We start from the raw sequence: 57,671 nt of genomic DNA on the forward strand, positions 1-57,671 counted from the left end.
CCCAGATCTGGGCAGACTCCGCCTACGCCGGCAAGCTCGTCGACTGGGCCGAGGGCTTCCTCCAGACTCCGTCCGGGGGCACCTCCCAGCGGTAGCTGGGGGAGATTGAGGACGCGGCCGCAGGCGTGCATCGGCTTCCCCCGGCGCCCCGGGGGATACTGGACGGATGGCGAAGAGCAAGAGGCAAGGGCGCACCCGCGCCGTGGCGCAGGCCGAGGAGGACGTGGCAGGCGGGCACGCCGAGATCGTGCCCGACCGCGACCGCCCCCGTGGTTTCACCCTGCTGATCGACTCCGCGCCGCAGTCCCACGTCGACCTCGACGACCCCACTTATCTGGACTTCGCCTACCAGCGTCGGCTCGGGCACATCGCCGACCTCGTCGCGCCGCCCGGCAGGCCGATCCAGGCGCTCCACCTCGGCGGCGGTGCCTTCACCCTCGCCCGCTACGTGGCCGCGACCCGCCCCCGCTCCACCCAGCAGATCGTGGAGATCGACGCGCCGCTCGTCCAGTTCGTCCGCCGGGAACTGCCCCTGGACGGCTCCTGGCGGATACGCGTCCGGGGCGGCGACGCCCGCGAGGGGCTGGCCAAGGTGCCCGACGGCTGGGCGGACCTGATCATCGCCGACGTCTTCAGCGGCGCCCGCACCCCCGCCCACCTCACCAGCACCGAGTTCACCGGCGAGGTGCGGCGCGCCCTGCGGCCCGGCGGCTTCTACGCCGCGAACCTCGCCGACGGGCCGCCCCTCTCCTACGTCAAGGCGCAGATCGCGACCGTACGGACGGTCTTCCCCGAGCTGTGCCTGACCGCCGACCCGGCCGTGCTGCGCGGGCGCCGCTTCGGCAACGCCGTCCTGCTGGCCTCCGACCGCGAGCTGCCCGTCGCCGAGCTGACCCGGCGGGCCGCCACCGACCCCCATCAGGGCCGGGTCGAACACGGCCGGGCGCTCGCCGACTTCACCGGGGGAGCGGCCCCCGTCACCGACGCGAGCGCCAGGCCGTCGCCCGCGCCGCCGCCCTCGGTCTTCGAATAGCTCCCGTCAGCTCCCTTTCAGCTCCCTCTCAGCTCCCGTCAGTACGGCGGAAGTTGGCCCGTCCGCACCACCTGTGCGTACCAGCGGGCGCTGGACTTGGGTGTGCGCGCCTGGGTCGCGTAGTCGACGTACACCGCGCCGAAGCGCTTGCTGTAGCCGTACGCCCACTCGAAGTTGTCGAGCAGCGACCAGAGGAAGTAGCCGCGCACGTCCGCGCCGTCGGCGAGGGCCCGCCGGACGGCGTCGAGGTGGGCGTGCAGATAGGCGATGCGCTCCGGGTCGTGCACCGACCCGCTCCCGTCCGGCTTGTCGTCGTACGCGGCCCCGTTCTCGGTGACCACGAGCGGCAGTCCGGGGAACTCGCGGCTGAAGCGCATCAGCAGCTCGTGGAGGCCCGTGGGATCGACGGACCAGTCCATCGCCGTCCGCTTCCCGGGCGGCTGGTGGAAGGCCACGACACCGGCGTCCGGCCAGGGCAGCCGGTCGGTGCGGGGAGGGGCGTTGTCAGTGGTGGCTGATACCACTGTGGGTGTGTAGTAGTTGATGCCCAGCGAGTCGAGGGGGTGCCCGATGACGCCCAGGTCGCCGTCGTGCACGAAGGACCAGTCGGTGATGCCCGCGGTGTCGGCGAAGAGATCCTCGGGGTATGCACCCCGGAGCATGGGCTCGGTGAAGATACGGGTGCCGAGGGCGTCGACGCGCCGCCGCGCGTCCAGGTCCCCCGGGGTGTCCGAACGGGCTCTGACCACCTGCGGGTTGAGGGTGACGGAGACCTTCGCCGAGTCGGGCAGGGCCGCGCGCAGCGCCTGGGCGCCGAGGCCGTGGGCCAGGTTGAGGTGGTGGGCGGCGCGCAGGGTGGCCAGGTCGTCCGTGCGGCCCGGGGCGTGCACCCCCAGGCCGTAGCCCAGGAAGGCGCTGCACCAGGGCTCGTTGAGGGTCGTCCAGAGCTCCACGCGGTCCCCGAGCGCCTCGGCGACGAGATGGGCGTAGTCGGCGAAGCGGTGCGCGGTGCCGCGCTCGGGCCAGCCGCCCGCCGTCTCCAGCTCCTGGGGCAGGTCCCAGTGGTAGAGCGTCAGCACCGGCCGGATGCCGTGGTCGAGGAGGTCGTCGACGAGGGCGCGGTAGAAGTCGAGCCCCCGCTGGGAGGCGTGGCCCCGGCCGGTGGGCTGCACGCGCGGCCAGGAGACGGAGAACCGGTAGGCGCCCAGCCCGAGTTCGGCCATCAGGCGGACGTCCTCGGCGCGCCGGTGGTAGTGGTCGGTGGCCACGTCACCGGTGTCGCCGCCCAGGGTCCTGCCGGGGGTGTGGGAGAAGACGTCCCAGATGGAGGGGGTGCGGCCGTCCTCCTGGGCCGCGCCCTCGATCTGGTACGCGGCGGTCGCGGCACCCCAGAGGAAGCCGGGCGGGAAGTTCACGGTCATGGAAGCGCTCCCGGGAGATAGAGGGGGGAGAGGGACGGTGATTCGGTCAGCCCTTGACGGCGCCCTGCATGATGCCGCCGACGATCTGTCTGCCGAACAGGGTGAAGGCGAGCAGCAGCGGCAGGGTGCCCAGCAGCGCCCCGGCCATCACCACCGCCTGGTCGGGTACGTAGCCGCGGCCGAGCCCGGTGAGCGCCACCTGCACGGTGGGGTTCTCCTGGGTCAGCGCGATGATCGGCCAGAAGAAGTCGTTCCACGCCTGGACGAAGGAGAGCATCCCGAGCACGGCCATCGCGGGCCGCGCCACGGGCAGCACGATGTGCCACACCACGCGCAGGCTGTTCGCGCCGTCCACCCGGGCCGCCTCGATCAGCTCGGTGGGCAGCGCCTCCACGAGGTACTGCCGCATGAAGAACACCCCGAACGCGCTGACCAGGGTGGGCAGTACCACCGACTGGAGCTGGTCGGTCCAGCCCAGCCCGGCGACGACCATGAACAGGGGGACGACGCTCAGCTGCGGGGGCACCATCATCGTGCCGACCGTCAGCAACAGCAGCGCGCTCCTGAACCGGAACCGCAGCTTGGCGAAGGCGAAGCCCGCCACGGTGCTGAAGAGCACCGTGCCCAGCGCGACCGTCCCGGCCACCAGCACCGTGTTGCACAGCGCCAGGCCCATGTGGGCGTCGGTCCACGCCGTCCCCAGGTTCCGCGCGAGCCGGCCGCCGAACCAGAACGGCGGCGGCGTCCTGGCCAGCCGGGTGTTGTCGCGCGACGCGGCGACCGCCGTCCACACCAGGGGGAACAGCGAGCCCGCGGTGAACAGCGCCAGCACCGCGTACGTCACCGGCCCGCCGTGCAGCTGACGGCCCGCGCGCCGGGTGGAAGTGGTCGTCACATCAGCCCCTCACCGGCTCTTCCCCAACTGCCGGGCGAGCAGCGCGTTGACCGCGCCGATCAGCAGCAGGATCAGGAACATCGTCCAGGCGACCGCGGAGGCGCGCCCGAGGTGGAAGTCGAACCAGCCCTGCTCGTAGAGGTACAGCCCCAGCGTCTGGAACTGGTGCGCGGCACCGCCCTTCTGCCCGCCCGCCCCGCCGAACAGCAGCGGCTCGCCGAAGAGCTGCGTCGCCCCGATCGTCGACACGACGACGGTGAAGAGGATCGTCGGCCGCAGCGCGGGCACCGTCACATGGCGGAACTGCTGCCGCCGCGACGCCCCGTCCAGCGCCGCCGACTCGTACCGCTCGTCCGGCACGGCCTGCATCGCGGCCAGGTAGATCAGCGCGTTGTAGCCCGTCCACCGCCAGATCACGATCGAGGACACCGCCAGCTGCGAGGTCCACCGGCCGCTCTGCCAGTCGACCGGCCCCACCCCGGCCGCGCCCAGCGCCCAGTTGACCATCCCGTAGTCCCGCCCGTAGAGCAGCACGAAGACGAGCGTCGCCGCGGCGACCGACGTGGCGTACGGGGTCAGCAGCGCGACCCGCCAGAACGAGGCGGCCCGCAGCCGGAAGTGCAGCAGGTGCGCCAGCCCCAGGGCCATCAGCAACTGCGGCACGGTGGACAGCACCCCGATGGTGAAGGTGTTGCGCAGCGCGTTCCAGAAGAACTCGTCGCGCAGCAGCCGGGCGTAGTTGTGCAGCCCCGCCCACTCCATGTGGTCCGGCGACGCCAGGTCCACCCGGTGCAGCGAGGCCCAGCCCGTGTAGAGCAGCGGGAAGACGCCGAACGCGGCGAAGAAGAGGAAGAACGGCGCCACGAAGGCGTACGGGCTGAAGCGGACGTCCCAGCGGCAGAGGCGGCTGCGCCAGGGCCGCGGCCCCCGCAGCCGCCCCGAGCCCTCGGGCGGCGGGGCCGCGGTGTCCCGGGGCGCCTCGGCGGTGGCCGTCATTCGTCCACCGCGTTGTCGATCTCCCGCTGCGCCGCCCGCCAGGCCGCCCGCGGTGCTCTGCCCTGCTGTTCGACCTGGGGGATCGCCACATCGGTGAAGGCCGTCCCGATCTGCTGCTCCTTGGGTCCGATCACCAGGGTCGGGATGTTCCTGGCCGCCTCCGCGAAGATCCGCCCGGTGGGCGCGCCCCCGAAGTAGGGGTTCCGCGCGTCCCGGACCAGCGGCATGGCGTACGAGGCCGGGGTCGAGGGGATGCTCGCCTGCCGGTCGAAGAGCTTGGCCTGCTGCTCGGGCGCGGTCAGCCAGACGGCCAGCGCGATCGCCGCCGCCTTGTGCCGGGCCGCCTTCGGCACGGTGAGGAAGGAGCCGCCCCAGTTGGCGGGCCGCGGCGCGGCCGCCACGTCCCACTTGTCCCGGCCCGCGGCGCCCGCCTTCTCCTTGATGTAGCCGAGCATCCACGGGGGACAGGCGACCGTGGCGAAGCGGCCGTTGGCGAACGCCTGGTCCCAGGGCTTCTCGAACTGTTTGAGCCGGGCCGTCAGTCCCTCCCGCGCCGCCCGCACGGCCAGTTGCCACGAGGCCCTGACCGCCGGGCTCTTCCGGTAGACGGCCCGGCCGCGCCGGTCGTAGTAGCGCTCCGCGTACCCGTGGATGGACGCGTTGTAGATCCCGGCCGCGGAGTCGGTGAACACCGTGCCGGGCGGCGCGTTCCGCCGGTACGCCCCGCCGACGTCGAGGTACTTCCGCCAGTCGCCGGCCCACAGCGCGCCGACGCGGTCCCGGTCCGTGGGCAGCCCGGCCTTCTGGAAGAGGTCCTTCCGGTAGCAGACGGCGATCGGCCCGATGTCCGTGCCGAGGCCGACCGTCCTGCCGCCGGCGGCCGTGGCCTGGGCCCACTTCCAGTCCAGCCAGTCGGTCCTGCGGACGCCCCCGGCCCGGGAGAGGTCCTCGAAGCGGTCGGCCTGGGTGGTGGCCACGTCGTGGATGTTGCCCACCTCCACGGCCTGGATGTCGGCGAGGCCGCTGCCCGCCGCGAGGTGCGTCAGCAGTTGCGGGTAGTAGGTGTCGTTCCGCTCGATCACGCTTTCCTTGATCGTGACCTCCGGGTGCAGCTTCTCGTACTCCTCGTAGAGCCCGGCCTGCCGGTAGCCGAAGACCCCGAAGGTGCCGACGCTGACGGTGGTCCGGTGTCCTCGCCCGCCGGTGTCCTCGCCGTCGTCGTCCCTTGCGCAGCTGCCGAGGAGGGCCACGGCGAGCGCGGCGGCGGTGGCGAGCGCGACCGCCGCCCACCCGGGCCGGCGCGGGCCGGCCGCCGGGGCGCTCACGGTTTCCCGGGGCCGGATCCTTCACGGGCGCGCTGGCGTTCCACCGGGTCCCGGGCCATCGGTCACGACCTTCCGTCAGATGCCACGGCGCGGCACGGTCCGCCGCGACACCTGAGCCTTCCCCCTCACGGGCGCCGAACTCTCCCTGCCCGCCCCCCGGCTCACTCCTAGGGGCTACAGACGCGGGCCAGGGCGAGCAGCCGGAAACGCCGAGGGCCCCGATCCGCTTTCGCGGATCGGGGCCCTCGATCAGGGTGAGTAACGGGACTTGAACCCGCGACATCCTGGACCACAACCAGGTGCTCTGCCAGCTGAGCTATACCCACCATGTCCGGTGTTTTTCTTGCGATTCCCACCGGCTGAGAAAAAGTGTACAGGGTCTTCGGGGGTGCTCGCTCCCAGGTGGCACCCGTCCCGGGAGCGAGCTGCGTCACTCTGCCCTAAGCGGGCAGCACGTGGCGGGCCGCGATGGTCTTCGCGGTGTCCGAGTCCGGGCCGGGCTGGGGCACGAAGATCGCCTCGCGGTAGTAGCGGAGCTCGGCGATCGACTCGCGGATGTCCGCGAGTGCCCGGTGATTGCCGCTCTTCTTGGGGCTGCTGAAGTAGGCCCGCGGATACCAGCGGCGGGCCAGCTCCTTCACCGACGACACATCGACGATCCGGTAGTGCAGGTGGCTCTCCAGCGTCGGCATGTCCCGCGAGAGGAAACCGCGGTCGGTGCCGACCGAGTTCCCGCACAGCGGGGCCTTGCCCGGCTCCGGGACGTGCGCGCGGACGTACTCCAGCACCTGGCGCTCCGCGTCCTCGAGCGTCGTGCCGTTGTCCAGCTCCGCGAGCAGCCCGGAGGCCGTGTGCATCTGGCGCACCACCTCGGGCATGGTGGTCAGGGCCTCGGCGGGCGGGCGGACGACGATGTCCACGCCGTCGCCGAGGATGTTCAGCTCAGAGTCGGTGACCAGGGCGGCCACCTCGATGAGCGCGTCGTTCGACAGCGAGAGCCCGGTCATCTCGCAGTCGATCCACACCATGCGATCGTTCATGCGTCTCACCCTACGGGGCGTTCCCGCTGGCCGGGCAGGCGTGGGGTGTAGAGGTCGGACTCCGGCTTGCCCGGATCCGGACCACCGCCCCCCAGCGGCCCGCCATGTGAAGAGGGATGGCCGATATGTCCACCATGTGACGGTTGGGTGGGCAAGATCGAACCGGCTACGGCATGGGCGCCCGCGAGCGCCGTCCGCCGCATCGCCATCACCGACGACGGCTCCCCGCTCCGCTGCTCGCCGAGCTCCGGCCGGTCGAACCGGTCGGAGCGCTCCGGCCGGTCGGGCCGCTCGCCCCGCTCGGCGCGGTCGACCGGGCCGTTCTGCGGCCGGCGCGCGCGGTACGCGGCCCGGTAGGCCGCCGGGGAGGACCCCAGCTGCCTGCGGAAGTGGCCTCTCAGTGCCACCGGCGAGCGGAAGCCGCAGCGCCCGGCGACCTCGTCCACGGAGTAGTCCGAGGTCTCCAGGAGCCGCTGCGCCTGGAGCACCCGCTGGGTGATCAGCCACTGCAGCGGGGCGCTCCCGGTGAGCGAGCGGAACCGCCGGTCGAAGGTCCGACGGCTCATATAGGCGCGGGCCGCCAGGGTCTCCACGTCGAACTGCTCGTGGAGGTGCTCCAGCGCCCAGGCGACGACCTCGGCGAGCGGGTCGGCGCCGATCTCCTCCGGTAAAGACCGGTCGAGATAGCGCTCCTGTCCGCCACTGCGGCGGGGCGGTACGACGAGACGGCGGGCCAGTGCCCCCGCCGCGTCGGCGCCGTGATCGGTACGGACGATGTGCAGGCACAGGTCGATGCCTGCCGCGGTGCCCGCGGAAGTCAGTACGTCGCCGTCGTCCACGAAGAGCTCCCGGGGGTCCACATGGACCGACGGATAGCGTTTCGCGAGCGTGGGCGCGTACATCCAATGGGTGGTGGCGGGCCTGCCGTCGAGCAGGCCCGCGGCGGCCAGTACGAAGGCCCCGGTGCACAGCCCCACGATGCGGGCACCCTCTTCATGGGCACGGCGCAGTGCGTCGAGTGCGGCGGCGGGCGGCGGTTGGGTGATCGACCGCCAGGCCGGTACGACGACGGTGCCGGCCCGGGAGAGCGCCTCCAGGCCGTACGGTGCGGTCAATTCCAGGCCGCCGGTTGTTCGCAATGGCACATCTTCGCCCGCGCATACCAGCAAGCGGTAGCGGGGCACCCCAGCGTCCTGTCGGTCGATCCCGAACACTGAGAGCGGAATGGAGCTTTCGAAGATAGGGCCGCCGCTGAAAAGCAGTACGGCGACGATCTCCCGGCGGCGGCGTCCGGAGAGCTTGCGCGTGGTCTCCGGTGCGGTCGTGGAGTCCTGGCTCATGGCGCTAAGCCCCCCTCGGCGGTCGAGTCCTCTCGGTCCTGCACGTTTCCCCTCGGTCCTGAACGGTTCCCCCGCCGGTCATGGCCAAGATCGAATCTACTGCGTCGCATGTAGTCGCGGTGACCAGTTCGTCACCCGGCTCTATGTCGACATGACAACTTGGCGCGAAGCGTTCGATCACGAAGCGTTGCACTTGCAGGGCTCGGTGAAAAGTACGCCTCTCGCCCATGCCCAATACCCGTAGGGTGCAACCGCCCTCGGCGGTCCTTTCCTTGCTGGTCGACCGGCTGTTGGGGGCTGCTCAGGCCAAGGTGGGGGGTCCGGCCTGAAGTTGGCCGAAAACCAACGGGTGCATTTGTCCGAAGGCGTCATTCACCGGGCGTACTACCCGGCGTATCACCCCGGGCGGCGCCCGGTCCGGCGCCCGGCGCGGCCGGGCCCTGGTGACGGCCGCCGCGGTGGCTGCCGACCCCCGTCCGGCCATGCCTGCCGCGATGCGGAAGAGAGGACTCCGCCAGTGGCGCGCCCGGCCGGACGCCCGTGGCCACCCGGGCGGCGCTGCGCTCGGACCGGCGCAACAGGGCCTTGCAGGCACAGGTGAGGGCCACCAGACCGGCCGCGGTGCCCGCGGCCCCGCCGAAGGACTGACCGCACATCAGCAGGACCACGGGGACCAGCGCGCAGCTGAACGCCGCCCAGCGGACCACATCGCTCACCGGATCGGGGGAGTCGGTCCCGGGGTCGTCGGCGCGGGTGTGATCACGGGTTCCGGGCACGGAGCGGCTCCCTGCTGGCGGCGGCTGACGGTGGTACAACGCCGGGCCGGGCGCCTGGGTCACTGCGCCGCGCGCATCAGGAGTACCGCCGCGTTACGGCGGGGGCATTGCGCTACGGGCCGCCCTCGTGCATGCTCCGGGGAACGCCCGCCGTGCCCCGGTTCCCCGGGTCCGGGGGCGGCGTCCCCGCCCCGCCAGGAGCGGGTCGCCCCGCCGGGCGGCCTCTGGGCAGGCGACGGGTGTCGCCGTACCCTGGAAGGTAAGTGCTTGAAAAGATGAATCCCGGACGGATTTCTCGTCCACCCGTCCCTCGGGACGCTCCGGGCGGCACCTTTCCCGGCACTCGCCGCGTTCCTCCCCCGACAACTGCAACCAGTCCACCGCTGATCCCTCCGCACGAGGACATCCTTCGCCGAGACTCCGATGGCCGGTCACGAATTCTCCGAACCCGCGGACCGCAAGCGGGTCGCCGATCACGCGGCGCACCCCGAAGCGGCGGAAGAAACACGCCATTCCTGCGATCCGGCGTTCCAGCACGGTGTCGTGGTGGGCTTCGACGGTTCCACGTCCAGCGAGCGCGCGCTTGCGTATGCAATCGGGATGGCCCGGCGCTCCGGCTCGGGCCTGATCATCGTCCATGTGGCCAACCGGCTGCCGACGACCGTCTGGGCGGGCTGTGAGCCGCCGGTCTTCGTGGACGTGCCGGATCACCGCACGGAGGTCCTCGGGCTCGAACTGGCCTGTGCGGACCACCTGTCCGAGGTGCCGTGGATCCTCGTCGAGCGCGGCGGCGACATCTGCCACGAGCTGGAGGAGGTCGGCCGGGAGTACGCGGCGGACGCGATCGTCGTCGGGTCCACGCACGGCCTGGTCGGCCGGATCTTCGGCTCGGTGGCGGGGCGGCTGGCGCGGCGCGCGCAGCGGCCGGTCGTCGTCATCCCCTAGGACGTCGTCCCGTGGCCGCTCCCGAGAGCATGTCAACTTCCGTCCCCGTACGGGCGATCCCGTCGTCCCTCGCGTTGACGGCCGGTGAATCTACCCGCGCGTAGCGGGTGGAGGGCGCCCCGGGGCGGGTAGGAACCGACGCGTGGCGTGCTGCCGGACGGGAGGTGACGGTTCCCGGAGCCGGTGGCGGCACCGTCGGCGGGAGGGCAACGCCGGCAAAAGGAACAGCCCTCCCCGCGCGCCGGGTGGCACGTGCGGGGAGGGCTGTTCCGGACCCGTCGCGGGACAGGCGGCGACGGGCCGGACCCGCCGCAGGACAGGTGCGGCAGGACCGAGTCCAAGGGGCCCGGGGGACTACTCGACGGTGACGGACTTCGCCAGGTTGCGCGGCTTGTCGATGTCGCGGCCCATGGCCTTCGCCGTGTAGTAGGCGAGCAGCTGGAGCGGGATGCCCATCAGGATCGGGTCGAGCTCGTCCTCGTTCTTCGGCACCACGATCGTGTGGTCGGCCTTCTCCTGGACCTGGTGCGCGACGGCGAGGATACGGCCGCTGCGGGCCTTGATCTCCTCCAGGGCGGCGCGGTTCTTCTCCAGCAGCTCGTCGTCCGGCACGATCGCGACGGTCGGCATCGCGGGCTCGATCAGCGCCAGCGGACCGTGCTTGAGCTCGGAGGCGGGGTAGGCCTCGGCGTGGATGTACGAGACCTCCTTGAGCTTCAGCGAGGCCTCACGGGCGACGGGGTAGCCGCGCACCCGGCCGATGAACATCATCGACTTGGCGTCCGCGTACTCGGCGGCCAGCTTCTCGATCTCCGCCTCGTTGCCGAGGATCTCCGCGATCTGGGCGGGCAGCTTGCGCAGGCCCTCGATGATCCGCTTGCCGTCGGCGACGGACAGGTCGCGGATGCGGCCCAGGTGCAGGGCGAGCAGGCCGAAGGAGACCACCATGTTGGTGAAGCACTTGGTGGAGACGACGCAGACCTCGGGGCCGGCGTGGACGTAGATGCCGCCGTCGGTCTCGCGGGCGATCGCGGAGCCGACCACGTTCACCAGGCCCAGCACGCGGGCGCCCTTGCGCTTGAGCTCCTGGACGGCCGCGAGGACGTCGTAGGTCTCACCGGACTGGGACACCGCGATGTAGAGGGTGTCGGGGTCCACGACCGGGTTGCGGTAGCGGAACTCGGAGGCGGGCTCGGCGTCGGAGGGGATGCGCGCCAGCTCCTCGATCATCTGGGCGCCGATCTGGCCCGCGTGGTACGAGGTGCCGCAGCCCAGGATCTTCACCCGGCGCACGGCGCGCGCGTCCCGGGCGTCGAGGTTGAGGCCGCCCAGGTGCACGGTGGAGAAGCGGTCGTCGATGCGGCCGCGCAGCGCGCGGTCCACGGCGTCGGCCTGCTCGTGGATCTCCTTGTGCATGTACGTGTCGTGGCCGCCCATGTCGTACGACTCGGCCTCCCACTCCACGGTGGTCGGCTGGGCGGAGGTGGCGGAGCCCTCGGTGGTGTACGTGCGGTACTCGTCGGCCTTGAGGGTGGCCATCTCGCCGTCGTCGAGGGTGACGACCTGGCGGGTGTGGCTGACCAGGGCGGCGACGTCGGAGGAGACGAACATCTCCTTCTCGCCTATGCCCAGCACGACGGGGGAGCCGTTGCGGGCGACGACGATCCGGTCCGGGAAGTCGGCGTGCAGCACGGCGATGCCGTACGTGCCCTCGATGTGCCGCAGCGCCTCGCGGACCTTCTCCTCCAGGGTCCCGGCCTGGGAGCGGGCGATGAGGTGCGCGAGGACCTCGGTGTCGGTGTCGGAGAGGAAGACGATGCCCTCGGCGGTCAGCCGGGTGCGCAGGTCGGCGGCGTTGTCGATGATGCCGTTGTGGACGACGGCGACCTTCTCGTCGGCGTCCACGTGCGGGTGGGCGTTGACGTCGTTGGGCGCGCCGTGGGTGGCCCAGCGGGTGTGGGCGATGCCGGTGCTGCCGTTGAAGCGCTTGGGCAGGCGGGCCTCCAGCTCACGGACGCGGCCCTTGGCCTTGGCGGTCTTCAGGCCACCGGTCTTGCCGCTCGCGTGCAGGGCGATACCGGCGGAGTCGTAGCCGCGGTACTCCAGGCGCTGGAGGCCCTCCAGCAGCAGCGGGGCGACATCGCGCTTACCGATATATCCGACGATTCCGCACATGTTTGGCCCTCCCAGGCAAAAGATCAGTGATGCTCGACGGCGGCAGGAGCCGCCGTGATCAGCCGTAGACGATGCGGCGCAGCTGCCGCAGCGAGAGTTCGGGCGGGGTCACCGCGCGATGCGGCAGCTCCGCCGAGATCCGCTCGAAGATCTCCGCGTTGTGCAGCCCGCCGGACTGCAGCTCGCGGTGGCGGCGGCGGACGAACGCCTCGGTCGTCTCGTCGAAGTACGCCAGGACGTCCAGGACCACCCGGGCGGCCTCGCCGCGCTGTAGCGGCGTGCTGCGCACCAGGTGGTCGACCAGGTCGTCATGGGAAGTACGGCGTTCGAGCACCAGACGATAGTGCGGGGTGGGCCGCACTATCGCAAGAATCCTGCCCGATATCGGGCAGGCCGGAAGGGAAAGGGTAGGTAAAGTGCCTACCGGACGCCTCCGGGGCCCGGTGCGCGACCGCGGGCCGTGTGTGGCTGGCCGCACAGTCCCCCGCGCCCCTTATGAGGCGCTCAGAAGCGCTTGATCACGGCCTGTTTCGCCGCCGCGAACTCGTCCTCCGTCAGGACGCCCGCCTGGAACAGCTCACCCAGCTCGCGCAGGCGACGCAGCAGCGCGTCGTGGTCGGGCATCGGCTCGCCCGCCACCTCGCCCTTGGTCAGGGCGGGCGCCGCAGGCGCGTCCCGTGGAGCGGAGGGGTGCGGCAGCCGGGCCGTGACCGCCGCCGCGACCAGGGCCAGCAGCGGGTCCTTCTTGAAGCCGTAGAACTCGATCGCGTGCGGGTCGTGCTTCGGGGGCGTCCGCGCCGTCTGGCCGGGGTGGAGGAAGCGGAGGTAGCCGTTCTCCAGGCCGATGGAGGGCTGCCACTCCACGGAGCCGATCTCCGACAGCGGCAGCGACTGGCGGCCCGCGGACTTCTTGTCGTCCTCGGTCTTCCAGTTCCACTCCAGGCTGATCCGCTCGCCGTCGAAGGTCACCGTGCCGTCCCCGGCGGTCACCGACAGCGGCACGGCCGGGCCGGGCAGCAGATAGCGGTCGGCGGGCCCGGACGGCACCTGCTCCAGGAGCAGCGCCGTACGGACCTCGTCCACGAAGTACTCCGCGACGCCCGCCTGGGCGGGCTCCACGGCCAGCTGGTACGGGTCCGCGCCGTCCGGCAGCTGCCCGCGCGCGACCTGGAGCAGCGGGTCCGCCCCGTCGCGCAGCCGCAGCCGGAGCCGCCCGCCCTTGCGGCCCGGCTCGAAGGAGACCGCGGCCGTCGCCGCCAGCGGGACGGCCAGCTCACCCAGGGTCTGCCGGGCCGGGTGCACTCCACGCTCCCGGCCCGGCACGATCCGTATCGTGGCGCCGTCGAACGTCCACGTACCGTCCTTCTGGAAGATCTCAGCCATGCATCCGATTCTCGCAGGGCCGACGACCCGTCAAAGGGCGGATCAGAAGCCCAGTTCGCGGGCGATCAGCATCCGCTGGACCTCGCTGGTGCCCTCGCCGATCTCCAGGATCTTGGAGTCCCGCCACATGCGGGCCACCGGGTACTCGTTCATGAAGCCGTAGCCGCCGTGGATCTGGGTGGCCTCGCGGGCGTTGGTCACCGCGATCTCCGAGGAGTACAGCTTCGCGAGCGCCGCCTCCTTCTTGAACGGCTCGCCGTGCACCAGCCGCGACGCGGCGTCCCGCCAGGCGAGCCGGGCCGTGTGCGCCCGCATCTCCATGTCGGCCAGCTTGAACTGGATCGCCTGGTTCGAGCCGATCGGCCGGCCGAACGCCTCGCGTTCCTTGGCGTACTTCACGGACTCGTCCACACAGCCCTGCGCCAGGCCCGTCGCCAGCGCCGAGATCGCGACCCGGCCCTCGTCCAGTATCCGCAGGAACTGGGCGTAGCCGCGCCCCTCCTCGCCCAGCAGGTTCGCCTTCGGCACCCGGACGTCGGAGAACGACAGCTCGCGGGTGTCCGAGGCGTTCCAGCCCACCTTGGAGTACGGGGCCGCGACCGTGAAGCCGGGCGTCCCGGACGGCACGATGATCGACGAGATCAGCGGCTTGCCGTCGGCCGTGCGGCCGGTCACGGCGGTGACGGTGACCAGGCCCGTGATGTCCGTGCCCGAGTTGGTGATGAAGCACTTGGTGCCGTTGATCACCCACTCGCCCGTGGCCTCGTCCAGCCGCGCCGTGGTGCGGGTGCCGCCCGCGTCCGAGCCCGCGCCCGGCTCCGTCAGCCCGAACGCGCCCAGCATCTCGCCGGAGCACAGCTTGGGCAGCCACTCCCGCTTCTGCTCCTCCGTGCCGAACCGGAAGACGGGCATCGCGCCCAGCGAGACCCCGGCCTCCAGGGTGATCGCCACCGAGGAGTCCACCCGGGCCAGCTCCTCCAGGGCCAGCCCGAGCGCCAGGTAGTCACCGCCCATCCCGCCGTACTCCTCCGGGAACGGCAGTCCGAACAGGCCCATGCGGCCCATCTCCCGCACGATCTCGTACGGGAACTCGTGGCGCTCGTAGAAGTCGCCGATCTTCGGGGCGACCACGTCGTGTGCGAACTCCTCGACGGTACGGCGGAGTTCCTCGTGCTCGGGGGTGAGGCGGTGGTCCAGCGGCATGACTCAGGGCTCCTGACGGGAAAGGGCGCGGACTGTACGGGACGGGCTGGGCCGCCCCAGCCGGTCGGCCATCCACACGCTCGTGGCGGTGAGCAGGCCGATGTCGACCCCGGTGTCGATCCCGAGGCCGTTGAGCATCCAGAGGAGGTCTTCGGTGGCGAGGTTGCCCGTCGCGCTCCTGGCGTACGGGCAGCCGCCGAGGCCGCCGGCGGAGGCGTCGACGGTGGTCACGCCGAGCCGGAGCGCGGCGAGGGTGTTGGACAGTGCCTGGCCGTAGGTGTCGTGGAAGTGCACGGCGAGCCGGTCCACCGGCACGCCCGCGCCGTGGAGGCCGGTCAGCAGCGCGGTGACGTGGCCCGGTGTGGCCACGCCGATCGTGTCGCCCAGGCTCAGCTCGTCACAGCCGAGGTCCAGCAGGCGGCCGGCGACCCGCACCACCTGCTCGACGGGCACGGCCCCTTCCCAGGGATCGCCGAAGCACATGGACAGATAGCCGCGCACCCGGACGCCCGCCTCGCGCGCCGTGGCCACCACCGGCGCGAACATCTCCAGCGACTCGTCCACCGTACGGTTGAGGTTGGCCTTCGCGAACGACTCGGTGGCGCTGCCGAAGACGGCGATCTCCCGTACGCCCAGGGCCAGGGCGCGGTCCAGGCCGCGCGCGTTCGGCACCAGGACGGGCAGCCGGGCCGGGACGCCGTCGAGCATCGGCATCAGCCGCTCGGCGTCGGCCAGTTGGGGCACCCACTTGGGGTGCACGAAGCTCGTCGCCTCGACGGTGCCGAGCCCGGCGGCGGCGAGACGGCGGATGAACTCCGCCTTCACCTCCGTCGGCACGACCGTCTTCTCGTTCTGCAGGCCGTCGCGCGGGCCCACTTCGTGAATCCGCACCCGCGCCGGGAGGCCCGGCTCCGGCACGGTCATGGGCAGTCCGTCGATCATGACTCCTCCCCGGCGGCCGGGGTGACCACGGCCAGCACCTGGTCCATGGCGACGGTGGCCCCGGCCGTCACGTCCAGCTCGGTGACCGTGCCGTCGTGCGGGGCGGAGATGACGTGCTCCATCTTCATCGCCTCCACGACGAGCAGGCTCTGCCCGGCGCGGACCTCGTCCCCGACGGCCGCCTTCACGACGGTGACGGTGCCGGGCATGGGGGCGGTCAGGGTGTCCACGCCGGCCGCGCTCGCGCTGCCGCGTGCCTGTACGGGATCGTGATCCCGTATGAACCAGGTGTCGCCGTCGCGGCCGAGCCACGTCCCCTCCGGGGAGGGAGCGTGGGTGAAGCGGTGGGTGAGACCGGCGAGTTCGACGGTGAGGGTGTGGGCGTCCAGGCGGACGACGCGTGCGGGTGCGCTTCCGGGCGCGGACGGTGCCGGGGCCTCCGGGCCCGCAGGCAGTCGCGCGCCGTCCAGGGCGATGTCCGTCGCCGTCCCCGTGGTGCGCACCCGGACCGTGACCGGGTCCTGGCCCGGTGCGCGGAAGTGGTGCGGCGTCCACGCCGGTTCGCCGCCGAGGCGCCAGCCCGTCGGGACGGAGAACGGGTCCACCCACGCGGGGGGCCGGGGGGCCTGCCTCCCGGGCGCGGCGGGGGGAAGGCGCGGGGCCGGGGCAGAGCCCCCGGCGACGGGGCTCCCCGGCTCCAGGGCCGCCTGCCGCAGCAGCGCGCCCGCCGCGTACACCTCGTCCGGGACGGACGACGTCACGAGCCCCGCCGAGGCCCGGTCCACCAGCCCCGTGTCCAGCGCCCCCGACACCACATCGGGGTGCGCCAGCAGCCTCCGGAGGAACCCCGCGTTGGTGTCGACGCCCAGCACCACCGTCTCCGCGAGAGCGGCCCGCAGCCGCCGCAGTGCCGTCGCGCGGTCCGGACCGTACGCGATGACCTTGGCCAGCATCGGGTCGTACGAGGTGCCGACCTCCGTGCCCTCGGAGAGGCCGGAGTCCACGCGGACGCCCTCGCCCGCCGGCTCGCGCAGCAGCCGCACCGTGCCCGCCGAGGGCAGGAAGTCGACCCGGTCGCCGTTCGGGCGCGCGGTCTCGGCGCAGATGCGGGCCTCCACGGCGTGGCCCGTGAGCGTCACGTCCTCCTGGGCGAGCGCCAGGGCCTCGCCGGAGGCGACCCGCACCTGCCACTCCACCAGGTCGAGACCGGTGATCAGCTCGGTGACGGGGTGCTCGACCTGGAGACGCGTGTTCATCTCCATGAAGTAGTACGAGGCGGGGTCGTCGCCCGGCACGATGAACTCCACCGTGCCCGCGCCCGCGTAGCCGCACGAGCGGGCGGCCTGCACCGCCGCCTCGCCCATCGCCGCGCGCGTGGCCCCGTCCAGCAGCGGGGACGGCGCCTCCTCGACGATCTTCTGGTGGCGGCGCTGGAGGGAGCACTCGCGCTCGCCCAGGTGGACGACGTTGCCGTGGCCGTCCGCCAGCACCTGGATCTCGATGTGGCGGGGGCGGTCGATCCACCGCTCGACGAGCAGCGTGTCGTCACCGAACGAGCCGCGCGCCTCGCGCCGGGCGGCCGCGATCTCCTCGCCCAGCAGCGCCGCGTCGCGGACGAGCCGCATGCCCTTGCCGCCGCCGCCCGCGGAGGGCTTCAGCAGTACGGGCATCCCGATCTCCAGCGCGGCCGCCGTCAGTTCGGCGTCCGTCAGGCCGCTGCCCGACGAACCCGGCACCACCGGCACGCCCGCCGCCCGCACCGTCTCCTTGGCACGGATCTTGTCGCCCATCAGCTCGATCGCCCGCGCGGGCGGGCCGATGAACGCGAGCCCGGCGGCCTCGCAGGCGCGGGCGAAGGCCGCGTTCTCCGCGAGGAAGCCGTAGCCGGGGTGGACGGCCTGCGCGCCCGTGCGCCCGGCGGCCGCCAGCAGGCGCTCGATCGACAAATAGCTCTCGGCGGCCGCCGCCGGACCGATCCGTACGGCCGTGTCGGCCTCGCGCACGTGCCGCGCGTCCGCGTCGGCGTCGCTGAACACGGCGACCGACCGGATGCCCAGCTCCCGCAGCGTGCGGATGACACGGACGGCGATCTCGCCTCGGTTGGCGACCAGGACAGTTTCGAACATGCTCCGCCTCACATCCGGAAGACGCCGTAGCCGGGCGCCGCGGGGTCCTTCTCCGGCAGGGGCGCGTTCGCGCACGCGGTGAGCGCGAGACCGAGCACCGTGCGCGTCTCCAGCGGGTCGATGACCCCGTCGTCCCACAGCCGCGCGGTGGCGTAGTAGGCGCTGCCCTGCGTCTCGTACTGCTCGCGGATCGGCGCCCGGAACGCGGCCTCCTCCTCCGCGCTCCACTCCTCGCCGCGCCCCTCCAGCTGGTCGCGCTTGACCGTCGCGAGGACGGACGCGGCCTGCTCGCCGCCCATCACCGAGATCTTGGCGTTGGGCCACATCCACAGGAAGCGCGGCGAATAGGCGCGCCCGCACATCGAGTAGTTGCCCGCGCCGTAGGAGCCGCCGACGACGACCGTCAGCTTGGGGACGCGCGTGCAGGCGACCGCCGTCACCATCTTCGCGCCGTGCTTGGCGATGCCGCCCGCCTCGTACTGCCTGCCGACCATGAAGCCCGAGATGTTCTGCAGGAAGACCAGGGGGATGCCGCGCTGGTCGCACAGCTCGATGAAGTGCGCGCCCTTCTGCGCCGACTCCGAGAAGAGGATGCCGTTGTTGGCGACGATGCCCACCGGGTGGCCGTGGATCCGGGCGAAGCCGGTCACCAGCGTCTGCCCGAACTCCGCCTTGAACTCGGCGAACCGCGAACCGTCCACCACGCGCGCGATGACCTCGCGGACGTCGTACGGCGTGCGGGAGTCCACCGGCACCGCCCCGTACAGCCCCGCCGGGTCGGCCTCGGGCTCCTCGACCGGCTCCACCGGCCACGGCAGGGCCCCGCGCTCCGGCAGCGTGGACACGATCGTCCGCACGATCCGCAGCGCGTGCGCGTCGTCCTCGGCGAGGTGGTCGGTGACGCCGGAGACCTTGGAGTGCACCTCGCCGCCGCCCAGCTCCTCCGCCGTGACGACCTCGCCCGTCGCGGCCTTCACCAGCGGCGGGCCGCCCAGGAAGATCGTGCCCTGGCCGCGCACGATGACCGCCTCGTCGCTCATCGCCGGGACGTACGCCCCGCCGGCCGTGCACGAGCCCAGGACCGCGGCGATCTGCGGGATGCCCGCACCGGACATCCGCGCCTGGTTGTAGAAGATCCGGCCGAAGTGCTCGCGGTCCGGGAACACCTCGTCCTGCATGGGCAGGAACGCGCCGCCGGAATCCACCAGATACAGGCAGGGCAGCCGGTTCTCCAGCGCGATCTCCTGCGCGCGCAGGTGCTTCTTCACCGTCATCGGGTAGTACGTGCCGCCCTTGACCGTGGCGTCGTTGGCGACGATCACCGTCTCGCGGCCGGACACCCGCCCGATGCCCGCGATCACACCCGCGGCCGGGGCGGCCCCGCCGTACATCCCCTCGGCCGCCAGCGGCGCGATCTCCAGGAACGGCGAGCCCGGGTCCAGCAGGGCGTCGACCCGGTCGCGCGGCAGCAGCTTGCCGCGCGCGGTGTGCCGCGCCCTGGCCCGCTCGCCGCCGCCCAGCCGCGCCGCGGCCAGCCGCTCCCGCAGCCCCGCCGCCAGCTCGCGATGGGCGGCCTCGTTGGCCCGCCAGGGATCGGACGAGGGGTCGGCGGTGCTCCCCAGCACCGGTGCCTGCTGCATGTGCTCGAGCTCCCTTGCTCGGTTAATGAGCGTTAACACACTTCCTTCAGGTTAACGGCGGCTAACGCCGCTGTCTAGAATTGATTCCGTGAACAGCGCAGCCACCCGTACGCACGCCGCCCCCTCCCGTCGCGAGCAGATCCTGGAGGAGGCCGCCCGGCTCTTCGCGGAGCGCGGCTTCCACGGCGTCGGCGTGGACGAGATAGGGGCCGCCGTCGGCATCAGCGGACCCGGCCTCTACCGCCACTTCGCGGGCAAGGACGCGATGCTCTCCGAGCTGCTCGTGGGCATCAGCGAGCGGCTCCTCGACGGCGGCCGCAAGCGGGTCGCCGAGGCCACGGCCGCCGCCGGCGGACCGGCCGCCGTCCTCGACTCCCTCATCGACGGCCACATCGACTTCGCCCTCGACGACCGCGCGCTGATCACCCTCCACGACCGCGAACTGGGGCAGCTGCGCGACACCGACCGCAAGCAGGTGCGCTCCCTCCAGCGGCAGTACGTCGAGCTGTGGGTCGACGTCGTCCGCGCGCTGCACCCGGACGCCCCGGCCGCCGAGGCGCGCGCCGCCGTCCACGCCGTCTTCGGCCTGCTCAACTCCACGCCCCACCTCGGCCGCCCCGGCGCCCTCCCCGGCCGCGCCGCCACCGCGGCCCTCCTCCGCCGCCTCGCGCTCGGCGCCCTCGCGGCCCTCTCGGCCGGGCCCGAGGTCTGAGGGCCGAGGTCCGAAGTCCGAGGTCGTCCGACTCTGGACAATTCTCTTGACCGGCGGGTAACTTGCGCCCTGAGCAAGCGCTTAGGCGTGGGTTCGGGCGAGTGGACGAGGAGACGGCCGATGCGTCGGACTGTGTACAACGAGGACCACGAGGCGTTCCGCGGGACGATGCGCGACTTCATCGCCGCGGAGGTCACGCCGTTCTACGACGAGTGGCGGGAAGCCGGTGCCGCGCCGCGCGAGTTCTACAAGAAGCTCGGCGAACTCGGCGTCTTCGGCATCGAGGTGCCCGAGGAGTACGGCGGCGCCGGTGAGCACAGCTTCAAGTTCCAGGCCGTCATCACCGAGGAGTGCGCCCGCGCGGGCGTCAGCTTCGGCGGCAGCAGCGTGCACGCCGCCCTGTGCCTCCCGTACCTCCTCAAGTACGCCACCGAGGAGCAGAAGCGGCGCTGGCTGCCGCCCTTCGTCTCCGGCGACATGATGACCGCCATCGCCATGACCGAGCCGGGCACCGGCTCCGACCTGGCCGGCATGAAGACCACCGCCAGGCTCTCCGAGGACGGCACGCACTACGTCCTCAACGGCGCGAAGACGTTCATCACCGGCGGCGTCCACGCCGACCGCGTCCTCGTCTGCGCCCGCACCGCACCGCCCACCCCCGAGGACCGGCGCGCCGGCATCTCCATCCTCGCCGTCGACACCGCCTCCGAGGGCTACGCGGTCGGCCGCAAGCTGGAGAAGCTCGGGCTGCACGCCTCCGACACCGCCGAACTCTCCTTCACCGACGTCAAGGTGCCCGTCGAGGACCTCCTCGGCGAGGAGGGCAAGGCGTTCGGCTACCTCGGGCACAACCTGCCGCAGGAGCGCCTCTCCATCGCCGTCGGCGCGTACGCCCAGTCCGCCGCGGCCGTCGAGTTCGCCAAGGCGTATGTGAAGGACCGCACCGTCTTCGGACAGTCCGTCGCGGCCTTCCAGAACACCAAGTTCGTGCTGGCCGACTGCAAGGCCGAGGTCGACGCCATGCAGGCGGTCGTGGACCGCGCCCTGGACGCGCACGACGCGGGCGAGCTCACCGCCGCCGACGCCGCCTCCGCGAAGCTCTTCACCACCGAGCGCGCCGCCGTCGTCATCGACAAGTGCCTCCAACTGCACGGCGGCTACGGCTACATGATGGAGTACCCGATCGCCCGCCTCTACGCGGATACCCGCGTCACCCGGATCTACGGCGGGACGAGCGAGGTCATGCGCTCCATCATCGCCAAGTCCATGGGCCTGTGACGGGCCCGGCGGACCGGTAAGGCCCACACGGTAAGGCCCACACACCATGAACGAGCCCCTTACACCCCTCGACGATCTGCTCAGCGTCCTCGACCTGGAGCGGATCGAGGAGGACATCTTCCGCGGCGTGAGCCGCCACACGCTGGTGCCGCGCGTCTTCGGCGGCCAGGTCGCCGCCCAGGCCCTGGTCGCCGCGGGGCGCACCGTCCCCGGCGACCGCATCCCGCACTCCCTGCACTCCTACTTCCTGCGCACCGGCGACCCCGAAGTCCCCATCGTCTACACGGTGGACCGCATCCGAGACGGCCGGTCCTTCACCACCCGCCGCGTCGTCGCCGTGCAGCACGGGCACCCCATCTTCCATCTCTCCGCGTCCTTCCAGACGCACGAGGAGGGCCTGGAGCACCAGGAGCCGATGCCGTCCGCACCGGACCCCCTCACCCTGCCCACCGCCGCCGAGATGCTGCCCCGCGTCGCCCACCGCTTCGCCGACCCGCGGGTGCTGGACCGGCTCCTCGACGCCCGCGCGGCCGTCGACCTCCGCTACGTCGACGAGCCCCCGTACGGCGACGTGACCGCGCCCCGTGAACCGAAGTCGCAGGTTTGGTTCCGGACCAACGGCAAACTGGACGACGCCCCGCCCCCCGACGCCCTCTGGGGCGATCCCCTCCTCCACATCGGCCTCGCCACCTACGTCTCCGACATGACCCTTCTCGACTCCGTCCTCCTCGCCCACGGCCGCGGCGGCTGGGCGGTCGGCGACGTCGTCGGCGCGAGCCTCGACCACGCGATGTGGTTCCACCGCCCCTTCCGCGCGGACGACTGGCTCCTCTACGACCAGGAGAGCCCGACGTCCCAGGGCGGCCGGGGCCTGGCCCGCGGCCGTATCTTCACGCGCACGGGGGAGCTGGCGGTATCGGTGATCCAGGAGGGGGTCGTGCGGGTTCCCCGGGGGTGAGGGACTCGGCTCCGGGAGCCGGGACTTCGACACGGTCCTCGCTGTCCTCATGGGCCGGGGCGAGCTCAAGGCGCAGGGGCTGGTGCGCCCCTTGTCGCCCCGGTAGGTTCGCCGCGACTTATGCGAACCCAAGGGGAGGGCGAATGCGCAAGGCATTCAGATGGCTGCTGGCGCTGGTGGTGCTCATGGGCACCTTCGGCGTCGGCGCCGCCACCGCCGGGACGGCCGCTGCCGCGACCACGACCGAGCCGGACATCAAGCAACGCATCCTCGACATCCCGGGGATGAACTTCGTCGAGGAGAAGCCGTACGACGGCTACCGCTACCTCGTCCTGACGTACGATCAGCCGGTCGACCACCGGCGCCCGGACAAGGGCACGTTCAAGCAGCGCTTCACCCTGCTGCACAAGTCGACGGAACGCCCGACCGTCTTCTTCACCTCCGGGTACAACGTCAACACCAACCCCGGCCGCAGCGAGCCCACCCGGATCGTCGACGGCAACCAGGTGTCGATGGAGTACCGCTTCTTCACCCCGTCGCGGCCGCAGCCCGCCGACTGGTCCAAGCTCGACATCCGGCAGGCCGCCGCCGACCAGCACCGCCTGTTCCAGGCGCTCAAGCCGGTCTACCGCAAGAACTGGCTGGCCACCGGCGGCAGCAAGGGCGGCATGACGGCGACGTACTACCGCCGCTTCTACCCGGACGACATGAACGGCACCGTCGCCTACGTCGCGCCCAACGACACCAGCAACGGCCAGGGCTCGGCGTACGACCGGTTCTTCGCGAACGTCGGCGACCAGGCGTGCCGCAAGCAGCTCGACTCCGTGCAGCGGCAGGCGCTCGTCCGCCGCGACGAGATCGTCGCCCGCTACCAGAAGTGGGCCGACGCCAACGGCAAGACGTTCAAGGTCATCGGCGACGCCGACAAGGCGTACGAGAACGTGGCCCTCGACCTGGTGTGGTCGTTCTGGCAGTACCACCTGCAGAGCGAGTGCGCGACCGTGCCCGCGACCGACGCCTCCACCGACGACCTGTACAAGTTCATCGACACCGTCTCGGGCTTCGACAGCTACACCGACCAGGGCCTGGAGAAGTTCACCCCGTACTACTACCAGGCGGGCACCGAGCTCGGCTCGCCCGTCGTGCACACGCCGCAGCTCAAGGGGCTGCTGCGGTACCCCGGGATCAACACCCCGCGGGCGTACGTGCCGCGCGACATCCCGATGAAGTTCCACCCCGGCGCGATGGCCGACATAGACCGCTGGGTCCGCAACGACAGCGAGCGGATGCTCTTCGTCTACGGACAGAACGACCCGTGGAGCGGTAAGCCGTTCAGCGTCGGACGGCACGCGGAGCAGCGGCACGACCACCGCTTCTACGCGCCCGGCGGCAACCACGGCTCGAACATCGCCCAGCTCGTCGCCGACGAGCGGGCGACGGCCACCGCCGAGGTCCTCCAGTGGGCGGGCGTCGCCCCCAAGGCCGTCCAGAAGGACGTCTCGAACGCCAAGCCGCTCGCCCCGTACGACGCGAAGCTCGACCGCCCGGCGGTCGAACGGCAGTACAGCCTGCGGCCGTAACAGGTCGTAGCAGGCCGTAGCCCTCGTGTGGCCGTCCCGCACCCGGTGCGGGGCGGCCACCGCCGGCGCCGTGAAGGGGGGTGCGCCGGCGGCGGTGCGCTGTCGGCCGCGGGCGGCGGAGAGGGAGGGTCGGCCACGCGCCCGGCGGCCCACGCCGACACCGCACCGCGGTGGGCCGGACAGCACGCCCCTTGGACGGGCGGCGCCGCCGAGCGGTTCCGCACGGGGAGCGCGTCAGCTGTGCGCGCGCCGCTTGCCACCGAGCCGGGCCGGCAGCCGCCGGGTCAGGAGCCGCGCGCGCGGGGCCAGCCGCCGCGCCATCGCGAACACCGACTCCGTGCGCGAGCGGTCGGAGTCCAGCACCGTGAACAGATTGACGCCCAGATAGAACGTGATCGCCGCGTTGGCCAGATCACGCGGCGGCGTCAGCCGGGCCAGCGGCGTCCCCCCGATGACCCGCTCCAGGGCCTCCTCGACGAACGCGATCCACGGCTCCGCCCGTACCTTGATCTCCTCGCGCAGCTCCGGCTTGGCCACGGCCGCCGCCACCAGCTCGGAGAACAGCGTCAGATGACCGGCCTCGACGTCGTGCCGGTACACCCGCGTACCGGCCTCGACCAGATCCTCCAGCGTGCGGCAGTCCGCGACGGCCTCGGACAGCACCGCCATCCGCTCCTCGGACGACCGGTCCAGCGCGGCGAACAGCAGCGGATCGACGCCCCCGAAGTGATAGAAGACCAGCGCGGAATTGACCCCGGCCTCCTTGGCGATCGTCCGCGCACTGGACTTCCCGTACCCCTGCTCCCTCAGCACGACCCCGGCCGCGCCGATCAGCCGTTCCTTGGTGTCCTCCACCGCCATGTCCAGCCGCCCTCTCGCCAGGGGCGATCATACGGTTCGGGGCGGTCGGTCCTCGGAGCGCCTGAAGGACGGCTCCAAGGCCGACACCGGAGCGGCCCGGCGCTTCGCAGTCGAGAACCAGGGTGCCCTCGTGGGTCAGCTTGCGGCGGGCCGCTCGCCCTGCTCCGCGAGCACCTCGTCGAAGACCCGTCGCGCTCCCGCCCGCTCCTGCTCCGACACCGGGCCCTTGCGGCGTTCGTAGTCGGCCAGATACTCATCCAGGGTCCGGCCGCGCAGTTCGCGCTCGACCGCCGCCGTGATGAACGAGGAGAACTCGCGCTCGCCCACGCGGCGCCTGATGGCTTCCGCTGTGCCTTCCGGGAGCGACAGACTCACTCTGGTCGCCGGCCCCTCGCCGATGCCGTACGGGTTCTCGGTCACGCATCGAGATTATTGAAAGAGTGGGAATCCCGTCGGCGGAGCGGCCCGCCCCCCTACGCCGCCACCGCCTCCCCCGTGAACGTCCGCCACAGCTTCGCGTAGTGCCCGTCGCGGGCGAGGAGTTCGGTGTGGGTGCCGTCCTCCGCGACGCGGCCGTCGGACATGACGATCACGCGGTCGGCGCGGGCCGCGGTGGAGAGGCGGTGGGCGACGACGAGGGTCGTGCGGCGGCCCGCGAGGCGGTCGGTGGCCTGGTTGACGAGGGCCTCCGTGGCGAGGTCGAGGGCGGCGGTGGCCTCGTCGAGGAGGAGGACGTCCGGGTCGACCAGTTCGGCGCGGGCCAGGGCGATCAACTGGCGCTGTCCGGCGGAGAGGTTGCGCCCGCGCTCGGTGACCTCGTGGAGGTAGCCGCCGTCGAGGGAAGCGATCATCGCGTGGGCGCCGACGGCCCGCGCCGCGGCCTCGACCTCGGCGTCGGAGGCGTCCGGGCGGCCGTACGCGATGGCGTCGCGGACGGTGCCGGGGAAGAGGTACGGCTCCTGGGGGACGACGCCGAGGCGGTGCCGGTAGCCGGTGGGGTCGAGGTCCCGCAGGTCGTGGCCGTCCACCCGGACGGCGCCGGACGTCGGGTCGTAGAACCGCGCCACCAGCTTGACCAGGGTCGACTTGCCCGCGCCCGTCTCGCCGACGAACGCCACGGTCTGCCCGGCGGGGACGGTCAGGGCGATGCCGGTCAGCGCGGGTGTCCCGTCGCCGTAGTGGAAGTGCACGTCGTCGAAGTGGACCGTGCCGCTCAGCTCCCGCACCTCGCGCGGCTCGGCGGCCACCGGGGTCGTGGTGGGCTCGCGCAGCAGTCCCTGGACGCGGCCCAGGGACACGGTCGCCTGCTGGTAGCCGTCGAAGACCTGCGACAACTGCTGGACGGGCGCGAAGAACAGGTCGATGTAGAGCAGGTAGGCCACCAGCGCGCCCGCCGTCAGCGTGCCGTCGCTCACCCGGCCCGCGCCCACGATCAGCACGGCGGCCGCGGCGACGGACGACAGCAGCTGCACGAACGGGAAGTAGACGGATATCAGCCACTGGCCGCGCACCCGCGCCGTGCGGTAGCCGTCGCTGCGCTCGGCGAACCGCCGGGCACCGGTGGCCTCCCGGCGGAAGGCCTGCACGATGCGCAGCCCGGCGACGCCCTCCTGGAGGTCCGCGTTGACGAGGCCGACGCGCTCGCGGGCGAGCTCGTACGCCTTGACGCTCTTCCTGCGGAACACCACTGTGCCGACGATCAGCAGTGGCAGCGTCGCGAAGACCACGAGCGCCAGCTCGACGTCGAGGACCAGGAGGGCGACCAGGATGCCGAAGAAGGTGAGGACGGAGACGACCGCGGTGATCAGGCCGGTCTGGAGGAAGGACGACAGGGCGTCCACGTCCGTCGTCATCCGGGTCATGATCTTGCCGGTGAGCTCGCGCTCGTAGTAGTCGAGCCCGAGCCGCTGCAGCTGGGCGAAGATCTTCACGCGGAGCGCGTAGAGCACGCGCTCGCCCGTGCGTCCGGTCAGCCGGGTCTCCGCGAACTGCGCGGCCCACTGCACGAGCACCACCAGCAGCGCGAGCCCGGAGGCCGCCCAGACGGCGCCGAGGGCCAGCCGCTGCACACCCTGGTCGATGCCGTGCCGGATCAGGATCGGCAGCAGCAGCCCGGCGACCGCGTCCACGACCACCAGCAGCAGGCCCACCGCCAGCGGAGCCCCGAAGCCGCGCAGCAACTGCCGCAGCCCGTACGACTCCTCGGGCCGGGCGGCCCGCTCCTCGTCCACGTCGGGCGTGTCCGTCGCGGGCGGCAGCGCGGCGACCTTGGCGAGCAGCTCGGGCGTCGCGGGCATCCCGGCGAGGTCGGGGGAGGGGCCGGTGTCCTTGCGGACCCAGAGTTCGGGGGTGACGCCGTCGACGACGGTCCGCTTGGTCCTCGCGCGCGGGATGTCCGCGGGTACGGCCAGGCCCGTGGCCGACGCCTCACCGCCGAACGCGCCCGCGAGGGCGAGCGGGTCCGAGGCCGAAGCCGGGGCCGGGTCCTGCGCGGCGCCCGCGGGGTCCTTCCGGACGCCCGCCAGCTCCTCCGGGTCGGTCAGCAGCCTGCGGTACAGCTCGCAGCGGCGCTCCAGCTCCTCCGCCGTGCCGATGTCGGCGAGGCGGCCGCCGTCGAGGACGGCTATCCGGTCGGCGAGCGCCAGCGTCGACGCACGGTGGGCGATCAGCAGGGTCGTACGGCCCGCCATGACGCCGCGCAGCGCCTCGTGGATCTCGTGCTCCACGCGCGCGTCGACCGCGGAGGTCGCGTCGTCGAGGAGCAGCAGCCGGGGGTCGGTGAGGATGGCGCGGGCGAGCGCGATGCGCTGCCGCTGGCCGCCGGAGAGGGTGAGGCCCTGTTCGCCGACCTCGGTGTCGTAGCCGTCGGGCAGCGCGGTGACGAAGCCGTCCGCCTGCGCGGCGCGCGCGGCGGCCCGTATCTGCTCGTCGGTGGCCTCGGGGTGTCCGTAGGCGATGTTGTCGCGGATCGTCGCGGAGAACAGGAAGCTGTCCTCCGGCACCAGCCCGATGGCCGCCCGCAGCGAGGGCAGCGTCAGGTCGCGCACGTCGTGGCCGCCGACCCGGACGGCGCCGCTCGTCACGTCGTAGAAGCGCGGCAGCAGCAGCGAGACCGTGGACTTGCCGCTGCCGGACGTGCCGACGACGGCGACGGTCTCACCGGGCTCGATGCGCAGGGAGAAGTCGGCGAGGACGGGCCGCTCCGGGTCGTAGCCGAAGGCGACGCCGTCGAACTCCACGGTGGCGGGGGCGTCCGCGGGAAGCTCGTGCGCTCCCTCGCGCTCCTCCACGACCGGCTCGGTGTCGATGAGCTCGAAGACGCGCTCCACGCCCGCCCGCGCCTGCTGGCCCACGGTCAGCATCATCGTGAGCATCCGCACCGGCCCGACGAGCTGCGACAGATAGGTCGAGAAGGCCACGAACGTGCCGAGGGTGATCTGACCGCGCGTGGCCATCCAGCCGCCGACCGCCAGCATGGCGACCTGTCCCAGGGAGGGCACGGCCTGGAGAGCGGGGGTGTAGCGGGAGTTGAGGCGTACGGTGCGCAGCCGCCCGGCGAAGAGACGGCGGCTGACCTCGCGGAGCTTCGCGGCCTCCTGCGCCTCCTGCCCGAAGCCCTTGACGACGCGGACGCCCGTGACGGCACCGTCCACGACGCCCGCGACGGCGGCGGCCTGGCCCTGCGCGTACCAGGTGGCCGGGAAGAGCTTGACGCGGCTGCGCTTCGCCAGGAACCACAGCGCGGGTGCCACGGCGAGGGCGATGACCGTGAGCAGCGGCGACAGGAAGACCATCACGGCCAGCGAGATCACGAAGAGCAGGATGTTGCCGATCATCATCGGCAGCATGAAGAGGAGGCTCTGCACCAGCTGGAGGTCGCTGGTGCCGCGGCCGACGACCTGCCCGGTGGAGAGCTCGTCCTGGCGCTTGCCGTCGAGCCGGGCGATCGAGGCGTACATCTCGGTCCGCAGGTCGTGCTGGACGTCGAGGGCGAGGCGGCCGCCGTAGTAGCGGCGGAGGTACGTGAGGCCGTAGACGACGACCGCGGCGGCTATCAGCAGCCCCGCCCAGGGGGCCAGCGGGCGGCTGCGGGCGCCTATGACGTCATCGATGATCAGCTTGGGTATGAGCGGGACCAGCGCCATGACGGCCATGCCGGCGAGGGAGGACCCGAGCGCGAGCAGCACGCTGCGGCGGTAGCGCCAGCAGTGTCCCGCGAGCCGTCGGGCCCATCCTTGACCGCTCGTGTCCGTCGTCGTCACCGTCGCCCTCCCGTTGCTTCCGGTTGCTTCCGGCGTTTGCCGTCCGGGAGGCCCAACGCTGTCGCCTGCGGATTTCATCCCGGCGCAACAATTGGCGCCCCGGCGGGCGGGAAGCCGGGTACGCGCCGTTGCCTCCCCCAGCCTTCGGCCGGGGGGACCCCCAGCGGCGGAGGCGGCCTGCGGCCGCGTCCTCAAACGCCGGACGGGCTGGTTTTGCTGGCGTAGTCCGCAGCCTGCGGGCACATTCAGCCCGTCCGGCGTTTGAGGACAAGCGGCGCAGCCGCTTTGGGGGTCCGGGGGTTTCCCCCGGTTCGGGAAGAGGCGGGCAGGGGACAAGGCACGCCGCAGGCGCGACCCGCCTAGAGCGGCGCCAACCCCGCCGCCCACAACACATACGCCGTCATCGGTTCGTAGAAGCGCGGGTCGGTCACGTGGTCGTCCAGCGGGACAGCCACCCGCAGGGTGCCCTCCGCCTCTGCCAGGAACAGCGCCGGGTCGTTGCAGTCCGCGTAGCCGACCGTGTCGATGCCGCGCTGCGCCGCGCAGCCCGCCCAGCCGTGGTCGGCCACGACGAGGTCCGGCAGGGGGCTGCCCTCGCGGGTGAGGCCGTCGAGGACGGCGGCCATCGGGGCTCCCGAGTGCGTGTGCCAGAGGGAGGCACCGCCCTCGAACACGGCGACGTCGGCGAACTGCCAGACGGAGCCCTCGTCGGCCCGCAGCCCGCCCGGGATGCGGACGATCTCGCAGCCCGCGGCCCGCAGCGCCCGCGCCGTCATGTGGTGCACGTCCAGCAGACCGCCCGGGTGCCCGGTCGCGAAGAGCACCCGCTGCCGCCCCTCGGCGGCCTTGCGCAGCAAGGTGGCCGCCCGCTCCAGGGCGTCCACGGTGAGCTCGGGGTCGATCGTGTCCTGCCCGGCGCGGTGGGCGAGGTCGTCGCTGACGCCGCAGCGCTCCGCCATGACGGCCAGCACGTCCTGCTCGTCCGTCCAGCGGTCGCCCAGCTCCAGCCCCAGCCAGTGCCGCCGGTCGCCCGACGCGAGCTTGCGGTAGTGGTCGAGGTTGTTCTCGCGCGGCGTGGCCACCGCGCCCGCGATGCGCGTACGGACGAGGTGGTCGACGAGTTCGGCACGGCTCGGTATCGGCATACGGCTCATTGTCTCCCCCGAGGAATTTTCGATGGACGTGGTGTCCATATGGCGGGTCCGGACCCTGCACTACGTACATGTGCGGAATCCGCCGCCCTGCCTACCCTCGGGTACGTCCACCGCGACCGCCCCGACGTTGAATCGACCGTGACGCGTCCGTGATTTCGAGAGGCCCCAGAATGAGCACCCCCGCCCCCCGTGAACCGCGTGGCCCCGTCGACTCCTCGCGCATCCCGCGCTACGCGGGCCCGGCGACCTTCGCCCGCCTGCCGCGCCTGGACGAGGTCGGCACCGCCGACGTGGCCGTCGTCGGCGTGCCCTTCGACACCGGTGTCTCCTACCGGCCCGGCGCCCGCTTCGGCGGCAACGCCATCCGTGAGGCGTCGCGGCTGCTGCGCCCGTACAACCCGGCGCAGGACGCCTCGCCCTTCGCGCTCGCGCAGGTCGCCGACGCCGGCGACATCGCCGCGAACCCGTTCGACATCAACGAGGCCGTCGAGACCATCGAGGCCGCGGCCGACGACCTGCTCGGCACCGGCGCCCGCATGATGACGCTGGGCGGCGACCACACCATCGCGCTGCCGCTGCTGCGCTCGGTCGCCAAGAAGCACGGCCCGGTCGCCCTGCTGCACTTCGACGCGCATCTGGACACCTGGGACACGTACTTCGGCGCCGAGTACACCCACGGCACGCCGTTCCGCCGGGCCGTCGAGGAGGGCATCCTCGACACCGAGGCGCTGTCCCACGTGGGCACGCGCGGCCCGCTGTACGGCAAGAAGGACCTCACCGACGACGAGAAGATGGGCTTCGGCATCGTCACCTCCGCCGACGTCATGCGGCGCGGGGTCGACGAGATCGCCGACCAGCTGCGCCAGCGCGTCGGCGACCGCCCGCTGTACATCTCCATCGACATCGACGTCCTGGACCCGGCCCACGCGCCCGGCACGGGCACGCCGGAGGCCGGCGGCCTGACCTCCCGCGAGCTGCTGGAGATCATCCGCGGGCTGTCCTCCTGCAACCTGGTCTCCGCGGACCTGGTCGAGGTCGCGCCCGCGTACGACCACGCGGAGATCACGTCGGTGGCGGCGTCCCACACGGCCTACGAGCTCACCACGATCATGTCCCGGCAGATCGCGGCGGCCCGCGGCTGACGGAGGAGCGCGGCGCGCGGGCCGTACGTCAAGACGGCGTATGGCCCGCCGCGCCGGGCGACAAAGGCGCGTCAGGGCCCGTACACACGGCGTAGCCGGACGGTTGGCTGAGGTGATCACCCACCCGACCGTCGAAGGCCGCCATGCTGCACCTGGTCCCCGAGCAGGACACCGCCCCACCGAAGGCCACCAGGCGCAGCCACCGCCGCGTGTCCGGCGGTGCCGTCGACCCCAAGCAGCTGGTCGCCTCCCTCCCGGACGCGGTCCGCAAGCTGCATCCGCGGGTGATGGTCAAGAACCCGGTCATGTTCGTGGTCGAGGTCGGCTCGGTCCTCACCACGCTCTCCGCGGTGTTCGACCCGTCCGTCTTCACCTGGCTGATCAGCGGCTGGCTCTGGCTCACCGTCGTCTTCGCCAACCTCGCCGAGGCCGTCGCCGAGGGCCGGGGCAAGGCGCAGGCGGAGTCCCTGCGCCGGACCCGGTCCACCATCGTGGCCCGGCGGCTGCGCAGTTGGCGGGTGGGCATGGACCGCCGCGACTGGGAGGAGCAGCGGGTCGCCGCGGCCGACCTGCGGCCGCAGGACTTCGTGGTCGTCGAGGCGGGCGGGATCGTGCCCGGCGACGGCGAGGTCGTCGAGGGGGTCGCGGCCGTGGACGAGTCGGCGATCACGGGCGAGTCCGCACCGGTCATCCGGGAGGCGGGCGGCGACCGTTCGGGGGTCACGGGCGGTACGCAGGTGCTGTCGGACCGGATCGTCGTCCGCGTCACCTCCCGCCCCGGGCACACCTTCCTCGACCGCATGATCGCCCTGGTCGAGGGGACCAGCAGACAGAAGACGCCCAACGAGCTGGCGCTCAACATCCTGCTCGCCTCGCTCACCGTGATCTTCATCCTGGCCGTGGTCTCGCTGCAGCCCATGGCCGACTGGGCGGGCGCCCCGCAGACGATCACCGTGCTGGTCGCCCTGCTGGTGACGCTGATCCCCACCACGATCGGCGCCCTGCTGTCGGCGATCGGCATCGCGGGCATGGACCGGCTGGTGCAGCGCAACGTCCTCGCCCTGTCCGGCCGCGCCGTCGAGGCGGCGGGCGACGTCAACACCCTGCTCCTCGACAAGACGGGCACCATCACCCTCGGCAACCGGCAGGCCACCGCCTTCGTGCCCGTCAAGGGCGTGCGGGACGGCCTGCTGGCCGACGCGGCCCAGCTCTCCTCGCTGGCCGACGAGACGCCCGAGGGCCGCTCCGTCGTCGCCCTCGCCGAGCGGTACGGCATCCCCGAGCGCGGCCAGGGCGATCTGGCGTACGCGCACTTCGTGCCGTTCTCCGCGCAGACGCGGATGAGCGGTGTCGACTTCGCCTGGGAGAACGGGGTCTGCCGCATCCGCAAGGGCGCGGGCGCCGCCGTGGCGCGCTGGGTCGCGCAGCGCGGCGGCGGCGTCCCCACCGAGGCGGAGTGGATCGTCGAGTCCATCGCGGGCCAGGGCGGTACGCCGCTGCTCGTCGCCCTGGAGGACCACAACGGCGCCCGGGTGCTGGGCGCGATCCATCTCAAGGACGTCGTCAAGCCCGGCATCGCCGAGCGCTTCGCCGACCTCCGTGCCATGGGCATCAAGACCGTCATGATCACCGGCGACAACCCGCTGACCGCCAAGGCCATCGCGGCCGAGGCGGGCGTGGACGACTTCATGGCGGAGGCCACCCCCGAGCAGAAGCTCGCCCGCATCCGCGAGGAGCAGGCGGGCGGCAACCTCGTGGCCATGACCGGTGACGGCACCAACGACGCGCCCGCGCTGGCCCAGGCGGACGTCGGCGTCGCCATGAACACCGGCACCTCCGCCGCCAAGGAGGCCGGGAACATGGTCGACCTGGACTCCAACCCCACCAAGCTCATCGAGATCGTCGAGGTGGGCAAGCAGCTCCTCATCACCCGCGGCGCGCTCACCACCTTCTCCATCTGCAACGACGTGGCGAAGTACTTCGCGATCGTCCCCGCGATGTTCGGCGGGGTCGCGGGCTACGAGGGCCTGGAGAAGCTCAATGTCATGGGCCTGCACAGCTCCACGTCGGCCATCGCCTCGGCGATCATCTTCAACGCCCTGGTGATCGTCGCCCTGATCCCGCTGGCCCTGCGCGGCGTCCGCTACGCCCCGACCTCCGCGCAGGCGCTGCTGAGCCGCAACCTGAGCGTGTACGGGCTGGGCGGGCTCGTCGCCCCGTTCATCGGCATCAAGCTCATCGACCTGCTGATCCAGCACGTACCGGGGATGTGACCGCTCCACCGTCCGACGGCGGGGGAAGCCGGGGCGCCTAGGAACTCCGGGGGAGCAGACCGCGCAGGTAGGCGCTCCCGGCGCTCGCCAGACCGGCGAAGCCGGGTGCCCCGGGGTGCCACCTCCGCTCGTACTCCCAGCACAGCCAGCCGTCCCAGCCCGCCCGCACGAGCTCGTCCGCGCACGCCTCCAGCGGCAGCACGCCCGCGCCCAGCGGGACCGGCGTCAGGTCGTCCGCCGACGCCACGTCCTTCACCTGCACATAGCCCAAGTGCGGTGCCAGCACGGGAAAACTCACCGCCGGCGGCTCACCCCCCAGCCAGGTGTGCAACACGTCCCAGAGCGCCCCCACATTGGGGTGCCCCACGGGGCCCAGCACCCGCGCGGCGTCCTGTCCCCGGCGGTGCGAGTCGTGCGTCTCCAGCAGCACGTGCACCCCCAGGTCCGCCGCGAGCGGCGCCACCGCGCCCAGCCGCCGCGCCGCGGTCGCGTCGGCCTCCGCGGCGGGACGCCCGTCCCCGCCGGGGAACACCCGTACGTACCGCGCCCCGAGGTCCCCGGCCAGCCGGACCAGCCCGGCCAGCCCGTCGAGCACGGCCCCGTCCGGCTCCGCCGAGGCCACCCGGACGTACCCGGCGACGGCGAGGATCTCCACCCCGGCCCCCGCGAACTCCGCGACTGCGTCGGCCCGTTCCCGTTCCCCCGTCCCGGGGTGCAGGGGTTCCTCCGGGTGCGCGCGCAGTTCGACCCCGTCGTAGCCGTGCGCGCGGGCCAGCCGCACCACATCGGGGAGGGGCAGTCCGGGCACACCGAGCGTGGAGAAGGCGAGTTTCATGCGATGCGCGTTCCCCGGGGGCGCGCGGGAAATGCTCCTTGTACGGCAGAAGGGGGTGACCGGCACGGACACCACGACCTTGCGGATCGCCATGAACGGCGTCACCGGACGCATGGGACACCATCAGCACCTCGTCCGCTCCGTCCTCGCCCTGCGCGAGCAGGGCGGCATCGACACCGGCGACGGCGGCAGACTGTGGCCGGAACCCGTCCTCGTCGGACGCAGCGCACAGAAGCTCAAGGCACTCGCCGGGCGGTACGGACTGGACGCCTGGACCACCGACCTCGACGCCGTCCTCGGCGACCCCGCGATCGACGTCTACTTCGACGCGCAGACCACCGCCGCGCGGGAAACCGCGCTCCACAAGGCCATCACCGCGGGCAAACACGTCTACTGCGAGAAGCCGACCGCCCTGGACTCCGGGGGCGCGCTGCATCTCCACAGCAGGGCGGTGGAGGCGGGCGTCAAACACGGCGTCGTCCAGGACAAGCTGTTCCTGCCGGGCATCCGCAAACTCAAACGCCTGCTGGACGGCGGTTTCTTCGGCCGCGTCCTGTCGGTGCGCGGGGAGTTCGGCTACTGGGTCTTCGAGGGCGACTGGCAGCCCGCGCAGCGCCCCTCGTGGAACTACCGCGACGAGGGCTGCGGCATCACCGCCGACATGTTCCCCCACTGGGAGTACGTTCTGCGCGAGCTGTTCGGCCCCATCCGGTCCGTACAGGCGCATCTGGCCACCCACATCCCGCGCCGCTGGGACGAGCAGGGCAAGCCGTACGAGGCGGCCGCGGACGACGCCGTCTACGCGATCCTGGAGCTGGAGAGCGGCGCCGTCGCACAGCTCAACTCCTCCTGGGCGGTGCGCGTGCACCGTGACGAGCTGCTGGAGTTCCAGGTCGACGGCACCGAGGGCTCCGCCGTCGCGGGCCTGCGGCACTGCCGTGCGCAGCACCGCTCGGCCACCCCGCGGCCCGTGTGGAACCCCGACGTGCCCGCCGCCGACGACTTCCGCGCCCAGTGGCAGGAGATCCCGGACAACGGGGAATCCGGGGAGGGCACCAACGCCTTCAAGGCCCAGTGGGAGCTGTTCCTGCGCCACGTGGCCCTGGACGAGCCCTGGCGCTTCGGCCTGGACGCGGGCGCGCGGGGCGTACGGCTCGCACAGCTCGCAGCGGCGTCGGCACGCTCCGGTCGCAGGCGGTACGTCAGCCCGGACGGCGGTCCGGAGGCCGGCCCGGATGCCGACTCGGACGGCGACCGGGACCTCGGCCGGCCCTTCGGCGACTGCGCCCCACCGGGGGCGCGATGATCCGGCTGCCCGACGCGTCCGGGGCGCTCCGCCCGTACGCGCCCCGGCAACGCCCCCTGGAGCTGGGGAAGGGCGGGCCGCCCGTCTCCCGCACGGTCTTCGCCGCCGCGCACGTCGTCGCCGACCCGTACGGCAACACCACGCCCTACGGGCCCGCCGACCTCGACTGGGACACCACGCTCGCCTTCCGGCGCCATCTGTGGGCGCACGGCCTGGCCGTCGCCGAGGCGATGGACACCGCGCAGCGCGGCGCGGGCCTGGACTGGGCGCGGGCGGCGGAGCTGATCCGGCGCTCCGCCGCCGAGGCGCGGTCCGTCGGCGGCCGGATCGCCTGCGGCGCGGGCACCGACCAACTCGCGCCCCCGTACGGCACCCTGGCGGACGTCGCGGCCGCGTACGAGGAACAGCTCGCCCTCGTGGAGGAGCACGGAGCCCAGCCGGTCCTGCTGGCTTCCAGGGCGCTCGCGGCGCTCGCCACCGGACCGGACGACTACCGGGAGCTCTACGGGCGGCTGCTGCGGCAGACGGCCGCCCCCGTGGTCCTGCACTGGCTGGGGCCGATGTTCGCCCCCGCCCTGGAGGGCTATTGGGGCAGCGACGACCCGGACGCCGCGGCCGGGACGCTCCTCGACATCGTCACCGCCCACCGCGGCAAGGTCGACGGCGTGAAGGTGTCGCTGCTGGACGCGGAGCGCGAACGGGCGCTGCGCGCGCGGCTGCCCGCCGGTGTGCGCTGCTACACGGGCGACGACCTGCACTACCCCGAGCTGATCGAGGGCGACGGCCACGGCCACAGCGACGCGCTGCTGGGCGTCTTCGACCCGCTGGGGCCGCTCGCCGCGCATGCCGTGCGCCGGCTCGACTCCGGTGACCGGCGGGGCTTCCGGGAGCTGCTGGACCCGGCCGTGCCGCTGTCCCGGCATCTCTTCGAGCCGCCCACGCGCGCGTACCGCGCCGGTGTCGTCCTGCTGGCGTGGCTCGCGGGCCACCAGGACCACTTCACGATGGCCGGGGGCCTGCACGCCGCCCGCTCGCTGCCGCACCTGGCGCGCGCCTACGAACTGGCCGACGGGCTGGGCCTGTTCCCGGACCCGGACCTCGCCGAGGCCCGCATGGCACGGCTGCTGGTCCTGCACGGGGCCGGGCCGTGACAGGCCTCGCGCGCTTCAGCCTCAACCAGCGGACGGTGCGGCAGTGGTCCCTGCCCGAACTCGTGGCGGGCTGCGCGGCGGCCGGGGTGCGCCGGGTCGGGCTGTGGCGGGAGCCCGTCCGGGAGTACGGGACCGAGGCCGCCGCCCGGCTGGTGCGCGCTGCCGGGCTGACCGTCAGCAGCCTGTGCCGGGGCGGCTTCCTGACCGCCGCGGACCGCGCGGGGCGGACCGCGGCGCTGGCCGACAACCGGGCGGCCGTCCGGGAGGCCGCCGCGCTCGGCACCGACACCCTCGTCCTGGTCTCCGGCGGCCTGCCCCCGGGCAGCCGCGACCTTCCGGGGGCCCGCGAACGGGTCGCGGACGCCCTCGCCGAGCTGGGGCCGTACGCCGCCGGGCACGGGGTGCGGCTCGCCGTCGAGCCGCTGCACCCGATGTACGCGTCCGACCGCTGCGTCGTGTCGACGCTCCGTCAGGCCCTCGACCTGGCCGAGCGGTTCCCCGCCGACCAGGTGGGCGTGGCGGTCGACAGCTACCACCTGTGGTGGGACGACACGCTGGCCGCACAGCTCGTCCGGGCCGGGGAGGGCGGCCGGATCGCGGCCTGCCAGCTCGCCGACTGGGTCACCCCGCTGCCCGAAGGGGTGCTGCTGGGGCGGGGCCAGCTCGGTGACGGATGCGTGGATCTGCGGTGGTTCCGCGAACGGGTCGACGCCGCCGGATACCGGGGACCCGTCGAGGTGGAGATCTTCAACCCGGGGCTGTGGGCGCGGGACGGCCGGGCGGTCCTGGCGGAGATCCTGGACCGCTACCAGCGGTATGTCCTGGGGGTACCCGCGGTAACGGGGGAGTGATCGTTCCCGAATCCGGTAACGGATCGATAACTCCTTGAACGGCGTGCAACCCTTTGGCGGTTCGGCGGGTCGTAACTTGCGTCGGGCTTCCTGGGGAGGGATCCGGGGGGATTCGGAGGAAGCCGGTTTTGGGGGGCGCCCGAGGGGCCCGGTCGTCGGACCGGGCCCCTCGGCATATACGGGATATACGGGCGCGTGGGGGTTGTCCACAGGCCCGAACGGCTGTCGGACCCGGGCGGTACCGTCGGGTCATGGTGAACATGGCAGTGGTCGAAGGGGTCCTGGAGCGGATCACCTACGCCAACGAGGAGAGCGGCTACACCGTCGCCCGTGTGGACACCGGCCGCGGCAGCGGCGACCTCCTCACGGTGGTCGGCGCGCTGCTCGGCGCCCAGCCGGGGGAGTCGCTGCGGATGGAGGGCCGCTGGGGCTCGCACCCGCAGTACGGCCGCCAGTTCACCGTGGAGAACTACCAGACCCTGCTTCCCGCCACGGTCCAGGGCATCCGCCGCTATCTGGGCTCCGGCCTCATCAAGGGTATCGGCCCGCGCATCGCCGACCGCATCACCGAACACTTCGGCACCGACACCCTGGACGTCATCGAGAAGGAGCCGGAGCGCCTGATCGAGGTCCCCGGCCTCGGCCCCAAGCGGACGAAGATGATCGGCGCCGCCTGGGAGGAGCAGAAGGCCATCAAGGAGGTCATGGTCTTCCTCCAGGGCGTCGGCGTCTCCACCTCCATCGCCGTGCGCATCTACAAGAAGTACGGCGACGCCTCCATCTCCGTGACCCGCAATCAGCCCTACCGGCTGGCCGCCGACGTCTGGGGCATCGGCTTCCTGACCGCCGACCGCATCGCCCAGGCCGTCGGCATCCCGCACGACAGCCCCGACCGCGTCAAGGCCGGTCTGCAGTACGCCCTCTCGCAGTCCACCGACCAGGGCCACTGCTTCCTCCCCGAGGAGAAGCTGATCGCCGACGCCGTCAAGCTGCTCCAGGTCGACACCGGGCTGGTCATCGACTGCCTCGCCGAACTCGCCGCCGACGAGGAGGGCGTGGTCCGTGAGCGCGTCCCCGGCCCGGACGGCGAGCCCGTCACCGCCGTCTACCTCATCCCCTTCCACCGGGCCGAGCTCTCCCTCGCCGCCCAACTGACGCGGCTGCTGCGGACCGACGACGACCGGCTGGCCGCCTTCCGGGACGTCGACTGGGACAAGGCCCTGGCCTGGCTCGCCGCCCGCACGGGCGCGGAGCTGGCCCCCGAGCAGCAACAGGCCGTCCGGCTCGCGCTCTCCAGCAAGGTCGCGGTCCTCACCGGCGGCCCCGGCTGCGGCAAGTCCTTCACCGTGCGGTCGGTGGTGGAGCTCGCCCGCGCCAAGAAGGCCAAGGTCGTGCTCGCCGCCCCCACCGGCCGGGCCGCCAAACGGCTCTCCGAGCTCACCGGCGCCGACGCGTCCACCGTCCACCGGCTCCTGGAACTCAAGCCCGGCGGCGACGCCGCGTACGACAAGGAACGGCCGCTGGACGCCGATCTGGTGGTGGTCGACGAGGCGTCCATGCTCGACCTCCTGCTGGCCAACAAGCTGGCCAAGGCCGTCGCGCCGGGAGCCCACCTGCTGCTCGTCGGCGACGTGGACCAGCTGCCGTCCGTCGGCGCCGGAGAGGTCCTCCGCGACCTGCTGGCCCCCGGCAGCCCCGTCCCCGCCGTCCGGCTCACCCGCATCTTCCGGCAGGCGCAGCAGTCCGGCGTGGTCACCAACGCACACCGCATCAACTCCGGGACGCAGCCCATCACTCAGGGCCTCGCGGACTTCTTCCTCTTCCCCGAGGAGGACACCGAGGAGGCGGGCCGGCTCACCGTGGAGGTGGCGGCGCGGCGCATCCCCGCGAAGTTCGGCCTCGACCCCCGCCGCGACATCCAGGTGCTGGCCCCCATGCACCGCGGCCCGGCGGGCGCGGGCACCCTCAACGGGCTGCTCCAGCAGGCGATCACGCCCGCCCGCCCCGACCTGCCGGAGCGCCGCTTCGGCGGCCGGGTCTTCCGCGTCGGCGACAAGGTCACCCAGATCCGCAACAACTACGAGAAGGGCGAGAACGGCGTCTTCAACGGCACCGTGGGCGTGGTCACCGCCCTGGACGCCGTCGAGCAGCGGCTCACCGTGCGCACCGACGAGGACGAGGAGGTGGGCTACGACTTCGACGAACTCGACGAACTCGCCCACGCCTACGCGGTCACCATCCACCGCTCGCAGGGCAGCGAGTACCCCGCGGTGGTGATCCCCGTCACCACGGGCGCCTGGATGATGCTCCAGCGCAATCTCCTCTATACCGCCGTGACCCGGGCAAAACGCCTGGTGGTGCTGGTGGGCTCCCGCAAGGCCCTGGGGCAGGCGGTGCGCACGGTCTCCGCGGGCCGCCGGTGCACGGCCCTGGATCACCGGCTCCGGGGCGGTGTTGAAGGTGGCATTCGTCTCCAGACGGTTTACCAACCGGGAGGAACGGGGCAGTATGGCCAGCTGGACGGCACTGAGTGCCGTCTTTAGGCCCTATGGCCGACCCCGAGTGCACGTGCATCGTCCAAATGGGGGAAGGTAGGGGTAGTCAGGGCACCTCGAAGAAGAGGCACAACGTCGGTGAGGGATGACGTGAGCGACAACTCTGTAGTAGTGCGGTACGGGGACGGCGAATACACCTACCCGGTGGTCGACAGCACTGTCGGCGACAAGGGCTTCGATATCGGCAAGCTCCGCGCCCAGACCGGGCTGGTGACCCTGGACTCCGGTTACGGCAACACCGCCGCATACAAGTCCGCGATCACCTACCTCGATGGCGAGCAGGGCATCCTCCGCTACCGCGGTTACCCGATCGAGCAGGTCGCCGAGCGCAGCAGCTTCCTGGAGACGGCGTTCCTGCTCATCAACGGCGAGCTGCCGTCCGTCGACGAGCTGGCCACCTTCAAGGGCGAGATCACCCAGCACACGCTGCTGCACGAGGACGTCAAGCGCTTCTTCGACGGCTTCCCGCGTGACGCCCACCCGATGGCGATGCTGTCCTCGGTCGTCTCCGCGCTGTCCACCTTCTACCAGGACAGCCACAACCCGTTCGACGAGAAGCAGCGCCACCTCTCGACGATCCGGCTGCTCGCCAAGCTGCCCACGATCGCGGCGTACGCCTACAAGAAGTCGATCGGCCACCCGTTCGTCTACCCGCGCAACGACCTCGGCTACGTCGAGAACTTCCTGCGCATGACGTTCTCGGTGCCGGCGCAGGAGTACGACCTGGACCCGGTCGTCGTCAGCGCCCTCGACAAGCTGCTGATCCTGCACGCGGACCACGAGCAGAACTGTTCGACCTCCACCGTGCGTCTGGTCGGCTCCTCGCAGGCGAACATGTTCGCCTCGATCTCCGCCGGCATCAGCGCCCTGTGGGGCCCGCTGCACGGTGGCGCCAACCAGTCGGTCCTGGAGATGCTCGAGGGCATCCAGGCCAACGGCGGCGACGTCGACTCCTTCATCCGCAAGGTGAAGAACAAGGAGGACGGCGTCCGCCTGATGGGCTTCGGCCACCGCGTCTACAAGAGCTTCGACCCCCGGGCGAAGATCATCAAGGCGGCGGCGCACGACGTCCTCTCGGCGCTCGGCAAGTCCGACGAGCTGCTGGACATCGCGCTGAAGCTGGAGGAGCACGCGCTCTCCGACGAGTACTTCGTCTCGCGCAACCTCTACCCGAACGTGGACTTCTACACGGGTCTGATCTACCGGGCCATGGGCTTCCCGACCGAGATGTTCACCGTGCTCTTCGCGCTCGGCCGCCTCCCGGGCTGGATCGCCCAGTGGCACGAGATGATCAAGGAGCCGGGTTCCCGCATCGGCCGCCCGCGCCAGATCTACACCGGCGTGGTGGAGCGCGACCTCCCGGTCGAGCGCGCCTGACGGCGGTAAGCAAGGGCAGTGAAAAGCGCCCCGCTGCCGATCCCCCCACGGGTCGGAGCGGGGCGCTTTCCGTGTCCCGGTACGGATTCCCCCCACGGGATCCGGCCGGGAGTCGCGGTGCGCGGAGCCGACGCGATCTGCCGGGACGCGTACCGACGGGAGGGCCGCTCAAAGCTCCCCGGTGTACGTGCCCCGGCCACGCGTGGCCGGTACCGTCCCCCAAGACGATCCAGCACTGCCTGGTTAGACCCACGACCCCCCGCAATGGTTACCCCGAATCGGCTGTGATCTAGGTCTCCGGCCATAAGGGGACGTAAAAGGGCAAGCGGCTAAATGTGTCGATCTTGTGTCGTTTTTATGGCCGATTCATGGTCGACGTGAACGGCGGGGGCGGGTTTCAGCCGAAGCGGCGCAGCCGCAGGCTGTTGGTCACCACGAACACCGAGGAGAAGGCCATCGCCGCCCCCGCGATCATGGGGTTGAGCAGCCCGGCGGCCGCGAGCGGCAGCGCGGCCACGTTGTAGCCGAACGCCCAGAACAGGTTGCCCTTGATGATGGCGAGGGTCCGGCGCGCGAGCCGGATCGCGTCCGCGGCCACCCGCAGGTCGCCCCGGACGAGCGTGAGGTCGCCGGCCTCCATGGCCGCGTCCGTGCCCGTCCCCATGGCCAGCCCCAGATCGGCCGTGGCCAGCGCGGCGGCGTCGTTGACCCCGTCGCCGACCATCGCGACCGTACGGCCCTCGCCCTGGAGCCGCCGGACGACCTCGGCCTTGTCCTGCGGCAGCACCTCGGCGATCACCTCGTCGATGCCCACCGCGCGGGCGACGGACGCGGCCACCGCCGCGTTGTCCCCGGTCAGCAGCACCGGCCGGAGCCCCAGCGCCCGCAGCCGGGCGACCGCCTCCGCGCTGGTCTCCTTGACGGTGTCGGCGACGGAGACGACACCGCGTGCCTCCTTGTCCCAGGCCACCACCACCGCCGTACGGCCCTCGGCGCGCGCCGCGGCCAGGGCGTCCGCCAGCCGGGCGGGCAGCTCGATCCCCGCCTCGAACAGCAGCGACTCCCGGCCCACCAGCACCTCACGCCCCTCGACCAGGCCGCGGACGCCCCGCCCCGGCAGGCTCTCGAAGTGCTCCGCGGGCGGCAGTTCGCCCGTCCGCTCGGCGGCCCCGGCCGCGACGGCCCGTGCCACCGGGTGCTCGGAGCAGTGCTCCAGCGCGCCCGCGTAGCGCAGCAGTTCACGCTCGTCCGTGCCCGCCGCGGGGACCACGTCGTGCAGGCCCGTCCGGCCCGTCGTCACCGTGCCCGTCTTGTCGAGCACGACGGTGTCCACCTGCCGGGTGGACTCCAGCACTTCCGGACCCTTGATCAGGATGCCGAGCTGGGCGCCCCGGCCCGTGCCGACCAGCAGCGCGGTCGGCGTGGCCAGCCCCAGGGCGCACGGGCAGGCGATGATCAGCACCGCCACGGCGGCGGTGAACGCGGCCGTGGCGTCCCCGGTGGCCAGCAGCCAGCCCGCCAGCGTGCCGAGCGCGATCAGCAGGACCACGGGCACGAAGACCCCCGAGATCCGGTCGGCGAGGCGCTGCACCCGCGCCTTGCCGTTCTGTGCCTCCTCCACCAGCCGCGCCGTCCGGGCGAGCTGGGTGTCGGAGCCGACCCGGGTCGCCTCGACGACCAGCCGCCCCGAGGCGTTGACGGTCGCCCCGGCCACGGTGTCGCCCACCGCCACGTCCACCGGCACCGACTCGCCCGTCAGCATCGACGTGTCCACGGCGGACGCGCCCGCGACCACCGTGCCGTCCGTGGCGATCTTCTCCCCGGGCCGTACGACGAAGCGGTCGCCGACCGCCAGCCGGGACACGGGGATCCGCTCCTCGCGGCCGCCGCGCAGCACGGCCACGTCCTTGGCGCCCAGCTCCAGCAGCGCCCGCAGCGCGGCACCCGCCTTCCGCTTGGACCGCGCCTCCAGCCAGCGCCCGGCCAGGATGAACGTGGTCACCCCGGCCGCCGCCTCCAGATAGATCGCCGACGAGCCGTCCGTGCGGGCGACGGTGAGCGCGAACGCGTGCCGCATGTGCGGCATCCCGGCCGTGCCCAGGAACAGTGCCCACAGGGACCAGCCGAACGCGGCCAGCGTGCCGATCGACACCAGGGTGTCCATGGTCGCGGCACCGTGCCGGGCGTTGGTCCACGCGGCCCGGTGGAAGGGCAGCGCGCCCCAGACCACCACGGGCGCGGCCAGCGTCAGCGAGAGCCACTGCCAGTTGTCGAACTGGAGCGCCGGGACCATCGACAGCAGGACGACCGGCAGCGACAGCACGGCGCTGACCGTCAGCCGCTGCCGGAGCGCCTCCGCCTCCCCGCCGCCCTCCGGCTCCGCCGGCCCCGCGGCTGCCTCGGGCTCGGGCGCCCGGGGCGGCTCGGCGGTGTAGCCCGTCCGCTCCACGGTGGCGACGAGATCGGCGACCGCCACGCCCTCGCCGAAGGCGACACGCGCCTTCTCCGTGGCGAAGTTGACGGTGGCGTGGACGCCTTCCATCCGGTTGAGCTTCCGTTCCACCCGGGCGGCGCACGAGGCGCAGGTCATCCCGCCGATGGTCAGCTCGACCTCGGTGGGGGCGGTCGCCGTGCCGGCGGGTGCTGCCGTGCTGTTCATCGCGGATTCCCGGTGGGAGGGGGCGGGACGGGGCAGGGGGTGCGGGTCAGACGCGGCCCGTGAGCTCGTAACCCGCCTCGTCGACGGCGGCGCGGACCGCCTCGTCGTCCAGCGGGGCCGCGGCGGTGACACTGACCTGCCCGGTCGCGGCGACGGCCTTGACGGAGGTGACCCCGGCGAGGGCGGAGATCTCCTCGGTGACCGCCGACTCGCAGTGGCCGCAGGTCATGCCGGTCACCTGGTAGACGGTGGTGGACTCGCTCATGGTGGTTCTCCTCGGTGAGGTCGCGCTTCGCTGGGACAGCGTGGTGGACAACAGCGGGAACACCTTACCCCCTGGGGGTATTCCGGAGGGAAGCGTTTCCCTGGGAACGAGGGGCTCCGGAGCAGGTTTCCGGACATGGCGGGGCCCCGGCCGGAAGGTCCGGCCGGGGCCCCGGGGGAGCGGCTGCTCAGCCCTGGTTGTCACGCCGGGAGCGGTTGCCGGGGCGGGCGGCGACCCAGGAGCGGATGGTGTCCGCGAACCAGTACGGCTTGCCGCCCTCGGTGAGGTCGGGCACGGGGAGCAGCCCGTGCTTGCGGTAGGTCCGGACGGTGTCGGTCTGTACGCCGATGTGTGCCGCGATCTCTTTGTAGGACCAGAGTCGACGATCGGTCATCTCTCGCGCCTCTCCGCTGTGCCGCGACGACGGAGGGGGGTCCGTCGGGGGAGCCGCGGCACGGCCTCTTGATCACTGAGCCTGTTCCCGGAGAACGACGCAGAGTGACCGACGACGAGCGGTTGTCGAACGGCTGTGACCGAAGCTCTGCCAAAGCGTGACGGGTGTGACCGACACGTAACGGTACGAGGCGTTATGAGGGGATACGGGACTTGCCCGTCAGAGCGGCCCGATCCGTTCGGTCACCTCGGGCATCCGTACGGGGCGGTTCTCCCGCCGGGACAGCTCGCAGGCCTCGGCGACGAGCAGGGCGGCCAGACCGTCCCGGCCGGAGCACGGACTGGCCGCCTCGCCGCGCACGGCCCGGAGGAAATGGGCGAGTTCGGCGCGGTACGCGGTGTCGAACCGCTCCAGGAATCCCGCCCAGGGCCGGGCGGGCGCGCCCGGCCCGCCGGGCTCGGCGGAGGTGGCGGGCGTACGGTCGTCGAGCCCGACCACCCACTGGTCGCGCTCACCGGACAGCTCCGTCCGCACGTCGTACCCCGCGCCGTTGTAGCGGGTGGCGGTCGCCGTGACGAGCGTGCCGTCGTCCAGGGTGAGCAGGGCGGCGGCGGTGTCCACATCGCCCGCCTGCCGGAAGCGGTCCGCGCCGCCCGCCGAGCCGCGTGCGTACACCTCCGTCACCTCACGGCCCGTCAGCCACCGTACGGCGTCGAAGTCGTGGACCAGGCAGTCGCGGAACAGCCCGCCGGACAGGGGCAGGAACTCCGGCGGCGGGGGAGCGGGGTCCGAGGTCACGGCCCGGATCGTGTGCACCCGCCCCAGCCGCCCCGCACGCAGCGCTTCGCGCGCGGCGCGGTAGCCGGGGTCGAAGCGGCGCTGAAAACCGAGCTGCAGGAGCGTGCCCGCGTCCTCGACGGCGCGCAGGGCGTCCCGGGTGCCGGCCGGGGTGAGGGCGACGGGTTTCTCGCAGAATGTGGGGAGCCGGGCGGTTGCGGCCTTGACGATGAGGTCGGCGTGGGTGGTGGTGGGGGTGGTGATGACGACCGCGTCGACCGTGTCGAGCAGGGCGTCGACGGGTGCGGCCCGGGCGCCTGTTCGCTCCGCGAGGGCCGCTGCGCGGTGTGGGTCGGTGTCCGAGACGATGAGTTCGCCGACGGCGTCGGCGTTGACCAGTACGTTGGCGTGGAACGTGCCGATGCGGCCCGCTCCGATGAGTCCGATGCGCATGTGGTCACCTTTCTCTCCCCAGCCCCGCCCCTTCCCGAAACCGGGGGAGACCCCCGGACCCCCAACCACGCTCCGCGCGGTGTCCTCAAACGCCGGACGGGCTGAAATGCCCGCAGGTTGTGGAGCACGGTCAGCAAATTCAGCCCGTCCGGCGATTGAGGACGCGGCCGCAGGTCGCTCCCGCCGCAGGCGGTGACGGTGGTGCGGCTATGCGTACAACCGGGGGCGGCCCGCCAGGGCGACCGGTACTCGGGTGCCCGACGACTGGGCCCGGACGCCGGCTTCGCAGACGGCGGCGGCCGCGTAGCCGTCCCACGCGCTCGGGCCCTCCGTGCGGTTCTCGCGGGCGGCGGTCACCCAGGACTGCACCTCCCGGTCGTACGCCTCGCGGAACCGCGTCACGAAGTCCTGGGCGATCTCGCCGCCCCAGCGGCCCGCCGTGTTGACGAGGAGCTCGTGTGCCTCGCCGATCCGCGCGCTGCCGCGCTCGCCGACGGCCTCGCACTGGACCTGGTAGCCGAAGCCGCAGTTGACGAAGATCTCGACGTCGGCGAGGGCGCCGCCGGAGGTCTCCAGGAGGACGAGCTGGGGGTCGCCCAGCCCCTCGGGCGCGGCCGACGAGCGGGCGGGCTTGTGGACGGTGACGGCCGTGATCTCCTGCCCGAGCAGCCAGCGGGTGGCGTCGATCTCGTGCACCACCGAGTCGTGGATCATCATCGGCTCGGTGTAGCCGGGCGGGGTGGCCGCGTTGCGGTGCCGGCAGTGCAGCATCAGCGGCCGCCCGAGTCCGCCGCCGTCCAGCAGGGCCTTCAGCCGCAGGTACTCCGCGTCGTACCGCCGCATGAAGCCCACCTGCACGCGCCGGTGCCCGAGTCGGACCTCCGCCTCCACCACGCGCAGCGCCGACGCGGCGTCCGGCGTCAGCGGCTTCTCGCACAGCACGGGCAGGTCGCGCGCCAGTGCCGCCGTCAGCGCCGCCTCGTGCGCGGGCGCGGGGGAGGCGATGAGCACGGCGTCCACGCCGGGCGCGGCCAGGGCGGCGGCCGGGTCGGTGTGGGCCGCGCAGCCGTCGATGCCCGCGGCCGCCTGCTCGGCCCGGTCGCCGTCGACGTCCACGACGGCCGCGACCCGGGCCCCGCTGATCACCCGGTCGAGCCGCCGTACGTGGTCGGCGCCCATCCGGCCCGCGCCGATGACGGCCACGCCGAGCGTGCCGTGCTGCGTCATGGGGGTCATGGGGGTGTCTCCTCCATCTCAGAGGCCGCAGCCGCGCAGGAAGTTACGGGTGCGCCGGGCGATCGGCAGCGGGCGGTCGGGCGGGCACGGGTACATGTCCTGCTCCACGATCGCGAACAGGTCGGCGTCCAGCTTCGCGGCGGCCGCGAGCACGGGCTCCAACGCCGGTACGCCGCGCGGCGGTTCGCACATCACACCCTGCCGTACGGCGGGCCCGAACGGGGTGCCGTTCGCGACGACCTTGGCGAGGACGGCCGGATCGACCTGCTTGAGGTGGAGGTAGCCGATCCGCTCCCCGTACGTCTCGATGAGCCGGACGCTGTCGCCGCCGCAGTACGCGTAGTGGCCGGTGTCCAGGCACAGTCCGACCAGCTCGGGGTCGGTCGCGTCGAGGAAGCGCCCGACGTTGGCCTCGCCGTCGATGTGGGTGTCGGCGTGCGGGTGGACGACGATCCGGAGGCCGTAGCGGTCGCGGACCTCGCGGGCCAGCCGCTCCGTGCCGGTGGCGAGGTGCCGCCACTGCTCGGCGGTCAGCTCGGGGCTCTCGATGACCTCGGCGGTCCGGTCGTCGCGCCAGAAGGACGGGATGACGACGAGGTGGCGCGCGCCCACGGCCCGCGTCAACTCGGCGACCCGCGCCACGTGTTCCCAGGTCGCGTCCCAGACGGCGGGGCCGCGGTGCAGGGCGGTGAAGACCGTACCGGCGGAGACGGAGAGGCCGCGCCGCCCCGTCTCCTCGCGCAACAGGGCCGGGTCGGTGGGGAGATAGCCGTACGGCCCCAGCTCGATCCAGGCGTAGCCCGCGTCGGCGACCTCGTCCAGGAAGCGCCGCCAGGGGACCTGGGCCGGGTCGTCGGCGAACCACACGCCCCAGGAGTCCGGAGCGGAACCCACCCGGATGCGGGAAGCGGGCGAAGGCGCGGGGGTGGGGGGCATCTGCGGCTCTCCTCGGGTCGCCTCGTGCGGGGCGGCGGCTGCCCGTAGCTTCCCCGCCGGGCGGACGAGGTGTCAAGGTTACGTCCGGACATACGGACGTCACGTCAAGTCCCGCATCCGTGACGTCTATATGTAAGGACAATTCCTTGACATGGTCGTCCGGGCCCGGCTAGACCTGACCCCATGAGCGAGACGGCACCGTACGACCTCGTCACCATGGGCCGGGTCGGGGTGGACCTCTATCCCCTGCAGACCGGTGTGCCGCTGTCCGAGGTCGAGACCTTCGGGAAGTTCCTCGGCGGGTCACCGGCCAACGTCGCGGTCGGCGCCGCCCGGCTCGGCCACCGCACCGCGCTGATCAGCCGCACCGGCGCCGACCCCTTCGGCGACTACGTGCGCCGGGCGCTGCGCGACTTCGGCGTGGACGACAGGTGGGTGACGCCCGTAGCCGGGCTCGCCACGCCCCTGACCTTCTGCGAGGTCTTCCCGCCGGACGACTTCCCGCTCTACTTCTACCGCCGCCCCAAGGCCCCCGACCTGGAGATCCACACCACCGAGCTGGACCTGGACGCCGTGCGCGCCGCCCGGATCTTCTGGGCGACCGGCACCGGCCTGTGCGAGGAACCGAGCCGCTCCGCGACCCTGGCCGCGCTCGCCGCCCGCGCCAAGCGGGGCACCACGGTGCTCGACCTCGACTGGCGGCCGCTGTTCTGGGGCGGCGAGGGCGGCGCCTCGGACGCCGGCGGGCGCACCGGGGCCGCGGCGATGGCCGCCGCCCGGCCGTACTACGCCGCGGCCCTCGCCCATACGACGGTCGCCGTCGGCAACGTCGACGAGTGCGAGGTCGCCACCGGCGAGCGCGACCCCCTCGCGGCGGCGTGGGCGCTCCTCGACGCGGGCGTCGAACTGGCCGTCGTCAAACAGGGCCCCAAGGGAGTCCTCGCCGTCCACCGCGACGGCACCACGGCCGAGGCCCCGGCGGTCGACGTCGAGGTGGTGAACGGACTGGGGGCGGGCGATGCGTTCGGCGCCGCGCTGTGCGACGGGTTGCTGGGCGGGCGGTCGCTGGCGGCGTCGTTGCGTTACGCGAACGCGGCGGGGGCGCTTGTCGCTTCGCGACTGGAGTGTTCGTCGGCGATGCCGACGCGGGCGGAGATCGAGGGGTTGCTGGGTGCCGCTGCCGCGGGGGGCGGTTAGCGGGTGGGGGCGCGTACCCCCGTCCCCGTCTGCGGGCCGGTTCGCCGCCTGTGGCGGGAGCGTCCTGCGGCCGCGTCCTCAAACTCCCCCAGCTACCTCCCCCAGACTCCGTCCGGGGGGACCCCCAGGAGGTGCCCCCAGGACGGGCTGAAATGCCCGCAGGTTGCGGAGCACAGCCCGCCCATCCAGCCCGTCCGGCGTTTGAGGACACCGCGCGAAGCGTGGTTGGGGGTCCGGGGGCTGCCCCCCACGCGGCGGAGCCGCAAATCGACACAGCCGGGAAGGGGCGGGGCCGGGGGACAAGCCCGCCGCAGGCGCACCGCACCCGTACAGACATCCCCGAGCCGAAGGCCGATGTGAGAATCGATATCGCCGATCTGGTCGACGTAAGGGCCCGGCACCCCGAAGCCATCGCCGAGGCCGCCGCACGGAGAGTACGGCGGCCGTTCGTCGGGGAGAGCGGCCGGCTGATGGTGATCGCCGCCGATCACCCGGCCCGCGGCGCGCTCGCCGTCGGCGGCGAGCCGTTCGCCATGGCCGACCGGGCCGGGCTGCTGGAGCGGCTCTGCCTCGCCCTGTCGCGGCCCGGAGTCGACGGCGTGCTCGGCTCGGCCGACATCCTCGACGACCTGCTGCTGCTCGGCGCGCTGGAGGGCAAGGTCGTCATCGGGTCCATGAACCGCGGCGGGCTCGCCGGGGCCGCGTTCGAGATGGACGACCGGTTCACCGGCCACCGCGCCGAGGACCTCGCGGCGCTCGGCTTCGACGCGGGCAAGCTCCTGCTGCGCATCGACCACGACGACCCCGGCTCGCTGCGGACCCTGCACTCCGCCGCCCGCGCCGTCGACGCCATGGCCGCCCACCGGCTGCCCGTGCTCGTCGAACCGTTCCTCTCCCGGCGGGTGGCCGGGCGGGTCCGCAACGACCTGGGCGCCGAGGCCGTCATCACCTCCATCGCCATCGCCTCCGGGCTCGCCGGGACCTCCGCCTACACCTGGCTCAAGGTGCCCGTCACCGAGGACCCCGGCGACATGGCGCGGGTGCTGGAGACCACCACGCTCCCCACCGTGCTGCTGGGCGGCGACGCCGGCGGCGACGCCGCGTACGAGAAGTGGCGCACGGCCCTGCGGCTGCCCACCGTGCGGGGGCTCGTCGCCGGCCGGGCGCTGCTCTATCCGGCCGACGGCGACGTGGCGGGCGCCGTCGACACGGCCGTAGGACTGCTGTGACGCTTGTGGCCCACACGGTGTCAGGAGAGAGCGAGCCGCCCCCATGACCTTCGCCACCCACCACCTCCCGGCCGGCAGCGCGGCCGACGGCCCGTACGCCCTGGACATCTGGCCGGAGCAGGCGGGCTGGAGCCACTCCTCGCTCCGGGTCCTCGCCCTGTCGCCCGGCTCCACGCACACCTTCACGGCGGGGGACAGCGAGTGGATCGTGCTGCCGCTGGCCGGCGGCTGCACGGTCACCGTCGACGGGCAGCCCTTCGAACTGCACGGCAGGAAGAGCGTGTTCGAGGGCGTCACCGACTTCGCGTACGCCCCGAGAGACAGCCAGGTGACCCTCGCCTCCGGCGCGGGCGGCCGGTTCGCGCTCGCCGGGGCCCGCTGCGAGCGCCGGCTGACCGCCCGTTACGGCCCCGCCGCCGACGTCCCCGTCGAGCTGCGCGGCAGCGGCACCTGCTCCCGCCAGGTCAACAACTTCGCCGCCGCCGACGCCTTCGCCTGCGACCGGCTCATCGCCGTCGAGGTGCTCACCCCCGGCGGCAACTGGTCCTCCTACCCGCCGCACAAGCACGACGAGCACCACCCCGGCGAGGAGTCCCGGCTGGAGGAGATCTACTACTTCGAGATCGACGGCCCCGCGGGCCTCGGCTACCAGCGGGTCTCGCCCTCCCGGCGCGGCGGCACCGATGTGCTCGCCGAGGTCCGCACCGGCGACGCCGTGCTCATCCCCGACGGCTGGCACGGCCCGTCCGTCGCCGCCCCCGGCCACACCATGTACTACCTCAACGTCATGGCCGGGCCCGGTGAACGGGAGTGGATCGTCCGCGACCACCCCGACCACGCCTGGATCCGCGCCACCTGGCCCGAGCAGCCCGTCGACCCCAGGCTGCCGCTCTACCGCGCCACCGAGGAGGACGCCCGATGACCCCACCCACCCGGCGGCTGACCGTCGCCCAGGCCCTGGTGGAGTTCCTCGCCCACCAGCACACCGAGCGCGACGGGCGGCGGCAGCGGCTGATCACCGCCTGCTGGGGCATCTTCGGCCACGGCAACGTCGCCGGGATCGGCCAGGCGCTCCTGGAGTCCGGCGACGCCATGCCCTACCACCAGGGCCGCAACGAACAGGCCATGGTGCACGCCGCCGTCGGCTACGCCCGCCACCGCGACCGGCTCTCCGCCCATGCCGTCACCACCTCCATCGGCCCCGGCGCCACCAACCTCGTCACCGGCGCCGCCCTCGCCACCATCAACCGCATCCCCGTCCTGCTGCTCCCCGGCGACACCTTCGCCACCCGGCCCGCCGACCCCGTGCTCCAGCAGCTCGAACACCCCGGCGCGGGCGACGTGTCCGTCAACGACTGTCTGCGGCCCGTCTCCCGCTATTTCGACCGGATCACCCGGCCCGAGGTGCTGATCCCCGCCGCCCTGCAGGCCATGCGGGTGCTCGCCGACCCCGCCGAGACCGGCGCCGTCACCCTCGCCCTGCCGCAGGACGTCCAGGCCGAGGCGTACGACTGGCCGGAGGAGTTCTTCGCCGACCGCGTCTGGCACGTGCGCCGCCCCGCCCCCGACCCCGACGCGCTCGCCGAGGCCGCCGCCGCCGTACGGGCCGCCCGCCGCCCGCTGCTGATCGCCGGCGGCGGCGTCCCGCACAGCGACGCCTGCGCCGCGCTCGCCGCGTTCGCCGAGGCCACCGGCATCCCCGTCGCCGCCACCCAGGCGGGCAAGGGCTCGCTGGCCCACGACCACCCCCGCGCCGTCGGCGGCATCGGCCACACCGGCACCGCCGTCGCCGACGAACTCGCCCGCACCGCCGACCTCGTCATCGGCGTCGGCACCCGCTACAGCGACTTCACCACCGCCTCCTCGACCCTCTTCGCCGCCCCCGGCGTCCGCTTCGTCAACCTCAACATCGCCTCCTTCGACGCCCACAAGCTCGCCGCGCTGCCCCTCGTCGCCGACGCGCGCGCCGGGCTCGACGCGCTGCGCCACGCCCTCGCCGGCCACCGCGTCACCGAGGCGTACGAGGAGGAGTACGCCAAGGGCAAGGCCGCCTGGGACCGGGCCGTCGACCACGCCTTCTCCTGGACCGACCGCACCGCCCGCCCCACCCAGGCCCAGCTGCTCGGCGCCCTCGACCGCGCCGTCGGCCCCTCCGACGTCATCGTCAACGCCGCCGGTTCGCTCCCCGGCGACCTCCACAAGCTCTGGCGCACCCGCGGCCGCCGCGACTACCACGTCGAATACGGCTACTCCTGCATGGGCTACGAGATCCCCGCCGCGATCGGCGTCCGCATGGCGAGCCCCGACCGCCCCGTATGGGCCCTCGTCGGCGACGGCACCTACCTGATGATGCCGACCGAACTCGTCACCGCCGTACAGGAAGGCATCGCCATCAAGGTGGTGCTGATCCAGAACCACGGCTACGCCTCGATCGGCGGGCTCTCCGCCGCCGTCGGCGGCGAACGCTTCGGCACCGCCTACCGCTTCCGGGCCGCCGACGGCTCCTACACCGGCGACCCGCTCCCCGTCGACCTCGCCGCCAACGCCGCCTCCCTCGGCATGGCCGTGCTGCGCCCCCGCTGCATCGCCGAACTGGAGGACGCGCTGGCCGAGGCGCGCGCTGCCACCCGCCCCACATGTGTCTACGTGGAGACCGAAACAGCCGACACAGTGCCGGGGGCGCCTCCGGCGCAGGCGTGGTGGGATGTGCCTGTCGCCCAGACCGCGACGCGGCCTGCGGCCGTTGCTGCCAGGGAGGAGTACGAGCGGCAGGCGGCCGCCCGGCGTCATCACCTCTAGCTGTGCGCCCACCGGGGTGCCCAGTGAGCCCGGTGGGCGGCCGCGGGTCGTCCCGTGGCCGGTCGCGCCGTTCCCCGCGCCCCTTCGGGGCGCTCCCCGTGCCAGAAGGGCTCCGTGCAGATGAAGACCGTCAACCACTGGATCGGCGGCGAGGCCGTCGAGGGCACTTCCGGCGTGTACGGGCCGGTCACCGACCCGGCCACCGGGGAGCGGACCACCCGCGTCGCGTTCGCCTCCGCCGCGGAGGTGGACGCGGCGGTGGCCGCGGCGAAGGCCGCGTACGGGACCTGGGGCACCTCCTCGCTCGCCGCGCGCACCGCCGTCCTCTTCCGCTACCGCGCCCTCCTCGACGCCCACCGCGAGGAGATCGCCCGGCTGATCACCGCCGAGCACGGCAAGGTGCACGCCGACGCGCTCGGCGAGGTCGCCCGCGGTCTGGAGATCGTCGAGCTGGCCTGCGGCATCACCACCCAGCTCAAGGGCGAGCTGTCCACCCAGGTGTCCGGCGGGGTCGACGTGGCCGCGATCCGGCAGCCGCTGGGCGTCGTCGCGGGCATCACGCCCTTCAACTTCCCGGCCATGGTGCCGATGTGGATGTTCCCGCTCGCCGTCGCCTGCGGCAACACCTTCGTCCTCAAGCCCAGCGAGAAGGACCCGTCGGCCGCGTTCCTGCTCGCCGAACTGGCCGCCGAGGCCGGGCTGCCCGCCGGTGTCCTCAACGTCGTCAACGGCGACAAAGTGGCCGTCGACCGCATCCTGGAGCACCCCGACATCGCGGCCGTCTCCTTCGTCGGCTCCACCCCGATCGCCCGTCACATCCACGCCGTCGCCACCGCCAACGGCAAGCGTGTCCAGGCGCTCGGCGGCGCCAAGAACCACATGCTGGTGCTGCCCGACGCCGACCTCGACGCCGCCGCCGACGCCGCCGTCTCCGCCGCGTACGGCTCCGCGGGCGAGCGCTGCATGGCCGTCTCCGCCGTCGTCGCCGTCGGCGCGACCGGCGACGCGCTCGTCGAGAAGATCGTCGACCGCGCCGGGAAGATCAGGATCGGGCCCGGTGCCGACCCGGCCTCCGAGATGGGCCCCCTCATCACCAAGGCCCACCGCGACAAGGTCGCCTCGTACGTGGAGGGCGCCGCGGCCCAGGGCGCCGAGGTCGTCCTGGACGGCACCGGCTTCACCGTCGAGGGCTACGAGAACGGGCACTGGATCGGCCTGTCCCTCCTCGACCACGTCGGCACCGGCATGGACGCCTACCGCGACGAGATCTTCGGCCCCGTGCTGTGCGTGCTGCGCGCGGACACCTACGAGGAGGGGCTGGCCGTCATCAACGGCTCGCCCTGGGGCAACGGCACCGCGATCTTCACCCGCGACGGCGGCGCGGCCCGCCGCTTCCAGCTGGAGGTCCACGCGGGCATGGTCGGCGTCAATGTGCCGATCCCCGTCCCGGTGGGCTACCACTCCTTCGGCGGCTGGAAGGACTCCCTCTTCGGCGACCTGCACGTCTACGGCAACGACGGCGTGGCCTTCTACACCCGCGGCAAGGTGGTGACGACGCGCTGGCCGGACCCGGCGGAGAGCAGCGTCGACCTCGGCTTCCCCAGCCACCGCTGACGGCCGGTAACACCAGGTCACGCCGGTGCGGACCGGAGTGCCGGTTCGCGGCGGCATGATCGTAAGCTCGGGGTATGACCTGGTCGAGCGCCCTGAGAGAGACCGTGCGGACCGGTCTGACCGTGGAGCGCACCAAGCTGACCCCGGTCGTCGCCCTCCGCGGCGCGGCCGGGGTCGCGATCGTGGTCGGGCTGACGCTCTGGCTCGGCACGCCCACCCTCGCCGTCTCCTCCGCGTTCGGCGCCTTCGCCGCGGGCCTGGCGACGTTCCAGCGGAGCTGGCGGCCGCGGCCCGTGCTGGCGCTCGCGGTGGCGGTGGGGCTCGGCATCAGCACGTTCCTGGGCTACATGGCCGCCGCCGACCATGTCCTGTTCGCCACGCTGCTGGCGGTGTGGACCCTCTTCGCCGGCATGGCGTGGGCGGTCGGTCCGGTGTCCGGGCTCGTCGCCACGCAGACCATCGCCGTCATGCTGGTCACGGTCACCCTGCCGACGTCCGTGCTCGGCGCCCTGGAGCACGCCGGGCTCATCGCCGTCGGCGGGCTGGTCCAGGCGGCGCTGATCGTGCTGCTGCCCGTCCGCCCCTGGGGCATCCAGCGCGACGCGCTCGCCGACGCGCTGGCCGCCGAGGCGGACTACGCGCGAAGACTCCGCCACGACCCCGTGGCCCGCTTCGACCCGCAGCCGCTCATGGACGCCCGCGAGGCCGCCGAACTGACTCCCCGTCAGGCCCGTAACCGGCCCCGCCAGCTCGGCGGTCCGCGCGGGGTCGCCGAGCGCATCCGGCCGGTGCTCGCCTCGATCGCCGACCCGGTGCTGGGCGCCCCCGCCGAGGGGCCCGAGCGCGACCGGGCCCGCGATCTGCTGGCCGCGGCGGCGGCCGTACTGGACGCCGTCGCCCGCGCCATCCGCTGGGGCAAGCCGGTGCGGCTGCCGCCCGAGGCGGTGGCCACCCTGCAGGTGCCCGCGTCCGGGCCGATGCTCAAGGGACCGGCCCGCCGCTCCGCGTACCGGCTGATCGCGCTGCTCGGCGACGCCGTGGACGCCACCGACGAGCCGGTCCGTTCGACCAGGCCGCCCGCCGGTGCGGAACACCGGCACCTGCTGCGGCCCTCCGTGCCCCGCCTCGTGCCGCTGGCGCTGCGCGCCCTGCGCCGCGAGGCGCGCTGGTCGTCGCCGGTCGGGCGGCACGCGGTCCGGGTGACGGTGGTCGTGCTGGTCGGCTACGTGCTGGGCACCGCGCTGCCGCTCGGACACGGCTACTGGGCGCCGATGACCTCCGTGATGGTGATGCGGCCGGACTTCGGCCAGACGTACTCGCGGGGTATCGCCCGTTTCGCCGGGACCGTCGTAGGCGTGCTGATCGGCGGGGCGCTGGTCGCCGTGGCCCACCCGGGGCCGTGGGTGAACGCGGGACTCGCCGTGCTGTGCATCGCGCTGATGTACCTCCTGATGAACACCGGCTACAGCGTGGCGTCCGCGTGCATCGCCGCGTACGTGGTGTTCCTGCTCGGCATCGCGGGCGGGGACTGGTCGCAGACCGTCCAGGCGCGGGTGGCTCTCACCCTGCTGGGCGGGCTGCTCGCGATGGCCGCGTACGCGCTCTTCCCCACCTGGGAGACGCCCCGGCTGCGCGACCGGCTCGCCGACTGGCTGACCGCCAACGGCCGTTACTCGGTGGCCGTGCTCGCCGCCTTCGCCGCCCCCGCCGAACGGCGGCCGCGGCGCGTGCGCGAGGCGCTGCTCGACTCCCGCGCCGCGCGCACCGCCTGGGACGAGGCCGCCGCCCGCGCCCTCACCGAGCCCGTACGCCACCGCGGCATCTCCCGTACCAAGGAACGGGCCGCCGAGGCCGCGCTCGCCACCATGGGCCGGGCCACCATGCTGATGGAGGCCCACCTCCCCGACCGCGACGCCGAGCCCTCCAAGGGCGCCGCGGCCTTCGCCGAAGCCCTCCAGGAGGCCCTCCCCGCCGCGGCCCGCGCCATCCGCGAGAAACTCCCCGTCGACTGGACCGCCCCGCGCGCGGCCCTCGCCGCCTGGCAGCGGGAATCGGGCGACGAAGGCGTGGCCGTCCGCGGCACCGACCTCCTCCTGGACGCCCTCGACGAACTCGCGGAAGCCCTCTCCCCGGGGCCGGGCGGCCGCAACCGGGCGGCCCGGAGGGGGTGAGCCGGTTCCACCGTGCCGGGGCGCCGCGCGACGGTACGGTGGCGGGCAGGACCACCTCGCCCGCAACGGAGGACACTGTGAGTGCGCAGCCCGACGGCCCGTACGGACCGCTGATCCCCATGCCGGATCTCACTCCGGACGCCCTTCGGGCAGCGGTGGCCCGGATCGCCCCGAGCCGGCTCGCCGACCTCACTCAGCATCTGTTCGAGGCGACGACCAACGCACAGCAGTTGCAGAGCTTCGCCCCGCTGCGGACCTTCGTGCACTACTGGGCCGTGTTCATCGCCATCGAGCGTCACCCCGAGCGCGCGGCCCGCCTGCGCGAACTGGAGAACGCCGCGCAGGCCGCGGAGACCGGAGACGCGCTCGGGCTGGTGCTCGCCGAGATCCGCCAGATCCTGGAGGC

The 57,671-nt window shown here is 72.8% G+C and carries 45 protein-coding genes and 1 tRNA gene (1 of these 46 running past the window's edge); 20 read left to right on the plus strand and 26 right to left on the minus strand.

What is annotated here, in order from left to right:
- The first annotated feature begins 166 nt into the window (after nt 1-166).
- Nucleotides 167-1,033, plus strand: coding sequence for a spermidine synthase (locus tag ACWD4A_RS07710; protein ID WP_451190659.1), 867 nt, complete (start codon nt 167-169; stop codon nt 1,031-1,033).
- A 38-nt stretch (nt 1,034-1,071) separates the two neighbouring features.
- Here the strand turns inward: ACWD4A_RS07710 and ACWD4A_RS07715 are convergent, their stop codons facing one another.
- The 8 genes from ACWD4A_RS07715 to ACWD4A_RS07750 form a co-directional block, all read right to left on the minus strand.
- Complete coding sequence (locus tag ACWD4A_RS07715) at nt 1,072-2,454, minus strand: GH1 family beta-glucosidase (protein WP_451190661.1); 1,383 nt, start codon at nt 2,452-2,454, stop codon at nt 1,072-1,074.
- Nucleotides 2,455-2,500: 46 nt separating this feature from the next.
- Nucleotides 2,501-3,349 carry a carbohydrate ABC transporter permease gene (locus ACWD4A_RS07720; RefSeq protein WP_451190663.1) on the minus strand — a complete coding sequence of 283 codons (849 nt, stop codon included), beginning with the start codon at nt 3,347-3,349 and terminating at the stop codon, nt 2,501-2,503.
- Nucleotides 3,350-3,358: 9 nt separating this feature from the next.
- Nucleotides 3,359-4,345: a carbohydrate ABC transporter permease gene (locus ACWD4A_RS07725; RefSeq protein ID WP_451190665.1), complete on the minus strand. Its 987-nt coding sequence runs from the start codon at nt 4,343-4,345 to the stop codon at nt 3,359-3,361.
- Complete coding sequence (locus tag ACWD4A_RS07730) at nt 4,342-5,670, minus strand: ABC transporter substrate-binding protein (protein WP_451190667.1); 1,329 nt, start codon at nt 5,668-5,670, stop codon at nt 4,342-4,344. The genes ACWD4A_RS07725 and ACWD4A_RS07730 overlap by 4 nt, the downstream gene beginning before the upstream one ends.
- Before the next feature lie 253 nt (nt 5,671-5,923).
- Nucleotides 5,924-5,996: transfer RNA gene (locus ACWD4A_RS07735), tRNA-His, on the minus strand.
- 114 nt (nt 5,997-6,110) lie between these two features.
- Nucleotides 6,111-6,710, minus strand: a complete 600-nt coding sequence (gene orn, locus ACWD4A_RS07740; RefSeq protein WP_451190668.1) for an oligoribonuclease — start codon at nt 6,708-6,710, stop codon at nt 6,111-6,113.
- 5 nt (nt 6,711-6,715) lie between these two features.
- Nucleotides 6,716-8,050 carry a helix-turn-helix domain-containing protein gene (locus tag ACWD4A_RS07745; RefSeq protein WP_451190670.1) on the minus strand — a complete coding sequence of 445 codons (1,335 nt, stop codon included), beginning with the start codon at nt 8,048-8,050 and terminating at the stop codon, nt 6,716-6,718.
- 368 nt (nt 8,051-8,418) lie between these two features.
- Nucleotides 8,419-8,826, minus strand: a complete 408-nt coding sequence (locus ACWD4A_RS07750) for a hypothetical protein (RefSeq protein WP_451190673.1) — start codon at nt 8,824-8,826, stop codon at nt 8,419-8,421.
- Between the two features lie 423 nt (nt 8,827-9,249).
- Here ACWD4A_RS07750 and ACWD4A_RS07755 point away from each other — a divergent pair, with 423 nt between their 5' ends.
- Nucleotides 9,250-9,771 (plus strand): universal stress protein, encoded by a 522-nt coding sequence (locus ACWD4A_RS07755; protein WP_058044349.1) that lies wholly within the window; start codon nt 9,250-9,252, stop codon nt 9,769-9,771.
- A gap of 354 nt (nt 9,772-10,125) precedes the next feature.
- Here ACWD4A_RS07755 and glmS read toward each other — a convergent pair whose 3' ends face one another.
- The 7 genes from glmS to ACWD4A_RS07790 form a co-directional block, all read right to left on the minus strand.
- Nucleotides 10,126-11,946 (minus strand): glutamine--fructose-6-phosphate transaminase (isomerizing), encoded by a 1,821-nt coding sequence (glmS, locus tag ACWD4A_RS07760; protein WP_451190676.1) that lies wholly within the window; start codon nt 11,944-11,946, stop codon nt 10,126-10,128.
- A gap of 58 nt (nt 11,947-12,004) precedes the next feature.
- Entirely contained in the window at nt 12,005-12,280 is a 276-nt protein-coding gene (locus ACWD4A_RS07765; protein ID WP_451190679.1) for a hypothetical protein, read from the minus strand.
- A gap of 170 nt (nt 12,281-12,450) precedes the next feature.
- Entirely contained in the window at nt 12,451-13,329 is an 879-nt protein-coding gene (locus ACWD4A_RS07770) for a DUF4429 domain-containing protein (protein ID WP_451190681.1), read from the minus strand.
- A 42-nt stretch (nt 13,330-13,371) separates the two neighbouring features.
- Entirely contained in the window at nt 13,372-14,526 is a 1,155-nt protein-coding gene (locus ACWD4A_RS07775) for an acyl-CoA dehydrogenase family protein (RefSeq protein ID WP_451190926.1), read from the minus strand.
- 9 nt (nt 14,527-14,535) lie between these two features.
- Nucleotides 14,536-15,474 carry a hydroxymethylglutaryl-CoA lyase gene (locus ACWD4A_RS07780; RefSeq protein WP_451190683.1) on the minus strand — a complete coding sequence of 313 codons (939 nt, stop codon included), beginning with the start codon at nt 15,472-15,474 and terminating at the stop codon, nt 14,536-14,538.
- Nucleotides 15,471-17,600, minus strand: coding sequence for an ATP-binding protein (locus ACWD4A_RS07785; RefSeq protein WP_451190685.1), 2,130 nt, complete (start codon nt 17,598-17,600; stop codon nt 15,471-15,473). Before ACWD4A_RS07785 ends, ACWD4A_RS07780 begins: the two co-directional genes overlap by 4 nt.
- Nucleotides 17,601-17,608: 8 nt before the next feature.
- Entirely contained in the window at nt 17,609-19,240 is a 1,632-nt protein-coding gene (locus ACWD4A_RS07790) for a carboxyl transferase domain-containing protein (RefSeq protein ID WP_451190688.1), read from the minus strand.
- Nucleotides 19,241-19,328: 88 nt separating this feature from the next.
- Here ACWD4A_RS07790 and ACWD4A_RS07795 point away from each other — a divergent pair, with 88 nt between their 5' ends.
- The 4 genes from ACWD4A_RS07795 to ACWD4A_RS07810 all read left to right on the plus strand — a co-directional run bounded on the left by ACWD4A_RS07795 (nt 19,329) and on the right by ACWD4A_RS07810 (nt 23,768).
- Nucleotides 19,329-19,952, plus strand: a complete 624-nt coding sequence (locus ACWD4A_RS07795; RefSeq protein ID WP_451190690.1) for an SACE_7040 family transcriptional regulator — start codon at nt 19,329-19,331, stop codon at nt 19,950-19,952.
- Between the two features lie 120 nt (nt 19,953-20,072).
- The gene (locus ACWD4A_RS07800; protein ID WP_451190693.1) at nt 20,073-21,230 is read left to right on the plus strand and encodes an acyl-CoA dehydrogenase family protein; all 1,158 of its coding nucleotides are present in this window, start codon (nt 20,073-20,075) and stop codon (nt 21,228-21,230) included.
- Nucleotides 21,231-21,276: 46 nt separating this feature from the next.
- A complete protein-coding gene (locus tag ACWD4A_RS07805; RefSeq protein ID WP_451190696.1) occupies nt 21,277-22,188 on the plus strand; it encodes an acyl-CoA thioesterase in 912 nt (303 codons plus the stop codon).
- Nucleotides 22,189-22,331: 143 nt separating this feature from the next.
- A complete protein-coding gene (locus tag ACWD4A_RS07810; RefSeq protein ID WP_451190698.1) occupies nt 22,332-23,768 on the plus strand; it encodes a S28 family serine protease in 1,437 nt (478 codons plus the stop codon).
- A 234-nt stretch (nt 23,769-24,002) separates the two neighbouring features.
- Here the strand turns inward: ACWD4A_RS07810 and ACWD4A_RS07815 are convergent, their stop codons facing one another.
- The 4 genes from ACWD4A_RS07815 to ACWD4A_RS07830 form a co-directional block, all read right to left on the minus strand.
- Entirely contained in the window at nt 24,003-24,629 is a 627-nt protein-coding gene (locus ACWD4A_RS07815; RefSeq protein ID WP_451190702.1) for a TetR/AcrR family transcriptional regulator, read from the minus strand.
- A gap of 135 nt (nt 24,630-24,764) precedes the next feature.
- Nucleotides 24,765-25,049: a hypothetical protein gene (locus tag ACWD4A_RS07820; RefSeq protein WP_451190705.1), complete on the minus strand. Its 285-nt coding sequence runs from the start codon at nt 25,047-25,049 to the stop codon at nt 24,765-24,767.
- A gap of 53 nt (nt 25,050-25,102) precedes the next feature.
- Complete coding sequence (locus ACWD4A_RS07825; RefSeq protein ID WP_451190708.1) at nt 25,103-28,891, minus strand: ABC transporter ATP-binding protein; 3,789 nt, start codon at nt 28,889-28,891, stop codon at nt 25,103-25,105.
- Nucleotides 28,892-29,250: 359 nt separating this feature from the next.
- On the minus strand, nt 29,251-30,036 hold the full coding sequence (locus tag ACWD4A_RS07830; protein WP_451190712.1) for a phosphatase: 786 nt from the start codon (nt 30,034-30,036) through the stop codon (nt 29,251-29,253).
- Nucleotides 30,037-30,215: 179 nt separating this feature from the next.
- Between ACWD4A_RS07830 and speB the strand changes: the two genes are divergently transcribed.
- On the plus strand, nt 30,216-31,187 hold the full coding sequence (speB, locus tag ACWD4A_RS07835) for an agmatinase (RefSeq protein WP_451190715.1): 972 nt from the start codon (nt 30,216-30,218) through the stop codon (nt 31,185-31,187).
- A 143-nt stretch (nt 31,188-31,330) separates the two neighbouring features.
- Nucleotides 31,331-33,460 carry a potassium-transporting ATPase subunit KdpB gene (kdpB, locus tag ACWD4A_RS07840; protein WP_451190718.1) on the plus strand — a complete coding sequence of 710 codons (2,130 nt, stop codon included), beginning with the start codon at nt 31,331-31,333 and terminating at the stop codon, nt 33,458-33,460.
- A 37-nt stretch (nt 33,461-33,497) separates the two neighbouring features.
- On the opposite strand, the gene ACWD4A_RS07845 is transcribed toward kdpB, so the two are convergent.
- On the minus strand, nt 33,498-34,295 hold the full coding sequence (locus ACWD4A_RS07845) for a sugar phosphate isomerase/epimerase family protein (protein WP_451190721.1): 798 nt from the start codon (nt 34,293-34,295) through the stop codon (nt 33,498-33,500).
- Between the two features lie 31 nt (nt 34,296-34,326).
- Between ACWD4A_RS07845 and ACWD4A_RS07850 the strand changes: the two genes are divergently transcribed.
- The 5 genes from ACWD4A_RS07850 to ACWD4A_RS07870 all read left to right on the plus strand — a co-directional run bounded on the left by ACWD4A_RS07850 (nt 34,327) and on the right by ACWD4A_RS07870 (nt 41,535).
- Nucleotides 34,327-35,601 carry a Gfo/Idh/MocA family protein gene (locus ACWD4A_RS07850; protein WP_451190724.1) on the plus strand — a complete coding sequence of 425 codons (1,275 nt, stop codon included), beginning with the start codon at nt 34,327-34,329 and terminating at the stop codon, nt 35,599-35,601.
- Complete coding sequence (locus tag ACWD4A_RS07855) at nt 35,598-36,752, plus strand: dihydrodipicolinate synthase family protein (RefSeq protein ID WP_451190727.1); 1,155 nt, start codon at nt 35,598-35,600, stop codon at nt 36,750-36,752. Before ACWD4A_RS07850 ends, ACWD4A_RS07855 begins: the two co-directional genes overlap by 4 nt.
- The gene (locus ACWD4A_RS07860) at nt 36,749-37,603 is read left to right on the plus strand and encodes a sugar phosphate isomerase/epimerase family protein (protein ID WP_451190730.1); all 855 of its coding nucleotides are present in this window, start codon (nt 36,749-36,751) and stop codon (nt 37,601-37,603) included. Before ACWD4A_RS07855 ends, ACWD4A_RS07860 begins: the two co-directional genes overlap by 4 nt.
- Before the next feature lie 251 nt (nt 37,604-37,854).
- Nucleotides 37,855-40,146: an SF1B family DNA helicase RecD2 gene (recD2, locus tag ACWD4A_RS07865; protein WP_451190733.1), complete on the plus strand. Its 2,292-nt coding sequence runs from the start codon at nt 37,855-37,857 to the stop codon at nt 40,144-40,146.
- Between the two features lie 102 nt (nt 40,147-40,248).
- Nucleotides 40,249-41,535 carry a citrate synthase gene (locus ACWD4A_RS07870; RefSeq protein WP_451190736.1) on the plus strand — a complete coding sequence of 429 codons (1,287 nt, stop codon included), beginning with the start codon at nt 40,249-40,251 and terminating at the stop codon, nt 41,533-41,535.
- Between the two features lie 397 nt (nt 41,536-41,932).
- On the opposite strand, the gene ACWD4A_RS07875 is transcribed toward ACWD4A_RS07870, so the two are convergent.
- The 6 genes from ACWD4A_RS07875 to ACWD4A_RS07900 form a co-directional block, all read right to left on the minus strand.
- Nucleotides 41,933-44,194, minus strand: a complete 2,262-nt coding sequence (locus ACWD4A_RS07875) for a heavy metal translocating P-type ATPase (RefSeq protein WP_451190739.1) — start codon at nt 44,192-44,194, stop codon at nt 41,933-41,935.
- 46 nt (nt 44,195-44,240) lie between these two features.
- Nucleotides 44,241-44,498, minus strand: a complete 258-nt coding sequence (locus ACWD4A_RS07880; RefSeq protein ID WP_451190929.1) for a heavy-metal-associated domain-containing protein — start codon at nt 44,496-44,498, stop codon at nt 44,241-44,243.
- Nucleotides 44,499-44,646: 148 nt separating this feature from the next.
- Nucleotides 44,647-44,853 (minus strand): helix-turn-helix transcriptional regulator, encoded by a 207-nt coding sequence (locus ACWD4A_RS07885; RefSeq protein ID WP_451190742.1) that lies wholly within the window; start codon nt 44,851-44,853, stop codon nt 44,647-44,649.
- A gap of 219 nt (nt 44,854-45,072) precedes the next feature.
- Complete coding sequence (locus ACWD4A_RS07890; RefSeq protein WP_451190744.1) at nt 45,073-46,083, minus strand: Gfo/Idh/MocA family protein; 1,011 nt, start codon at nt 46,081-46,083, stop codon at nt 45,073-45,075.
- A gap of 207 nt (nt 46,084-46,290) precedes the next feature.
- Nucleotides 46,291-47,310 carry a Gfo/Idh/MocA family protein gene (locus ACWD4A_RS07895; RefSeq protein WP_451190932.1) on the minus strand — a complete coding sequence of 340 codons (1,020 nt, stop codon included), beginning with the start codon at nt 47,308-47,310 and terminating at the stop codon, nt 46,291-46,293.
- Between the two features lie 27 nt (nt 47,311-47,337).
- On the minus strand, nt 47,338-48,255 hold the full coding sequence (locus tag ACWD4A_RS07900; RefSeq protein WP_451190746.1) for a sugar phosphate isomerase/epimerase family protein: 918 nt from the start codon (nt 48,253-48,255) through the stop codon (nt 47,338-47,340).
- Between the two features lie 183 nt (nt 48,256-48,438).
- Between ACWD4A_RS07900 and iolC the strand changes: the two genes are divergently transcribed.
- From iolC to ACWD4A_RS07935, 7 genes are all read left to right on the plus strand, one after another.
- Nucleotides 48,439-49,452, plus strand: a complete 1,014-nt coding sequence (gene iolC / locus ACWD4A_RS07905; protein WP_451190750.1) for a 5-dehydro-2-deoxygluconokinase — start codon at nt 48,439-48,441, stop codon at nt 49,450-49,452.
- 356 nt (nt 49,453-49,808) lie between these two features.
- Nucleotides 49,809-50,681 (plus strand): Cgl0159 family (beta/alpha)8-fold protein, encoded by an 873-nt coding sequence (locus ACWD4A_RS07910; RefSeq protein ID WP_451190753.1) that lies wholly within the window; start codon nt 49,809-49,811, stop codon nt 50,679-50,681.
- 43 nt (nt 50,682-50,724) lie between these two features.
- Nucleotides 50,725-51,603 carry a 5-deoxy-glucuronate isomerase gene (iolB, locus tag ACWD4A_RS07915; protein ID WP_451190756.1) on the plus strand — a complete coding sequence of 293 codons (879 nt, stop codon included), beginning with the start codon at nt 50,725-50,727 and terminating at the stop codon, nt 51,601-51,603.
- Nucleotides 51,600-53,480, plus strand: a complete 1,881-nt coding sequence (iolD, locus tag ACWD4A_RS07920) for a 3D-(3,5/4)-trihydroxycyclohexane-1,2-dione acylhydrolase (decyclizing) (protein WP_451190759.1) — start codon at nt 51,600-51,602, stop codon at nt 53,478-53,480. Before iolB ends, iolD begins: the two co-directional genes overlap by 4 nt.
- A 120-nt stretch (nt 53,481-53,600) precedes the next feature.
- Complete coding sequence (locus ACWD4A_RS07925; protein WP_451190935.1) at nt 53,601-55,094, plus strand: CoA-acylating methylmalonate-semialdehyde dehydrogenase; 1,494 nt, start codon at nt 53,601-53,603, stop codon at nt 55,092-55,094.
- Nucleotides 55,095-55,168: 74 nt separating this feature from the next.
- Nucleotides 55,169-57,265 (plus strand): FUSC family protein, encoded by a 2,097-nt coding sequence (locus tag ACWD4A_RS07930; protein ID WP_451190761.1) that lies wholly within the window; start codon nt 55,169-55,171, stop codon nt 57,263-57,265.
- Between the two features lie 77 nt (nt 57,266-57,342).
- Nucleotides 57,343-57,671: the 5' portion of a hypothetical protein gene (locus ACWD4A_RS07935; protein WP_451190764.1), read on the plus strand. The gene runs 34 nt beyond the window's last position; only the first 329 of its 363 coding nucleotides appear in the window; the start codon lies at nt 57,343-57,345; its stop codon lies off the right edge, out of view.

It is taken from the genome of Streptomyces sp. NPDC002537 (genome assembly GCF_053594975.1).

Excerpts from the sequence above, each read along its gene's own strand:
- ACWD4A_RS07710 (WP_451190659.1), top strand. The coding sequence starts at position 167 with ATGGCGAAGAGCAAGAGGCAAGGGCGCACCCGCGCCGTGGCGCAGGCC.
- ACWD4A_RS07715 (WP_451190661.1), bottom strand. The coding sequence starts at position 2,454 with ATGACCGTGAACTTCCCGCCCGGCTTCCTCTGGGGTGCCGCGACCGCC.
- ACWD4A_RS07725 (WP_451190665.1), bottom strand. The coding sequence starts at position 4,345 with ATGACGGCCACCGCCGAGGCGCCCCGGGACACCGCGGCCCCGCCGCCC.
- orn (WP_451190668.1), bottom strand. The coding sequence starts at position 6,710 with ATGAACGATCGCATGGTGTGGATCGACTGCGAGATGACCGGGCTCTCG.
- ACWD4A_RS07745 (WP_451190670.1), bottom strand. The coding sequence starts at position 8,050 with ATGAGCCAGGACTCCACGACCGCACCGGAGACCACGCGCAAGCTCTCC.
- ACWD4A_RS07755 (WP_058044349.1), top strand. The coding sequence starts at position 9,250 with ATGGCCGGTCACGAATTCTCCGAACCCGCGGACCGCAAGCGGGTCGCC.
- glmS (WP_451190676.1), bottom strand. The coding sequence starts at position 11,946 with ATGTGCGGAATCGTCGGATATATCGGTAAGCGCGATGTCGCCCCGCTG.
- ACWD4A_RS07770 (WP_451190681.1), bottom strand. The coding sequence starts at position 13,329 with ATGGCTGAGATCTTCCAGAAGGACGGTACGTGGACGTTCGACGGCGCC.
- ACWD4A_RS07780 (WP_451190683.1), bottom strand. The coding sequence starts at position 15,474 with ATGATCGACGGACTGCCCATGACCGTGCCGGAGCCGGGCCTCCCGGCG.
- ACWD4A_RS07785 (WP_451190685.1), bottom strand. The coding sequence starts at position 17,600 with ATGTTCGAAACTGTCCTGGTCGCCAACCGAGGCGAGATCGCCGTCCGT.
- ACWD4A_RS07790 (WP_451190688.1), bottom strand. The coding sequence starts at position 19,240 with ATGCAGCAGGCACCGGTGCTGGGGAGCACCGCCGACCCCTCGTCCGAT.
- ACWD4A_RS07800 (WP_451190693.1), top strand. The coding sequence starts at position 20,073 with ATGCGTCGGACTGTGTACAACGAGGACCACGAGGCGTTCCGCGGGACG.
- ACWD4A_RS07805 (WP_451190696.1), top strand. The coding sequence starts at position 21,277 with ATGAACGAGCCCCTTACACCCCTCGACGATCTGCTCAGCGTCCTCGAC.
- ACWD4A_RS07810 (WP_451190698.1), top strand. The coding sequence starts at position 22,332 with ATGCGCAAGGCATTCAGATGGCTGCTGGCGCTGGTGGTGCTCATGGGC.
- ACWD4A_RS07815 (WP_451190702.1), bottom strand. The coding sequence starts at position 24,629 with ATGGCGGTGGAGGACACCAAGGAACGGCTGATCGGCGCGGCCGGGGTC.
- ACWD4A_RS07830 (WP_451190712.1), bottom strand. The coding sequence starts at position 30,036 with ATGCCGATACCGAGCCGTGCCGAACTCGTCGACCACCTCGTCCGTACG.
- speB (WP_451190715.1), top strand. The coding sequence starts at position 30,216 with ATGAGCACCCCCGCCCCCCGTGAACCGCGTGGCCCCGTCGACTCCTCG.
- kdpB (WP_451190718.1), top strand. The coding sequence starts at position 31,331 with ATGCTGCACCTGGTCCCCGAGCAGGACACCGCCCCACCGAAGGCCACC.
- ACWD4A_RS07845 (WP_451190721.1), bottom strand. The coding sequence starts at position 34,295 with ATGAAACTCGCCTTCTCCACGCTCGGTGTGCCCGGACTGCCCCTCCCC.
- ACWD4A_RS07850 (WP_451190724.1), top strand. The coding sequence starts at position 34,327 with ATGCTCCTTGTACGGCAGAAGGGGGTGACCGGCACGGACACCACGACC.
- ACWD4A_RS07855 (WP_451190727.1), top strand. The coding sequence starts at position 35,598 with ATGATCCGGCTGCCCGACGCGTCCGGGGCGCTCCGCCCGTACGCGCCC.
- recD2 (WP_451190733.1), top strand. The coding sequence starts at position 37,855 with ATGGTGAACATGGCAGTGGTCGAAGGGGTCCTGGAGCGGATCACCTAC.
- ACWD4A_RS07875 (WP_451190739.1), bottom strand. The coding sequence starts at position 44,194 with ATGAACAGCACGGCAGCACCCGCCGGCACGGCGACCGCCCCCACCGAG.
- ACWD4A_RS07885 (WP_451190742.1), bottom strand. The coding sequence starts at position 44,853 with ATGACCGATCGTCGACTCTGGTCCTACAAAGAGATCGCGGCACACATC.
- ACWD4A_RS07890 (WP_451190744.1), bottom strand. The coding sequence starts at position 46,083 with ATGCGCATCGGACTCATCGGAGCGGGCCGCATCGGCACGTTCCACGCC.
- ACWD4A_RS07895 (WP_451190932.1), bottom strand. The coding sequence starts at position 47,310 with ATGACGCAGCACGGCACGCTCGGCGTGGCCGTCATCGGCGCGGGCCGG.
- ACWD4A_RS07900 (WP_451190746.1), bottom strand. The coding sequence starts at position 48,255 with ATGCCCCCCACCCCCGCGCCTTCGCCCGCTTCCCGCATCCGGGTGGGT.
- iolC (WP_451190750.1), top strand. The coding sequence starts at position 48,439 with ATGAGCGAGACGGCACCGTACGACCTCGTCACCATGGGCCGGGTCGGG.
- iolB (WP_451190756.1), top strand. The coding sequence starts at position 50,725 with ATGACCTTCGCCACCCACCACCTCCCGGCCGGCAGCGCGGCCGACGGC.
- iolD (WP_451190759.1), top strand. The coding sequence starts at position 51,600 with ATGACCCCACCCACCCGGCGGCTGACCGTCGCCCAGGCCCTGGTGGAG.
- ACWD4A_RS07925 (WP_451190935.1), top strand. The coding sequence starts at position 53,601 with ATGAAGACCGTCAACCACTGGATCGGCGGCGAGGCCGTCGAGGGCACT.
- ACWD4A_RS07930 (WP_451190761.1), top strand. The coding sequence starts at position 55,169 with ATGACCTGGTCGAGCGCCCTGAGAGAGACCGTGCGGACCGGTCTGACC.